The sequence below is a fragment of the Methylomonas defluvii genome (genome assembly GCF_033949435.1).
Lineage (GTDB): Bacteria > Pseudomonadota > Gammaproteobacteria > Methylococcales > Methylomonadaceae > Methylomonas > Methylomonas defluvii.
The window spans coordinates 57,502-112,788 of record NZ_JAXARY010000014.1; the positions used below are offsets into that span (position 1 = coordinate 57,502).

Genomic DNA, 55,287 nt, shown 5'->3' on the forward strand with positions numbered 1-55,287 from the left:
GCTTAAAGCGACCAAAACCGCCGGACGAATACAATAGTGCCAATGGCAATTGCCTAGCCGAAAATAGGCGTAGTGTGTGGTGCGTCTACGAACCGAACCAATCGCGAACTATGCGCTTCACGCTGTTCAGTACATCCTACGGTCCTTTCGCGTATGACCTTCTAACAGCAATATTCTCGATGTCATCTTTATAGTATCTAATGAGATCGAATACTCTATCCGATATCCTCTTATACTCATCAATGTTTACATCCATGTATTCTCCGTGAGCGATATAATTTCTCTTATTAACTATTGATTCGTCAATGAATGGGTATAAATGCATATATTTATTCACATCTACACCGACCGATTTCGCAATACGATCAAATACTTCTGAACTCAAATTAGACTCCGTATTTACGTAGTTTTTGTACTTAATACAGGCGCTTTTATTCATCTCATCTAAGATAAATCTCAATGACTCTACCGCAATACTTGCATTTTTAGTTTCTGCAAGGTTTGATAAATGAGATTTAAATGATTGAATAACATACACATCACTCAACTCATCATTTTTTAGCTTTTGGTTAGAGATATAATTTAGAAGGAGTTCAGAAGATGCTTTAATAAAACCCTCCCAATGAGAATACAGCACAGCGACTCCCGCTCTCAATATGGTTTTATTAACAACATTATCTTTCTTAGCGGCATGCATCCTTAATTCAATAATTTCTCGTTTACGCCAAGTTATTTCGTCATTCAAGGCTGCTGAAAACTGATGAATAGTTTTGATTCTCATGTTAAAACCAAGTACTCGCTATTGGCAAAATATTTGCCAGTCTAGTTGTACCCCGAACGCCTGCTCTTGCATTATTAGAAAACCTTTCATCTCCCCACATTTTTTTTATTGAATCGACAAGAGAATTGATCCCACATTTTTCAATATTATCTATTTTATGAGACATTCCATGAGTAATTGCTTCATAAGCCGAAATTAAGAATCCTCTTTCAAAAACTCCATTATCAAACTTTTTAAAGCTATCACTTCCTAGAGACTTTTCAAGAATTTCAAATATTCTGTAGAAAATCTCTAACTCATGATCAATATCATATCTATCATCCGTAGCAATATCGATCGCCACCTCATCAAGCCAATCATGTACATCAATTTTTTGATCATACTTCTTGTATCTATAGGCTAGAAATCGAATCAACAGCTCCATAGGTTTTTGTTCGGAAATTGACCTATCAGTTTGAGCGGTACATTGGACAAATTTTGCATTTTGAGCAGCCACAACAAGCTTTTCATAGAGTTCCTTGTTAAGCATTACCAATACGCAATTTCTTACTTCTTGCTCTGATAGTCTGGCTCCACCGGTATTTAACCTCTGAAAGAGTTCATATTTTGCTCTTTGATCACTTTCCCGCTTTAATATCTCAACCCTAATTCGAGAACGCTCTACATCTAACCTGATTGACATCGGAAGAGCCGATTCATCATCATCGTTAATAGGCTCCCAGTGTAACCCATCCAGAGAGGGGAGTAGTTTTGTGCCAGATGGAGTAAATGGAGCAATTTTTGAGCCATTTTCGTCCATAAGAATACCTGCATAGTGAAATACAGTGGATAAGCGTTGCAATCCATCAATTAGCTCCCACCTCCCCTTTTCATCGGTAAAGACAAATATAGGAGGAATAGGTATACCTAAAATAAGCGACTCTAAAAACCTTGTGCGTTTTGACTCATCCCATCGATATAAACGTTGATACTCTGGACGAATGACAAGCTCTCCGCGCTCATAGATACGCATAATTTCACCAAGAGACATATCTAATCCGTCTTTAACTATCTCTTGCTTGGCTTTGTTTACTTCTTTGTCAATGCTCATTTTAATAACCAAATTTTGATTCAGTAGGACCGTAGGGTGGATAAGCGCAGCGCCATCCACCTAATTTAAAATCCTTCTACTCTATGGCGGATGACGCTACGCTTATCCACCCTACAACTTTCGTTATTTGAATATCAAACCGGCGTGCCGGATTAAATACACCAATTTCCGCTTGGGTCCGATCTCTCCTCCCGGTCATCGGACAATTCAAAACACAACGAGGAAATCACAGCCAATAAAAAAGGATTTGCCGAGACTTAACCCGACAAACCCTTAAACCCAAACCCAAACCCAAACCCAAACCCAAACCCAACATATTCGGAATCCATTCCGCCAAAGCTGCGGCTATTCCACCGTGACCGACTTAGCTAAATTCCGCGGCTGATCGACATCGGTGCCTTTCAGCACGGCGACGTAGTAGGACAGCAGTTGTAGCGGGATAGTGTAGATGATCGGCGAGATGGCGTTGGCGACGCTGGGCATTTTGACGATTTGCACGTTCTCGTCGGCGGCATCGCTTTCGGCCAAGTCCTCGTCCATGAACACGATCAACTGTCCGCCGCGGGCGCTGACTTCCTGGATATTGGATTTCAGCTTTTCCAGCAGGTTGTTGTTGGGCGCGACCGTGACCACCGGCATTTCGGCATCGATCAAGGCCAGCGGGCCGTGCTTCAATTCGCCGGCCGGATAGGCTTCAGCGTGGATATAGGAAATCTCCTTGAGCTTCAACGCGCCTTCCATTGCGATCGGGTAATGGGTACCACGGCCGAGGAACAGCGCGTTGTGCTTGTCCGCGAAACGCTGCGACAACAGTTCGATGGCATTGTCCAGCTTCAGCACTTTTTCGATGTTGCCGGGCAGGGCAAACAGTTGCGAGACGATGTGCTCTTCCTGGTCGGCGCTGAGCTCGAAGCGGCGGCCGACTGCGATGATCAGCATCAACAAGGCCACCAACTGGGTGGTGAAGGCCTTGGTCGAAGCAACGCCGATTTCCGGGCCGGCGCGGGTCATCAACACCAGATCGGATTCGCGTACCAGCGAGCTCTCCGGCGCGTTGCAGATCACCAACGAGTGTTTGACGCCGAGCTTTTTGGCTTCCTGCAATGCGGCAAGCGTGTCGGCAGTTTCGCCGGACTGGGAAATGGTGACTACTAATGTATCCGGTGCCACCACCGGGTTACGGTAGCGAAATTCGCTGGCAATTTCGATCGAGCAGGGCACGCGGGCGTATTTTTCGAACCAGTAGCGAGCGACCAGTCCGGCGTGGTAACTGGTGCCGCAGGCCAGGATTAGCACCGATTTGATCTGGTCGAACACTTCGCCGGCGTTGTGGCCAAAGGCGTTGTCCTGCAGGCGGTTGTCGATGAAGCGGCCTTCCAGGGTTTCGGAAACCGCCCAGGCTTGCTCGTAGATTTCCTTGAGCATGTAGTGGCGGTATTTGCCTTTGTCGACTGAGTCGGCTTTCAGCTGGCTTTCGATGACCGGGCGAACCACACGGCGGCCGGCTTCGTCGAAAATGGTGACGCCGTTGATGGTCAATTCGGCCACATCGCCGTCTTCCAGGAAGATGAAGCGCTGGGTAACCGGCAGCAAGGCGGCAATGTCGGAGGCGATGAAATATTCGCCGATGCCGATTCCGATGACCAGCGGGCTGCCTTTACGGCAGGCAACCAATAAATCCGGTTGTTCGCTGTCGATGACGCCCAAGGCATAAGCGCCGCGCAGGCTTTTGACGGTTTTGGTGACGGCGTCGAGCAGGCTGTCGGCGTCTTTCAGTTCTTCAGCAACCTTATGTACGATGACCTCGGTGTCAGTCTCCGAGGTGAAGACGTAGCCGTTTTCCTGTAATGCGGTGCGTAAATGATCGTGGTTTTCAATGATGCCATTATGTACCACCGCGACACGGTCCTTGCTGACGTGGGGGTGGGCATTGCGGGTGCTGGGCTTGCCGTGAGTAGCCCAGCGGGTGTGGGCGATGCCGATGCGGCCTTCGATCGGGTCGGCGGCGATTAGGGCTTCCAGGCCTTTAACCTTGCCCAACTCGCGCTTGCGGAATATTTCTCCGCTATTGACGACAGCCAAGCCGGCAGAGTCGTAGCCCCGGTATTCCAGACGCTTCAAACCCTCTATCAATATCGGTACCACATTGCGTTGGGCAACGCCCGCGACTATCCCACACATACTATTTCTCCGACTTACTAGGAGCTAACGAGTGCGGAGAATTGTCGGGAACAATCTCCGCCAGTTTGACCGGACGCTGCCAGCTAGGCACGCTAAGCTGCTTACTCCGGCTAAGGGTTAATTGATTTTCCGGTGTATCTCGGGTAATGGTCGAACCGGCGCCGATTGTCGCGTTTTTTCCGACCGTTACCGGTGCCACCAATTGGGTATCGGAACCGATAAACGCGCCGTCTTCGATTATGGTTTTAAATTTATTCACGCCGTCGTAATTGCAAGTAATGGTGCCGGCGCCGATATTGACCTTGCTACCCACTTCGCTATCGCCAATATAGCTTAAATGGTTAATTTTGCTGCCGGTGGCGACAGTGGATTTTTTGATTTCTACGAAATTGCCGATATGCACATGATCGGCCAGCTCGGTTTGCGGCCGCAACCGGGCGAACGGGCCTATGCGGCTGCCGGCGCCGACCGAAGCGTCCTCGATCACGCTGTTAGCGAGAATTTCGACATCGTTGGCGATGCTGGCGTTTTTAATCAGACAATTGGGACCGATTTTTACATTGGAGCCGATGCGATTAACGCCTTCGAAAATCACGTTGATGTCCACATCAATATCCTGACCCAGTTCGGCAAAACTGCCTCTGACATCCACCCGAGCCGAATCGCGCAGTGTGACGCCTTTTTCCATCAATGCTTGCGCCTGTTCCGCTTGATACACGCGCTCTAGATGCGCCAATTGGCTGCGATTGTTTACACCCAGCACTTCGTCCTGGCTACCGGCTTGAGTGGTTTCGACGGTAAGGCCATCTTCCACGGCCATTTCAATAATGTCGGTTAAATAATATTCGTTTTGGGCGTTGTTATTGCTCAGCCTGGACAACCATTGCTTCAACTGGCTACCTTTGCAGGCCAGGATGCCGGTATTGCCTTCGCTGATTTGCAATTCCACTTCGTTGGCGTCTTTTTGCTCGACTATTTTGACAACAGCATGATCTTTATCGCGGACTATGCGGCCGTAGCCGGTGGGGTCGTCCAGGTTGACCGTCAGCAATGCCAAGGACGTCAAGCTGACCTTGTGCAATAAGGTTTGGATGGTTTTGGCCTTTAATAAAGGTACATCGCCGTATAGAATCAATACGGTGTCCGGATCGTCGACGTGGTGAATGGCTTGCTGTACCGCGTGCCCGGTGCCTAGTTGCTGTTTTTGCTCTATCCAGGTAGCGTCCAAGCTACTCAAAGCTTGTTTGACAGTCTCGCCGCCGTGGCCGTAGATGATAAAAATCTGATTATTTTCCAGCGAAAGACTTGTTTCGTAGACATGCTGCAACAACGCTTTATTGGCAATTTCATGCAGTACTTTAGGCCGCGACGAACGCATTCTGGTGCCTTGGCCGGCCGCCAAGATGATGGTTTTAATCGACATTGCTATTCCTTAAAACAAAAAAAGCCCGATAACGTTGCGTCATCGGGCTTATATTTTTACGCGATAAATGGTTTACGCACCACGTTTTCTTAATCTTTCCAAGGTTCTTAATTGGTTTACAGCTTGCGCCAATTCGGCTTGCGCAATCGCGTAATCGTATTTACCCGATTTATCGCTGAGCATTTCTTCCGCTCTGGCTTTGGCTTGTAGCGCCGCCGCTTCGTCGATGTCCTTTGCTCTGATCGCGGTATCCGCCAAAACGGTTACCAAATGCGGCTGCACTTCCAGAAAGCCACCGGACACGTAAAACGCTTGATAGTCTTTATCGCTCAGCTTAACCCGAACTTCACCGGGTTTCAGCTTGGTGATTAACGGCGCATGGCGCGGCGCGATACCGACATCGCCCATTTCCGCCGGTGCAAAGACCATTTCAGCCAAGCCGGAAAAGATTTCCTGCTCCGCACTGACGATGTCCACATGAATTGTCATTGCCATGTTAAAACTCTCCTATGAGGTGGTTTACATGCCTTTGGCTTTTTCAATGGCTTCGTCGATTGTGCCGACCATGTAGAAAGCTTGCTCGGGAAGACTGTCGTATTCGCCGCTGATAATGCCTTTGAAACCGGCAATGGTATCTTTCAGGGACACGTATTTACCTGGAGAACCGGTGAAAACTTCGGCAACGAAGAACGGCTGAGACAAGAAACGTTGGATTTTACGCGCTCTGGATACGGTCAGTTTGTCGTCTTCCGACAATTCGTCCATACCCAAGATGGCGATAATATCGCGCAGTTCTTTGTAGCGTTGCAAAATACCTTGTACCGAACGGGCAACTTCGTAATGTTCCTGACCGATAACCAAAGGATCAAGCTGACGGCTGCTGGAATCCAGCGGATCAATAGCCGGATAAATACCCAACTCGGCGATTTGGCGCGACAATACCACGGTCGCGTCCAAGTGAGCGAAGGTAGTAGCAGGCGACGGGTCGGTCAAGTCATCCGCAGGCACGTAGACCGCTTGGATAGAAGTGATAGAACCGGTTTTGGTGGAAGTAATCCGCTCCTGCAACACCCCCATCTCTTCAGCCAGTGTAGGCTGATAACCTACCGCGGAAGGCATACGTCCCAGCAGCGCCGATACTTCGGTACCCGCCAAGGTATAACGATAAATGTTGTCAACGAAGAACAGTACGTCACGACCTTCGTCGCGGAAAAACTCCGCCATGGTCAAACCGGTCAGCGCGACGCGCAAACGGTTGCCAGGTGGCTCGTTCATTTGACCGTAAACCAGTGATACTTTGTCGATAACGTTGGAGTCGGTCATTTCGTGATAGAAGTCGTTACCTTCACGAGTCCGCTCACCGACGCCAGCAAATACCGAGAAACCGCTGTGCTCAATCGCGATGTTACGGATCAATTCCATCATGTTAACAGTCTTGCCTACACCGGCACCGCCGAACAGACCGACTTTACCGCCTTTCGCGAACGGACAAACCAAGTCGATTACTTTGATACCGGTTTCCAACAATTCGTTGGCTGGCGCTTGTTCGTCGTAGGAAGGGGCGTCACGGTGGATAGTCCACTTCTCTTTCTCACCGATAGGCCCTTTTTCATCGATCGCCTCACCGAGAACATTCATGATGCGTCCCAGAGTTGCTTGACCGACCGGTACCTTGATCGCTTCGCCAGAGTTGCTGACTTCAACACCACGGCTCAAACCGTCGGTGGAACCCATCGCAATGGTCCGGACTACGCCGTCGCCCAATTGCTGCTGAACTTCCAAAACCAGACCGCCCTTAACATTTAACGCATCATATACTTTCGGCAGGTTATCGCGTGGAAACTCCACGTCTACGACCGCACCGATGATCTGAACGATTTTACCCAAACTCATTATGTCGTCCTCTTTTAAAATCTCTAAACTTGTCTTGATGCACTAAACAGCAGCAGCGCCGGCCACGATTTCGGAAATCTCTTGCGTAATTGCCGCCTGTCTGGCTTTGTTATAAACCAGTTGCAATTCTTTAATGATATTCCCGGCGTTATCGGATGCGCTTTTCATTGCCACCATTCGGGCAGCCTGCTCGCAGGCGTTGTTTTCCACTAAACCTTGGAAAACCGCGGATTCCACATATCGGATCAATAAACTGTCCAATACTTCTTTAGCATCAGGTTCGTATAAGTAATCCCAGCGACCTTTGGACTCTTCAGCCAAATCACCCACAGCAACCGGCAACAATTTTTGCACCACCGGTTTTTGTGTCATGGTGTTTACAAAGTCATTACTAATCAAAAACAACTCGTCAATTTCACCGGCGGCGAACGCATCCAGCATGATTTTGATCGTGCCGATAATTTCGCTCTGATGCGGTGTATCCCCCAATTTCGAGACTTGTCCTATCAGGTTAGCTTTGATCATGCTGAAAAAACCCGCCGCTTTGCTACCGATGGTGCAGACGTCTACTTCGATCTGGCGGCTTTGCCATTGCTGCATTTCGCCTAAAACTTTTCGAAACAAGTTGGCATTCAGACCACCGCACAAACCTCTATCGGAGCTCACTACGATGATGCCGATGCGCTTCACTTCGCGTTCGATCAAAAACGGATGCTTGTATTCGGGATTGGCATAAGCCAGATGTTTGATGATCTGGCCTATCTTTTTCGCGTAAGGCCGGGTGGCCTGCATTCTGTCTTTGGTTTTACGCATCTTGCTCGCCGCCACCATTTCCATGGCCCGAGTAATCTTCTGAGTATTTTTAATACTCGCGATCTTGGTACGTATCTCTTTGCCAACAGCCATGTGCGGACCCTTTACCAGCTACCGGTTTTGACGAAACGTTCAATGGCATTGTGGATGCCTTTTTGAATGTCGTCGTTGTAGTCGCCTTTCTCGTTGATTTTAGCCATCAAAGCAGATTCGTCGGCATGCATGAAGTCCAGCAAGGCCGCTTCGAAATCGCGGACTTTTTTAACTTCCAGACCATCAAGGAATCCAGCGTTAGCCGCGTACAAGGAAACACTCATGTCCGCAACCGACATCGGCGCGTATTGGTTTTGTTTCATCAGCTCGGTAACCCGTTGGCCGCGTTCGATTTGCTTGCGTGTGCTTTCGTCCAAATCGGAAGCGAACTGCGCAAACGCCGCCAATTCGCGGAACTGCGCCAAATCCAGACGAATACCGCCGCCCAGCTTTTTGATGATCTTGGTTTGTGCCGCGCCGCCAACCCGAGATACTGACAGACCGGCGTTAACCGCAGGACGAATACCCGAATTGAACAGACCGGTTTCCAGGAAGATCTGGCCGTCGGTGATGGAGATTACGTTGGTCGGTACGAAAGCCGATACGTCGCCGCCTTGGGTTTCGATAATCGGCAATGCAGTTAATGAACCGGTTTTGCCTTTTACTTTTCCGTTGGTCAGTTTTTCGACTTCAACCGCGTTAATACGCGCAGCGCGTTCCAGCAAACGTGAGTGGATGTAAAACACGTCACCAGGGTAGGCTTCACGACCTGGCGGACGACGCAACAGCAAGGAAATTTGCCGATACGCCCAAGCTTGCTTGGTCAAATCGTCATAAATGATCAGCGCATCTTCACCAATGTCGCGGAAATATTCGCCCATTGAGCAACCGGTGTAGGGTGCAATAAATTGCAGCGCTGCCGATTCAGAGGCCGAAGCCACCACGATGATAGTGTGCTCCATCGCGCCGTGCTCTTCCAGTTTGCGAACCACGTTGGCAATAGAAGAACGTTTTTGGCCGATAGCGACATAGATACATTTAATGCCGGTACCTTTTTGATTGATGATTGCATCAATCGCAATGGCTGTTTTACCGGTCTGTCTGTCGCCGATGATTAACTCACGTTGGCCGCGACCAACCGGAATCATCGAGTCAATCGCTTTCAAACCGATTTGCACCGGTTGATCTACCGATTGTCTGGCAATAACGCCGGGGGCAATTTTTTCGATTGGGGAGCTCAATTTGGTTTCGATGGCGCCTTTACCGTCGATAGGGTTACCCAAGGCATCGACCACACGGCCCAACAATGCTTCACCCACCGGCACTTCTAAAATTCTACCGGTACATTTAACGGTATCGCCTTCGGTGATGTGTTGGTAAGCACCGAGCATTACCACACCGACCGAGTCTCTTTCCAGGTTCAAAGCCATGCCGTAAGAGCCGCCAGGGAATTCCAGCATTTCGCCTTGCATTGCTTCCGACAGACCGTGAACCCGAACAATACCGTCGGTGACACTGACTACGGTGCCTTCGGTATGTGCCTCAACATGGGCGTCGAAGTTCTCGATCTTCTTTTTGATCAGATCACTTATTTCTGATGGATTTAATTGCATTTTATTTTCCCGCTCTAACTCTTAAAGTCTTTTAGCTAATTGATGAAGCTGGCCTTTGATAGAACCGTCGATGACTTTATCGCCCGCTTTAGCGAGGATGCCCCCAATTAACGATTTATCGACAGAAACGGATGCATTGACCTTTTTATTCAAAAGCTTTTCCAGCATGGCGACATACTTGCCTTGCTCGGCTTTTGTCAGAGAATACGCGCTGTATAAATCCACATTGGCGTAGCCTTCATCGTCCGCCTTGTACTGCTCGAACATCACCGAAATTTGCGGCAGTAAGGGCAGCTTGTCATTTTCTATCAACACTTTCAGAAGATTCTTGGCTTCGTCATGTATCTGATCCTGGCAAATATCCAGAATCAGCTGTGCTGTATGCTGTTTGCCAACCCGAGGATTTTTAACAATGGCAGCCAATGCCTCATCCTGGATAACCAAAGACAAAAACGTCAACGAATCGGACCATTGTTTGGACGACCCCGTTTCCTTGGCACGCTTGAAAGCTGCTTCCGCGTAAGGTCTTGCTAATGTCGATAACTCAGCCATTGCTTAACCCAATTGATCCGCTGCTTTGCTGAGAATGTCTTGATGCTTGGCTTTGTCGATTTCTTCTTTCAAAATCTGTTCAGCGGCACGCAAAGCCAGTGAGGATACTTCCTTGCGCAAGCTCTCTTTGGCTTGCAGCATTTCCTGCTCTATCTGGGCTTTTGCTGCTTCAAGCAAACGCTCGCCTTCTTTTTTGGCTTGATCTTTCGACTCTTCAACCAGCTGATTGGCGCGTTTTTGCGCTGCACTGACGATTTCCGCCGATTGTTCTTTTGCTTCCTTCAGCAGGCTCTTGGCTTTTTTCTCGGCCAATTTAATCTCTTCCTGGCCCTTCTCGGCCGCGGCCAAACCTTCGGAAATTTTGGTTTTGCGCTCTTCCAGAGCGGCAATGATCGGTGGCCAGACATACTTCATGGTAAACCAAACCAGAAGTGTGAAAGTTATCATCTGCCCGATCAGAGTAGCATTGATGCTCATTGATGCTTTCCTCGTAATGCCGTTGTCATTCTATCGGTACTGCGAAAGGTACTGACCGATCGCACCTAACCGATAAGTGCTTAATTAACCCGCGACGGATTGAACGGCTGAAAGGAATGGGTTTGCGAAGGTCAACATCAAAGCCAAACCAACACCGATCATGGTTACCGCGTCAAGCAAACCGGCGATGATGAACATTTTGACCTGCAACATTGGAACCAACTCAGGTTGACGAGCAGCGCCTTCCAGGAATTTACCACCCAACAGACCGAAGCCGATAGCAGTACCGATTGCGCCCAAGCCCAAAATGATGCCAACTGCGATAACGGTGAAGCCTTGTACGTTGGCAATTAATGATGCGAGTTCCATAGTGTCTCCTAAATATTGATATGAAAGTTGAAAATAAAACTATTAATGATCTTCGTGCGCCAAGCTCAAATACACAATGGTTAACACCATGAATATGAAGGCTTGCAGGGTAATAACCAGGATGTGAAATACCGCCCAAGGAAAACCCAGCAATGGCTGAACGATAGGTGGCAGCAAAGCGATCAGGATAAATACCAGCTCACCGGCATATAAGTTACCGAATAACCGCAGGCCCAGCGAGATAGGTTTCGCCAATTCTTCAACTGTTTTCAGCAGCAGATTGAACGGCATCATTTTCGGGCCGAAAGGAGTGCAAGTCATTTCCTTAGCAAACCCCATCAAGCCTTTAACCTTGATGCTGTAAAAGAAGATCAGGACGAATACGCTGATCGACAAGGCAAAGGTACCGTTCAAATCGGTACTCGGCACCACGCGCATGTATTCCATGCCCATCAAACTGCCTATCATCGGCAACAAATCCACCGGCAACATGTCCATGGCATTCCACATGAACACCCAGCAGAAAATCGTTAACGACAACGGCGCAATTAAAGGACTACGGCCATGAAAACTGTCCTTAACTTGGGTATCTACGAATTCGACCAAGGTCTCCGCAATATTTTGCGCCAAGCCAGGCACGCCGGATGTCGCTCTTTCCGCTACAGTTTTGAAAAACAGGATGAACAATCCGCCCAAAAACGCGGAGAAAAACAAGGTATCCAGATGCAATGTCCAAAATCCCTCACCCACCGATAACGGTGTCAAGTGATGGACTATATAACCGGTTGCGCCACCTTCAGTACTCATTTGTCCTCGCTAAAAAACTAATCACGCCACAAAAACAGCGCAAACCAAAAAACCGACAACACTGCGATGTAACCCACCATCAGCGTTAAGAAATCAACAGAGGGAATCTGTAAAACGATAGAAAACAGGGCTACCGTCAAAATTAACTTAACCGTTTCGCCTGCATAAAATGCATTAACGATACCCTGCGCGCCCAAATCCTTGGCCAGATAGACTTTGTAGGCAAAATACAGATTGGGCAGTAAAGCCACAAACCCTCCGAATAACGGAGACACTGCACTTTTCCAACCGCCTATCAATAAAAATCCCGACGCCACTAATGCAGCCATCAGGACTTGTCCAAAAACTACTTTTCTGACAGTAGAAAAATCATTTCTAGCTGTCATGTACTTCCCCTTTCGTCTTGAGCTGGGCGATTATATCCAGCCAGCACGTCTAAAGCAAGGTAAGCACGTTCAGCAAGAAGCAACCAGCGTCGCCACCTTGTTGATTTGGCAAGACTATCCCAACGAGCCCACTGTCCACACCTAGCCGCTACAGATGTATTCTAAACTCTCAATCCCAACGCTTACAGCAATACGCATGCCATTTCGTAACATATTGATTTTCTGCAATGTTACCCAAAACGGCATTGTAGCAAATCCGACAAAGCACCGAACCATGACCGAAATACGACATTTGCCAGCCCCGAAGCACTCAATTGATTTTCTTTATGATGCCTTCCAGCTCTTCCAAACTGGTGTAAGTAAAAATCAATTTACCTTTGCCGCTGCTCTGATGATTGATTTCCACCTTGGCACCGGTCCGCTCACTCAGATCGCGTTGCAAACGCAAGGTATCCGGATCTATTTTTTTTACTACCGCAGGCTTATCTTCATGCTGTTCGCGCACTAACTTTTCTACCGCTCTGACGGTCAAGCCCTGTTTGACGGCCTTATTGGCGATTTCAACCTGTTTGGCTTCGTCCAGCCCTAGTAATGCGCGGGCATGCCCCATTTCCAGCAAACCCTTGCCCAACATGCCTTTCACTTCGCCAGCCAACTCCAGCAAGCGTAATAAATTGGTGACCGTGGTGCGCGACTTGCCTACCGCGGCGGCGATCTGCTGATGGGTGAGTTCGAATTCGTCCTGCAAACGGTGCAAAGCCTCGGCTTCTTCCAGCGCATTCAAGTCCTCGCGTTGAATGTTTTCAATCAAGGCTATCGCCATTACCGAACGATCATCCAAGTCCTTGATCAATACCGGCACGTCCTGCAACTCGGCCAATTGCGCCGCCCGCCAACGGCGTTCGCCGGCGATGATTTCGTATTTTTCGCTATCTATTTTGCGGACGATGATGGGCTGGATAATGCCTTGCGCGGCAATCGAATCGGATAACTCCTTCAGCTTCTCCGGATCCATGTCCTTGCGCGGCTGATACTTGCCGCGCTGCAAAAACTCGATGGGCAAACTTTGCGTGTCTTGAGATTTTCCCGGCACCGGCGCGCTCACGTCGCCCAGCAACTCGCTCAAACCTCGCCCTAAACCGCGTTTTTTTTGCATCATTTTTTTGCCGCTTTTTCTTTTCTGATCATTTCACCCGCCAACGCGATGTATGCCATCGCGCCGCGTGAAGCTTTATCGTAAGCCAACACCGGCACGCCATGGCTAGGTGCCTCAGCCAGACGAATGTTTCTGGGGATAGTAGTCCTAAAGACTTTGTCACCGAAATATTCGATTAACTGGTCGGAAACATCCTTACCCAAGCGGCTACGGCTATCCACCATGGTTCTGAGGATACCTTCCAGATACAAACCGGGATTGACGCTATCGCGGATGCTGCGCAGGGTGGACATCAGTGAAGACAATCCCTCCAGCGAATAATACTCGCACTGCATCGGAATCAACACGCTGTTGGCGGCCACCATCGCATTCAAGGTCAACATGTTCAACGATGGAGGACAGTCGATCAAGATATAGTCGTACTGATCTTTTATAGCCAATAAAGCGTCGGCCAAGCGCCGCTCACGATGCTGCGCGCTCATCAGCTGCACTTCGGCAGCGGTTAAATCGGCATTGCCGGGAATCAAATCAAAACCCAGCTGCTTGTTTTTCACGACGATTTCCGAAACAGGCACTTCCTCCAGCAACAACTCGCAGCTGGAATATTCGATTTCTTCCTTATTCACGCCGCAGCCCATCGCCGCATTGCCTTGCGGGTCCAGGTCGATTAACAACACCTTGCGCTTGGTAGCCGCCAATGCCGCCGCCAGATTGACGCTAGTGGTGGTTTTGCCGACGCCGCCTTTTTGGTTGGTAATCGCGATAATCTTAGCCATGCTTGGGTTTCTCCAGTCGAATCAGGCAGCGTTCGGCGTCTATGCCGGGCACCGTCAGCGGAATCACGCTGTATGTTGCGGCCAAGTCTATCAGTTCCTGCTCGGGCTGCTGACCTTTCATCGCCAGCAGTACACCGTCCTCCGCCAGCAAATGCCCGGTAAGTTGCAGAATATCCGGCATGCTGGCAAACGCCCGGCAAAGCACAGTGGAAAATAATTCTGCCGGCTCCAGCAGTTCAACGCGGCTATGCACGACCTCAACATTTTTCAGCTTCAACTCCAGCAAAGCCTGCTGGACGAAGCGGGTTTTCTTGGAGTTGGAATCGACTAAGGTGAAATGACAATCCGGCCGGCAAATCGCCAACGGAATGCCTGGCAAGCCGGCACCTGTACCGATGTCGGCAACACGCGAACCATGAAGATACGGCAGAATCGCCAAACTATCCACAATGTGTAGACTGACCATCTCCAGCGGATCGCGCACCGCCGTCAGGTTATAGGCTTTGTTCCATTTTTCAATTAGTTTTATGAAGGCTAGCAAGCAAGTGACTTGTGGCTCAGGCAGCGCAAGATCGGCAAGGCCGGCATTTAAACGGGTGATAAGTGAATCCATGTCAATTCAAAATGAAATCCAGGCAAGCCTTTTCAAAGCGACCCCCGTCAGAACTCGCGTTATTTCGAACATTTAAAGCTTTAGCTCCAAAACAAACTCAACATACCGGCGCATTGCGGAACAGTAGTTGCGAATTGTTTTTGGCTCCCTTTGACTAGTGATTTTTTGCACGATGTTGTTTATATCTTCCTCTGATTTGAGTAACGACGGCGTTATCTCTTGCCCAATAAGCGTTGCTACTGAGCGAAGATAGGAGATATACGAATCTGGTGACGAAGCAACATGATCATTTGCACCAACACCGCGTTTCTGAATAAACTCAAGATATTGCTTTTCATGCTGAATCATTAAATTGTTCCTAGCTCCCATATTTTACAGTGGACAATCCTTAGTTATAAACCGAGGAACGATGATCCAACCCTACCACCAGAATCAAAAGCCGGTCATCGACTATCCGTGCCAGAATTCGATAATCGCCAACGCGATAACGCCACAACCCCGCCAAAGGCCCTTGCAAGGCTTTGCCGTTAGCACGCGGGTCGTCGAGCACTTGCAATTTTAACCAGTAATCCTGCAGCCGCTTTTTGGTGGTGGCGTCCAGTTTGGCGAATTGCTTGGCGACTTTGGGGGTAAATTCGACCCTATACCCCATGCTCGGCGATTAATTTGTCCAAAGGTATCGAGGCTTCGCCACTGGCGATGAAATCGCGGTAGGCGGCTTCCGCAGTCTGCGCATCGGCCTTGTCTTCCAGATAACTTTCCAGCAAGCGGTCAACAAATTGCGCAAGACTTTGACCTTCGTCTTGCGCGGCATGAATCAGGCGGCTTTCGACATTGGCAGGTAATTCAATCATCGCATACGCTCCTAAAGTGGGCTAATGTCTTGGCAGATTATCAAGCGCTTTTCTTCTTCAAATGCACCAACAACAACGAAATCGCCGCCGGGGTAATACCCGGAATCCGCGAGGCTTGCCCTAAGGTTTCCGGGCGTTGTTTTTTGAGCTTTTCGCTGACCTCATTGGAGAGCCCAGAGACCAGGCTGTAATCGACATTTTCCGGCAACTTCAAGTGTTCGTAACGTTGAGTACGGTTGATTTCGGTTTGCTGACGATCGATATAACCGGCATATTTGGCTTGGATCGCCACCTGTTCGGCCACTTGCTCATCGATTTCGGCTTCATCGCTGAAACGCAGCAGATTCTCGACATCCACTTCCGGCCGGCGCAGCATTTCCATCAGGCTGGCTTCTTTCAGCAACTTTTTGCCCCACAATTGCTCGGCCAGTGCGGCTTCATCAGATTCGGTGCGTATCCATTTTTTTGCCAGCTTGCCTTGTAAATTGGCGATGGCTTCACGCTTTTCTTCAAAGCGCTGCCACCGGGCATCGTCAACCAAGCCCAGCTCGCGGCCTTGTTCAGTCAAACGCAGATCTGCATTGTCTTCGCGCAGTTGCAAACGATATTCGGCGCGACTGGTAAACATCCTGTACGGCTCGGCGGTGCCGCGCGTGATCAAATCATCGATCATTACGCCGATGTAGGCTTCGTCACGGCCAGGACACCAACTTTCCAGGCCTTTGGCCAGACGCGCCGCATTCAAACCGGCGATCAAGCCTTGGGCAGCAGCTTCTTCGTAGCCAGTGGTGCCATTGATTTGGCCGGCGAAGAACAGTGCGTTCATATGCTTGGTTTCCAGCGAGGTTTTCAAATCGCGCGGATCGAAAAAATCGTATTCGATGGCATAACCGGGACGGACGATTTCGGCATTTTCAAAACCGAGCATGGTCCTGATAAACCGATACTGAATATCGAACGGCAAGCTGGTGGAAATGCCGTTCGGGTAAACTTCATTGGTCGTCAAGCCTTCCGGTTCGACGAAAATCTGGTGTGAATCGCGGTCGGCAAAACGCACTACCTTATCTTCAATGGACGGACAGTAACGTGGCCCCACGCCTTCGATAATGCCGGAATACATTGGCGACCGATCCAGACCGGAGCGAATGATGTCGTGGGTTTCTTGATTGGTGCGGGTGATATGGCAGCAAATTTGCCGCGGATGCTGTTCGCGGCTACCCATGAAGGAAAATACCGGCAGCGGCGTGTCGCCGTGCTGTTCCTGCAACTTGCTGTAATCGATGGTTCGGCCGTCGATACGCGCCGGGGTACCGGTTTTCAAACGGCCAATACGAAACGGCAGCTCCCGCAAACGCTCGGCCAAGGCAATCGATGCGGCATCCCCAGCCCGACCGCCGCTGTAATTTTCCAAGCCTATGTGGATACGGCCAGCCAAGAAAGTACCGGCGGTCAACACCACCGCTCTGGCGTTGAACTCCAGCCCCATCTGGGTTTTGACACCGGTCACCCGGTCGCCCTGCACGATCAGATCGGATACGGTTTGTTGAAACAGCGCCAGATTGGGCTGATTTTCCAGCGCTGTGCGCACCGCTTGCTTGTAAAGCATCCGGTCCGCCTGCGCCCGGGTCGCCCGTACCGCCGGGCCTTTGCTGGCATTCAAGATACGGAACTGGATGCCGCCTTTATCGATGGCCTGCGCCATAATGCCGCCCAGCGCATCCACCTCCTTGACCAGATGACCCTTACCAATCCCGCCGATGGCCGGGTTGCAACTCATCTGCCCTAGGGTCTCAATGTTTTGCGATAACAACAGAGTTTGCGCCCCAGAACGGGCAGCAGCCAAGGCTGCCTCGGTACCGGCATGGCCACCACCCACTACTATCACATCAAAGTCTTTCTGGAATTTCACAGGCAATCTATGTTCAAATAAAACGTTATTTTAATAGCTTGCGGAGAAAAAAGCATGAGAAAACAAAACCCCAACAAGGACTTGCAAGACAAGCCCAATAAAAACCCGGTGGCGAAATTCGCCCATCAGTTCAACAAAGCGCAGGTTTTCGCCGACAAAACCCGCTATCGCCGCAAAGCCAAACACGCTGGCCTGGAGCCTTTCGTAATCGTTGCCAACTCAGCAATTACGAAAGGCTCCAGGCCAGTGGCCATCGCTTCTGCTGCCAAGCAGAAGCGGGCACTTGCCGCTTAATGCCGCAGATTGAGGACTCCCACAGCAGTGAAAGCAAGCATAGAAGATAAAGTTCAAACCCGAATTCCCACCAAACACGGCGAATTCATCCTGCACTACTACAGCAACAGCCTCGACAAAAAAGAACACGTCGCCTTCGTAAAAGGCGAGGTAGCAGGCAAGGAAGACGTGCCGGTCCGCATCCATTCCGAGTGCTTTACCGGCGATGTGCTGGGCTCACGGCGTTGCGACTGCGGCGAACAGCTGGACATGGCGCTGGATCTTATCAATACCGCCGGTTGCGGCGTACTGATTTATCTACGTCAGGAAGGCCGCGGCATCGGCTTGCTGAAAAAACTTCAGGCGTATAACCTGCAAGACCAGGGCCTGGATACCGTGGATGCCAATATCAAGCTAGGTCATTTGGCCGACGAACGCCAATACGACATTGCCGCGCTGATTTTGAATAGCTTGCAAGTCCGCTCTATCGAATTGATCACCAACAATCCATTGAAAATCGACGAACTGACCAAGTTGGGCATCAAGGTGAACAACCGCATCGCCATCGAAACCCGCATTCATCAAGACAATCTTGAATATCTGAAAACCAAAGCCGAACGCATGAGCCACATGCTGTCGATGCCTAACAGCAAATAACCCGCATCATGCTTGAACAATTGAAATTGCCGGTCTCGGCCCTAAAGCTGGCGATTGACTTGCCCAGTGCCGTGCCAAGCGCACAACACAACGTCATCCTCGGCCAAACGCGCGCTCAATCCGCTTTAGCGTTTGGCATTGCGATGAAGGCGCCGGGCTACAACATCTTCGTGATGGGCGACCCCGGCACCGGCCGCCTGTCCATGGTCAGCCATTATTTAAGCACCTATGCCGAACAACAAGAATCGCCGCTGTCTTATGCCTACGTCGATAACTTCGAGAATCAGCGCGAGCCGGTGGCTATCGAACTGCCATCCGGGGAAGGGCATGCTTTTGCCAAGGACATCGAAAAGCTGATCGACGACGTGCTGGCCACCTTTCCCGCCGCCTTCGAAAGCCCGAGTTACCAACAAAAAAAGACGGCGATAGAGCGCCGCTTTAACCAGCGTTACAACGCCGCCATCGACCTGGTCGACGCCAAAGCCCGGGAGATGAGCGTAGCGCTATATCGTGACAGCGACACCATCACTTTTCTACCAATCCGCAACGATAAAGCACTGGACGAAGATCAGTTCACCCTGCTGCCGCAGGCCGAACGGGATGCCTTCCATCAGCACACCGAAGAATTGGAAGAATTTCTCGGCGATGTCTTATTGGAACTGCCGCAATGGCGCCGGACATTGGTGGAGGAAATTCGCCAACTTGATAACGACACCATCAAGCAAGCCTTGGAACCCTTGCTGGCCGAATTGAACGAAAAATATCAGAACGTCGACGATGTCATCACCTACTTGGCGGAAATCGAAAAAAGCCTGAGCAACACCATCGGCGAATTGCTGATGCCCAGCCGCAGCCAGGACAGCCGAGAGATCATCGCCAAACGCGCGGCTTTGATCGAGCAATACCTGCCCAACATCCTGGTGGATTGCAAACACGATGGCAACGGCGCACCGGTGATTTACGAGCCGCATCCGATCTATCAGAACCTGTTCGGCCGCATCGAGTACATCAGCGACCAAGGCACGCTGGTGACCAGTTACCGGCGCATTTGCCCCGGCTCCTTACATCGCGCCAACGGCGGTTATCTGATCCTGGACGCGGAAAAAGTCCTGACCTATCCCTTCGTCTGGGAAGGCCTGAAACGCGCACTGCAAGCCGGCCGCATCGAAATCGAGTCGCCATATTCCGAGCTGGGCATTAACACCATCACGCTTAAACCCGGCGTCATCCCGCTCAATGTCAAAGTCATCCTGGTCGGCTCGCGCGATATTTACTATTTACTGGAAGAGCTGGATAGCGAATTCAACGAAATGTTCCGGGTGCTGGCCGACTTTGATGACCACATCAAACGCAGCCCGGACAACGTTAGCCAGTTTGTGACCTTGCTAAAACGCCACGCCGCCGACTCCGGCGCCAAAGCCTTGACCGATGGCGCCTTGCTGCGCTTGATCGAATACAGCTGCCGCTTAGCCGAAAACCAGCAACGCCTGTCCGCTCACGTGAACAGCTGCCTGGAAATCATCGCCGAAGCCAATTTGTTGGCCGGCCAAACCAACGCGGCCAACATCGGTAAGGCCGAGATCGAACTGGCACTATCGGCGCGTGAGCAACGCAACGGCCGCATCGCCGAAGCGATTCTGGAAGAAATGCTGGAAGGCACCATTCTGATCGACACTGACGGTGAAGCCATCGGTAAAGTTAACGGCCTGACCGTGATGGACATCGGCGGCAGCAGCTTCGGCGCGCCGGCGCGGATTACCGCTACCGTGCATCCGGGCTCCCGAGGCATTGTCGATATCGAACGCGAAGTGGAACTGGGGCAACCCATCCATTCCAAAGGCGTGATGATTTTGAGCGGCTATCTCGGCCATTGCTATGCCCAGCAATTTCCGTTGGCCATCTCTGCCAGCATTGCCATGGAGCAGTCTTACGGCCACATCGACGGCGATAGCGCCTCGCTGGCCGAGCTGTGCTGCCTGATTTCCGCACTGACGCGCACGCCGATTCAACAAGGCTTTGCCATGACCGGCTCGATCAACCAGTACGGCGAAGTGCAAGCCATCGGCGGCGTCAACGAGAAAATAGAAGGCTTTTTCGAACTGTGCGCGGCGCGCGGTTTGACCGGCAAACAAGCCGTGATCATTCCGGCATCGAACAAACGCAATTTGATGCTGAAACAGCAAGTGGTGGATGCCGTCGAGCAAGGCCTATTTGCCATTTACACCGTATCCAGCGTCGATGAAGCCTTGAGCCTGCTCACCGGACAAGAAGCCGGCACTATCAATGCGGAAGGCCAGTACCCGGAAGGCAGCGTCAATTTCAAAGCCGTCGCCCGTTTAAAGGAAATTTCCGATATGTCGGTGGACGAGGATAAGGAAACCGAGACCGGGGCATAACGCCGTGTCGCTCGGCTCATCAACCAAGATTGCAGCAAGATACAACCCGTGCAGTCGGTGGCAACCGATTGAAAATGCTCACTACAGCTGAGACATGCGTGAGGGCTAGATCTTAAAAACGCGGGCTTCAATAAACCTGGTTAGCCTTAATCGAAGACATTCGGATAAGGCTAACCAAGCAGCTTAGAATACAAAAAAGTTATCGCAAGCTAGGCCATATCGCGCTTGCGATTCAGCCATGACAGGCCGAACAGGGCCGCACCAAAAGCAAGCGGCATTTTTGCCCGTATGCTTTTGTGATTCGTTTAACATATATTTGAAAAATCGCAAAAATAAATTATCGATACTCACTGTGTGGGCAAAATGGGGATTGGCCGCTAAACTTTGTTTCGAAACGCTATTTTCTATCACAGCAGACTGTCTATGAGGCCAGGGCTACTAAAATGTTTGTATTATCCGTAGCCTCAAGGAGATTTGGCGTTGAAATCCAATTCCGACTATAAAGCCAGCATCCTCATCGCCGACGATGTGAAACTGATGCGGGACATCCTCCGCACATATCTGCAATCTGCCGGTTACGAAGTTCAATCCGCCGAGGACGGGCTCGAAGCCTGGCAGATGTTGAACAGCAGCGAAAAGCCGTTTGACATTGTGGTTACCGACCGCAACATGCCGCAGATGGATGGAATGGCCTTATTGGCCAAGATCAAAGCTGACCCGCGCTTTAGCGATCTGCCGGTTATTTTCCAGACCGGTGAATCATCGCGGGAGTCGATCGTGGAAGGCATTCAAGCCGGGGTTTACCATTACCTCACCAAGCCCTACGACGAAAAAATTTTACTGGCTTTCGTAGCGGCAGCGCTGGAAGACAGCCGCCGCCACAAGACTTTGAGAACCCGGATTAGCAACAAAAAGGTGGCGCTGGGTTTATTGAGAAAAGCGGAGTTTTCTTTCCGGACCTTGAGCGAGGTCAATGGCTTGACCGCACTGCTGACCGGGTTGTCATGCAACCCGGAAAAGGTCGCCACCGGGCTTTCCGAATTGCTGCTCAACGCAGTCGAGCATGGCAATCTGGGCATTAGTTATCAAGAAAAAACCGAATTGGTAGGTCAAGGTTGTTGGCGGGAAGAAATCGAGCGCCGACTGGGTTTGCCCGAATATAAAAACAAATTCGTGCAGGTTAAAATCGTTAGAACACCCACTCAGACCATCTTTACCATCAAAGACCAGGGCAAAGGCTTCGATCCATCTCCTTACCTGGATTTCTCCCCGGAACGCGCCTCCGATCTGCATGGCCGCGGCATAGCCTTGTCGCGAATGCTGAGTTTCGACTCACTGGAATACCTTGGAAACGGCAATCAAGTCATTGCCACCGTTAATTTACCGACCTAGGTTCTGCGCTTAAACAAGCTGGCTTACAGGCACTTTTCCAGTAACTCCAAAGACAAATCCGCCACTTTTGGTGTCCACATCTCGGGATTTATCGGAAACGCTTTGCTGATGCCGGTACGCCGATAGCCGCGCCGTTCGTAAAACGCCATCAGCTCGGCCCGACAAGGGATCACCGCCATCACCAAATGATTAACTCCCCAAGTTTGCACGGCCTCTGCTTCCGCCGCCGCCAACAAACGCTTGCCAATCCCCAAACCTTGCATAGCCGGCGCGACCGCCAACATGCCGATATGCCCCTGTTGATCGACTTTTTGTAAATGCACCGAACCTAACAAATCTCCCTGCCGCCGACACTGCAAAATCATAGACCCCGCACCGGCGATTAAGTCCAGAATATCCGCCGCATCGGTGCGCCGGCCATCCAGCAAATCGGCTTCGGTGGTCCAGCCCTGCCGGCTGGATTCGCCGCGATACGCCGCATTGATAAACTCCGCCAATTGCTCGGCATCAGCCGGTTTGGCTCTGGTAAATGTCAGTTCCAACATGATTAACCTCAAAAAACTCGCTGCTTCGGCAAACTACCTTACGCACAAATAATACCTTGCCGAAGCAGAAAAAATCCCAGCCTTGCTGCTAAGGTTTATGGGCAATAACCTACGTTCATCTTCCCCCACCAAGCCTGGAGCCCCAACATGAAGCCATGCCCAAAGTGTCATCGGGATGTGCTGCCCGCGGAGGAAACCTGCCCGCACTGCGGCATCGTCTTTGCCAAATATTACAAATACCACGGCGATACACCTATGCCGGCGGCGGAACGCTCGCAAGTTGTCATTACTATTGAAGCCCCCGCAGACACGCTATTTGGCGACGACGCCTACCGGGACAACGAAGCCATCTTTATCGGCCGCTGCCTATTATTACCAGGATTTTTGCTGTGGAGCTGGTTGCTGATTACGCCGGGTCTGGCCAGCAATGCGGCCGGCGCATCGTTTCTGCATCTGGTCAACCTGCCGTTTCACGAAGCCGGCCATGTGATTTTCCGGCCGTTCGGGCAATTTATCACCTCGCTGGGCGGCACCCTCGGCCAAATTCTGATGCCGACGATTTGCATGTTGACCTTGCTGCTAAAAACCCGCGATCCGTTCGGCGCCGGCTTGTGTTTATGGTGGGTGGGCGAGAATTTTCTGGATATTGCCCCGTATATCAACGACGCCCGCGCCGGACAATTGCCCTTGCTGGGCGGCAATTTCGGCCACTCCGCGCCATACGGTTTTCACGATTGGGAATATTTACTGACCGAATCCGGGCTGTTGGCCCAAGATCATGCGCTGGCTAAACTCGCGCAGTTAATCGGTGCGATGTTGATGATAGCGGCGCTGATCAGTTGCGGTTACGTGTTGTTCAAACAGCGGCAAAAGCTGACTGGCGCGAAAACCGATTAACGGGAAAGAATTTAGCCCAACCACGCTTTCACTTTGGCCTTAACCTGCGCTTTTACCTGCCGCGACCACTGGTAGATTTCAGTATCGACGATCTTGGCGTGCGCCCATTGCAGCCAACCCATCACGGTGTGATAAACAAAAGCGATAAGTCCGAAGGTCAGCAACTGCGGCTTGGTCAATTTAAACACCCGCGACACCAGCAAGGTACCGAGCAACTTGGCGAACACTTCCAATAAAATGCCTTGCAACAACAGGCCATGCACTATCAAAGACAGCGCAGCCAGATTCAGCGGAGTGACGATCAATACCGGAATCGTAAATGCCAGCAAGGCCATGGCCGGCGAGGTTTGCGCCAACCAACGCTCAACACTTTCCAGCCTCAGCAACAGCGCCAGATAGTGCCCGCAAGCCGACAGAAAATCCCACAACCATTCCTCGATGATCAGCAGGATGGCCAGCAGCGTAAGCAGGAGTTTTTTCACGATTATTTCCCGTAGTTGGACTCAGACACTATAACCAAGCGCACTTGCGCTTGTCGCCAATTTATTAATCCGGCCCGGTTTATCGCTGGTATGCCCTTCGACAAACTCAGTACCCTCAAGGGCATAAAAGCGAACGGTATTCAGGACCGGGTAATAAGTTTGAATAGCCGGAATGCGTAGCTTAGCGGCAATCCGCTAACAGCCTAATCAACACTATGATTTGATTCCGCTTGCGCCGACAACTGGGCAATCATCTCGGCAAATCGGCGCAAGGTTTCATTGTCAGCTTGCAACATCTGTAACAGACTGAGCATGCCACGCGCTTCTTGCCAATCCTGCCGGCCTAAATTTTCGTACAGCGCCCGATACAACTGTTGGATCAAGAAGCCATGTAACAGTTTGGCTGCCGGCGTTTGCTTGAAACTCAAGGAGCGCAGCACCGCCGGCACCGCGATAGCCAAGCGTCCGGCCCGCGTGGTTTGTAATGCGACGCCTAGCCACTGCTCGGCCAAGCGTTGGCTACGGAAGATGTACTGCAACTCGGCGCCGCAGCGAGGACACAGCGTGTCAGCACCGAGCCGGGCGTTGCAAGCCGGGCAGCGCGGTATCACGATTCCAAGTAGTAGAGGATGTCGTTCAAGCGCTCGACCGGCTGTTTCAGACCGACCTCGTCACCGCTTTCGAGACACGTCGAGATAGCTTCGATCAGATCCACCATGTCTTCCTTGTCTTCGGTGGAAACGGTTTCGAATAAGGCTTCGGCCTTCTTGATGACCTGCCGCGCGGCAGCCAGGGCCTGGCTTTCCGGAACCGAATCCGCCTCGCCAGCGGCCGAATTGCCGAACAAGCCGTCGATACGCTGTTTGGCGCTGCTCAGTTCGCCGCTATCGAAGCGGGAAATCGCGTTGTTGATGGTAATGGCTTTTTCCTTGCCGGAGGCTTTTTCCCGCGCCGACACATGCAAGATGCCGTTCAAATCCAGGTCCAGCGTCAAGGTGATGATGTTGCCGGCCGGCACGTCCAACAAGCCTTCGACCAAAAATTCGCCGATTTCGACGTTGTTCAACGCATCCGGGTCCTCGCCTTGAAAAATCCGTACGTTCACTTCGCGTTGATTGTCGGTGAAGGTTTCGAAAGCTTCGGACTTGCGCACCGGCAACACGCTGTTTTTATGCACGATGGGGATGTATTGATACGGATAGGGCATGCCATCCAGATAGCCGACCGCGCAAGTGCCGAAGGTGTAAGGCGTCACGTCGACCAAGACCGTGCCGATGTCCTCGCCGTTGATCATCGCCGCCTGCATCGCCGCGCCCATCGCCACGCACAAGTCAGGATCGACTTCGCCGTGCGGTTCGAAACCGAATTCCTCGAACAGGCGTTCACGGATGCACGGCGTGCGCGTCGAGCCGCCGACCAGTATGATTTCGTCGATGTCGGAGGCGATCAGTTTCGCGCCCTTCAGTGCAATGTGGGTAGCGTCCAACGTGGCGTTGATGTGGTCGGCGATCAGATCTTCGTATTCCGAACGCGCCAATTCCATCGTCAAATGCAGCGGCGTACCTTGGCGCTCCAGCAAATATTCTTCCTCTATGGTCGCAAACGGCGCGTCGGACAAGACCAGTTTCGCCTGTTCCGCCGCCCGCACGATACGCGCCATCGCCTTGCTATGCGGCTCGACTTCGATGCCGTGTTGCTGGCGAATATGCGCCAAAATCCGCTCGACGATCAGTTGATCGAAATCGTCACCGCCCAGGTGATTGTCGCCATGGCTGGCCAGCACCTCGACCACGCCGCTCTGCACGCTGACCACCGACACATCGAAGGTGCCGCCGCCCAAGTCGTAAACCAGCATGCGTTTGGCTTCGAGCTGGCCGGCGCCGTACACCAGCGCGGCGGCGGTCGGCTCGTTGATCATCCGCACCACCTCCAGCCCGGCGATTTCGCCGGCTTCGCGGGTTGCCTGGCGCTGAGCGTCGGAAAAATAGGCCGGCACGGTAATCACCGCCTTGAAGATAGGCCGGCCGACATAGGCTTCGGCAATCGCCTTCAAACGCTTGAGGATAATCGCGGAAATTTCCTGCGGCGTGTACGACTGGCCGGCCATTGTGACTCGGGTATCCTGGCCCATCAGGCGCTTGATCGACTTGACGGTGCGCTCCGGATAAATCAGGTATTGGTTGCGGGCGCTGGCGCCGACCAGAATCTCGCCGTTATCGTCCAGCCCGACGAAAGACGGCAATATTTTTGTGTCGCTGTCTGCGATCACGGTGACCTTGCCGTTTTCGACGATGGCGACTTCCGAGTTGGTGGTGCCTAAATCGATGCCGATGATGATGTCGTTCATGTGTGTTCCCTGAATGCTTAAAGTTTGTTGACCTTGACTTCCGCCAAGCGCAGCACTTGATCGTCGATTAAAAAGCCCTTGCGCAGTTCTTCCAGCACGACGGCGTTTGCCTGCGCGGGATCGTTGCCGATGGCGATGGTCGCCATGGTCCGTGCGTCGAAGGGCTGACCTACGCAATCGATAGCAAACACCCGCCGGCGTTGCAGCATCTGTTCCAGACGCTTCAGCGTAATTTCCTGGCCTTCGCCGACGCTGGCGATGAAGCGCACGTCTTGTGGTTTGGAATGCCGGAACAAGCCATCGACCGGCCGATACTGCCGCACGGCCCGATAGCCGGCATCGAGCCGGTCGTATATATCCAGCCATTCCCGCAGCAGGGCTCGCTCGTCCTCCCGGCGTTGTTGCTGCAGGCGTTCGTTGGCTTTCGCCAGTTCGTCCACCAAGGCTTGATTGTCGGCTTTCAGCGTGGAAACCGCCTCGCTCAAACTATCCAGCGTGGCTTTAAATTGCCGCGACTCGGCTTTGACTTCGGTTTTCAAGCCGGCCAAATCGCTGAATAGGGCGGTCAAATCCGGTTGGTCGATTGCGGTCAGATGGGCGAAGTCGGTTTCCTGTAGATAGTGCTGCAAGGCTGTCAGCAACTCGTCTTGCGGGGTGTCGGTGGTCATGATGGCGTTTTAGTCAATTGAGCGAGCGATTTTTCGATGGTCAGCGTGCTCGCCAGCTTTAGGAAATCGTCCACAGGCATAGTCTCGCCAGTAGCCGATTGGCCGAAGGCTTGCGCCAGCAACGTGTCGAATTCGACACGCGGCATAGCAAACAATGCGTGGCGCAAGCGGCGGTCTTGGTCTTTGATCGCTTCGAAAGCCTCCTGGATTTCGCGAAAGCGCGCGGGATCGCGGTCGGGCGGATTGTCCTTGACCCGCTGCAAATAGGCTTGTTTGATGTCGGCGTCGGTGGCCTGTTCGGGCACGCCCAGAATACGGTACGGTGAAATCATCGATACTCAATTGAAAGGCAGTGAATATTGCGGGGAGTTATTCTCAAATCGCGCGACGATGTCGTCGAAACCGACGCCGATCTCGACCTTAAGTTCCTCCGCGCCGGCGAGTATAGCCACCGACCAGAGGAAATCCTGGTTCATAAACAAGATCGCCAGACGTTGCTGACCGAGCTGGTCGCCGTATTGACGCATAATTTGGGCGGCGAAATAATCGGGACCGCGTTTGCGCATGATCTCCTCGATTTTCTTTTCGATGCGCTTGAACATGGCATCCGGAATGGGGCCGAACAAGTCCTCTATCGGATCGTCGCTGATTGACGGCTGGTCGAAGTCTTCAGCTTCATCTTCGAGCGGCTCGGGAGTGCCGCTGACCCGTTCGAGCAGGCGCGCGATCAACCCGGCGGTCCTGTTGTCGTTATCCGCCCGCGCGTCTGCCAACCCAATTTTCAAGCGGTATAAGCTCATTAAATCCAAGTGGCTGGCATCGCCCTGGCATTCGGCAAGCGTCCGGTAATACATCAAGGCCGGGGTATGTCGGCGGGCCTGAGCCATTTTGGCGCAGTGCTTCAATAGCTCGTAATGGCCGACCTTCTCTAAAGCCTGGCACCAGGCGAGCAGCAGCGCTTCATGGTCCAGTAGCCATTCCACCGACTTTTTCAGCGGCGCTTTGACTTTGTCCAGGGCTTTCAGCAACAGGCTGTTATCGTCCAATTGCTCGTCGTAATAATCCAGCAAGCCGATCAGCCGCTGCAATTGCGGGGCGGACAGCAGATAGTCCTTAAACGCCGGCAGCGCGCGGCTAAGCCCCTGTGTCGGCAGTTCCAGCAATCCGGCTTCGATCTGCGCCTGCACATGCATATTAACCGGATCGTCGTACAGGCTTGCCAGGGTATCGGCGATGCGTTGCAAGCCCTGGGCTTTGTCCTCGGCCTGCCACAGATAAAATCCGCGCAACAACTCCGCTTGGCGGCGCAGGCTTTTATCGATGGTTAATTGTTCGGCCGCTTGAATTTCCTTTTCCACCAAATGAAATTTCTCGGCTTTCACCAAGCGGCGGGCATGGGCCATGTGATTGGCAAACAATAGCTGTTTAGCCAAGGTATTCACGGGATCGATCTGCAACAAGGCTTTGGCGTAAGCCGCCGCCTTTTTAAAGGCTTTTCGGGCGGCGGCCGATTGGGCCGCCCGCACCAGCAAATCGCTATCGTTGGGGAAACGTTGCAAGCCGCGTTCCAACCAGTGTTCGTATTGAGCGGGGTCCGGCCGCTGTTCATGGTAAATCGTTAAAAGTTTCAGATAGCTTTGCCGGTCGTCGGGGTCGTACTCCAGGCTGTCGGCCAACATCACCGCCGCTTCGCCGGAATAAGCCTTGTCGGCCATACGTCTGAGGATCAACGCAATTTTTCGGTCATTGGCCGGCCGGTCTTGTTTCAGAATATCGATGCAGCGTTGCCAAAAAAAACCGGCGTCGTAGGCGTTTTCAGCTTGCTCGTGCAACAAGGCCTGCACGCGGTTTTGCTCGAACGGGTCCTTGCTGGCGAAGTGTTTGAAATAGTCTTTTTCACCGCCCGGATACTCGGCCAATGCCCCCAGGCAATAGGCTTGCGCGGCAGCGTTGCCAAATAAGTCACGATATTGTAGGACCAGATTGAAGCGGGTCTTGGTGTCGGGCTGGCCGTTGAGTTTGACCAGCGCTTCCAATAACTGGCTCTGACGGGCATTGAGACCTTTGGCCTGAGCAACGATGCGGCGCTGATTATGTTCCAGACTCGACAGGCTAGCGACGAAATCCGCGCCGGATTGCCGATACGCCAAGCAGGCCTTAGCCAGCGGTTGATAGGGTGATTCGTCGGGGATTTTGGCTAACAGGGCCGGGGCTTGTTCGATGTCCGCGCCCTCCAGCAGTTGGGCTTTCAGCAAAGTGCGCAAATCGCGAAACGCCGAACGAAACGGCAATGGTTTCAAGGCCTGCTCGCAACGTTCCCGCTCGCCGTTGCGATAAGCCGCCAGCGCCGCGCATACACACTCCCAATGCTTGAGCAATGCGGAATCCTGGGGCAAATGCGGCAACAACTCCGTGTCCCCGGAAACCAGTAGCATCCCCAGATATGCCGAAAGCACCGGAAACTCTTCGTCCAACTGCCGAGCATTCAACCCATCCAATAGGGCGTAAGCTTTGCGCTCGTTTTTGCCGGCCAACAGCCACAACAGGTAAGCGTCTTGCGCTTGCAGCGGTGGTTGCGCGTTAGCCGCGTAATTTTCCCAAAGTACGCAGGCTTCCTTGAACATGGCCTTGGCCGCCATTCCCCTGGCCCTTTGCAGATAACAATCGGCCAAGCAGCGTTTGGTTTCGGCGTCGGCCGATTGCTTTAACAGTTCCTTGAATAAATCGCTCGCTTCCTTATAGCGCCCGGCGGCATAGTGCGCCTGCGCTTTTTCCGGTAACGACGATTCCGAGAGCCCGGCGGAAATTTTCTGGATGATTTTTTTCATGGCTGTGCAGGCAATAGCCCATGCTTCAAAATGGCATTATAAAACAGCAACGGCATATGCCGCCTGCTATGCTTTCATATCAAGATGCTGATTCGATCCGAGTTCTCTTGATTGGCTCAGCGCTTGGGCCTGGGTGGCTTTCGACGCCACACCGAAGGCTTACTTCGGAAGATCAACAGGGTACTTGCGAAGCTGCCCTTAGACCTTCCGAGCGACCTCGTCCAGTTCCCGAAGTACCCCAGCGATATGCGGAAGTATCACCTCGATTTTTTGCTCGTCAAAGTGGATCTTTCAAGGAGCCAAGCCGACTTTCCGAGAATCCCGGCCGATGGTTTGAGAGTCCAAGCCAAAGCGAAACGGGAAACAAACTATCATTTGCTGTCGAAGCTTTGCTGGGTCGGCGGACTCGCCCCTAAGCCGACAAATAAGATTAAATTGCAGGGCAGCAAATGGGAAATAAGCCGTCCTTCAAAATGTAAGCACGATTAGCTCACGTAATCGCATATTTCAAGGCCAACATTTCTCCAATTCCTCTGCCTATAATTGGAGCAGACTATCAACAACGGGTCGTCATGCACAGAACTCAATCCGCAACAACCAACAAACAATTTTATGCATCTCCCAAGAGCCCCTTGGCCAAATATCGAAACAGCTTGTGGTGGTGGCTGGTTGCTTCCTGGGTATTTCTTATTGTCATCAGCAAGAAACACGAATACGGCAGTCTTTGGCTTCCGATTGTTTTCACATATGTGGTTGTGGCGATATTCGATAGCTTTCTTAAACGCCGTTTACCCTACGACCAACCAATTATCACATTGGATGACGATGACATAGAATCGCTACTGTTTGCGGGCGCAATTAAACGGCATAGCTGGGGCGAGTTGGTGGAGGCGAATGTTTCCAAATTCAAGAACATGCCTTTCATTCAATTCAGATTGCAAGCTTTGGTAGGCGTTATTGATGACTCTATGACCTGGACTGGCATTAACCCCGCGCGACCAGTGCTACCTATATCGTCTTTGTCTGCAGAAGATCAAATCGAGTTGCTGGAAATAATCAATCAGCGTTTGGGTTTCGCTCAATCAACTAGCAAATCCACTGGTAATTCTAGCGCCAGTCAATCGGCCAACAATTTCGCCACTAATCCGCTTGCCGAGGAAAAAGCGTTTCATGATCAGTTGGAGGCTTATGCTCCCATAGCGTGGATCACCTGGTTGCTAATTGGTGTCAACGTATTGGTTTGGATTGCAATGTGGCATACCGGGGCGAAAATAGAGCAAACGCCACCCGAGCAGCTACTGAGTTGGGGCGGTAATACTGCATTTGATGTTCAACGTGGCGAATGGTGGCGAATGGCAACCGCCATGTTTCTCCATGGTAGCCTGATACATTTAGGCATCAATATGGCGGGGCTATATGTCGTTGGTGGGGTGGTGGAACGTATATACGGTCATCTGCCTTTTACACTGATTTATTTAGGTTCCGGTTTGATCGGCAATGGGCTCAGCCTCTATTTTGGTGCGCAATACGCAGTCTCCGCAGGTGCGTCCGGGGCTGTGTTAGGCGTTACTATTGCGCTAATGGTTGGTATGTATCAACACAGGGAGCGCTTACCAAAAATTTTTAGTAAACGAAGGTTGAGCGGCATAGTGTTGTTTGTTTTTTATGCTTTGCTGTATGGATTTATCAATCGCGGCATTGATAACGCGGCGCATATCGGCGGTATGCTAACTGGTTGCTTATTGGGTTTACTGTTACCGGAACGCTTGGACATGGAAAGTTTCAAACACCGCGTCAAAAAACACCTAATAATAGGCCTGTCGTCGACGGTTATCGCTACAACAGCTTTAGTCTCGATGTCGCCCCAGGCAACATTGAACATTAAATCAGAGCTAAAAAATCAAGCCTTATTGGTGCAGGGCGCTAATAGTATTTTTCATGAACTTGTTTTACTCGATCTCGACATAGTTACTTTTCGCAGAGGCCAAATGTCCGCAGCGGAGTTGAACTCAAAGATCAAAAACACTTACCTTTCAGGCTTAAAACAAGCGATACAACAATTATCAGAAGTCAGACTAGCGGAATCGGATCAGCGATTACAGATGTTACAAGAGATGAAACTATCAACAGCCCTGTTAGTATCGATCTTCGAACTCGCCCCCTTTCAAAAACCTGGAAGCGGTAAAACTCAGCCAACCGATCTTGAACGTGCGACCCTTATCAAAGACAAGTTAAAGGCAATAACAGCTCGCATATTGCATGAAGGCCATAAGGTGCGCAGATTATAGGGTGCTGCCGTCAGGCGCACCGTTCGTGATTGTTGCGCCTCGCATAGCTCTGCACAACCTATAGGTGGCCGCACCTTTTTGGGATTACGTCTGGCGGTTATAGATCTATCAGCAGACCTTCGTCAGAAAAACCATCTGTCTGCCTTTGGCCGAACTCAGCCGACAATATCAAGCACCCAACCCATCACCCCACGCTAAGCTCACTCAACAATCCCGGATTTTAGTAGCCTCAGTAATTGACGCCCAGGCCGCTATCACCGAAGATCAAGGCTTTTTCGGGAGCCGTGATGAGCAGCAACGACTTTATTCTCTCCGCCGGCGTGCGTATGCCGGGCATTATTTACGGCACGGCCTGGAAGCAGGAGCGTACCGCCGCGCTGGTGGAACAGGCGCTAACGCTGGGATTTCGCGGCATTGACACGGCTTGTCAGCCCAAGCATTATCACGAGGCAGGGGTTGGCGAAGGTGTACTGGCGGCTTGCCGGAAGTTGGGCTTGCAGCGTTCCGAGCTATATTTGCAAACCAAGTACACGCCGCTGAACGGCCACGATCCGTTACGCATCCCTTACGACCCCAAAGCCGGTCTGCCCGAGCAAGTCGCACAATCCTTCCAAGTGTCGTTAAAAAATCTGCAAACCGATTATCTGGATGGCCTGGTGCTACATTCGCCGTTGGCGGATCGCGGGCAGTTGTTGGAGGTTTGGCAAGCGCTGGAAGTTATCCAGCAAAGCGGCGGCGCCAAGCAACTGGGCATCAGCAATTGCTATGATCCGAAATTATTCCAATTTTTGTACGACAACGCGACGGTTAAACCGGCCGTATTGCAGAACCGGTTTTATGCCGATACCGGCTACGACAAACAGCTGCGGGCGTTTTGCCGGCAGCGGCAGATCGTTTATCAAAGCTTCTGGACGCTGACGGCCAATCCTAAAATCCTGGCTGACGCGGCTGTGAAAACGCTGGCGGAAAAATACCTGCGCGGCCCGGCGCAGATATTCTTCCGCTATTTAACGCAGAACGGCATCGTGCCGTTAACCGGCACCACATCCGCCGAGCATATCCGCGAGGATTTGGCTATTTTCGAGTTTGAGTTGAGTAGCGCGGAATGCGCGGCGGTGGAGGCCTTGCTTTAAGCGTTTCGATGGCGCTAAGACTCAACAGCCAATTCCCAAAAAAAGCCTCTCCCCCGGCAGAGGCTTATAGAACGGCGGTAAGTCACTGTTTTATAACCCTCATCCTAACCTTCTCCCGAAGGGAGAAGGAACAAAACTCCTCTTTTACGATACCCCCTGGGGGAGAAGCTTTTATTAAATCCCACAAGCTGCCAAGTTTGTAATGGATCTCTATTGACCTGACCCATCATCAACTGATTTGCCCAGTTAACGGTTAAGGCTTTTATAATAACGGGAACCTTGCCTCTTCAAGCCCAAATGTCATGCTGATTAACCGTTATCTGCGTCAATTTGCCTACCTATGCAGCGGGCTTTGCCTGGTGCATGCCAACGTGCTTGCTCAAGGCAATCCAGCCGACATCGAAGCGACCAACGAATTGCTGCCGCTAAGTTGGGAGGAACTCACCGAACTGGAAGTATCCAGTCTGGCGCGGCAGGAACAAACGGTTAAAGACAGCCCAGCCGCAGCATTTGTAATCACTTCCGAAGACATCCGCCGCTCCGGCGCCACCAGCTTGCCGGAAGTTCTGCGCATGGTGCCTGGTATGAATGTGGCTAAAATCAACGCCTGGAATTGGGCGGTCAGCGCGCGCGGTTTTAACGATCTATATGCCAACAAGCTGCAAGTGATGATAGACGGCCGCAGCATTTATGATCCGCTGATCAGCGGGGTCTATTGGGGCCAGCAAAATCCGTCGCTGCCGGATATAGAACGCATCGAAGTGTTGCGCGGCCCCAGTGGCAGTTTGTGGGGCGCGAATGCCGTGAACGGCACCATCAACATCATCACCCGTTCGGCTCGCGATACTCAGGGCGGTTTGCTTAATGCCGGCGGTGGCACCGAGGAACGCGGCTTCGGCGGGATTCGTTACGGCCAGAAATTATCCGAATCCACCTTTCTGCGCGGCACGATCAGTACGATGGTGCGCGACGCCAGCATCGATCTGGCCGGCAGGCAAGACACCCACGACACCGGCGATACCGAAACCGCCAATTTTCGCCTGGACAGCCAACTCAGCGCCCAGGACAAACTGATGGTGGAAGCCAACGTCTCCCGCTACCGGTTGGGCGGCTACTATATCGGTAAAACCTCGACGACAGCACCGCTGTGGCAAAACGACGACTTTGGCAGGGACGGCGTGACCGGCAGTTTGCAGGGCAATTGGTCTCATCGCACCGACAGCGGCCACGACTGGCGACTGAATATGGCGTTTACCCAAACCGAATGGCAATTGGCGGTGAATCGGATGAGCCGCTCGCATTACGATTTGGACTTTCAACACACCCTGCCGGCCATCATCGACAACCACAAACTGATGTGGGGGGTGAACTATCAAAATATCTCCGATAGTTTCGATAACACGCTGACTCTGGGTTTCGAACCCGAGCAATTAACGCAGCACAATGTCGGGGTATTTTTACAGGATCAAATCGGCTTGACCGACGACCTGACCCTAACGCTGGGCAACCGGGTGGAGCATTTCACCTTCACCGGCTGGGAAACCGAGCCCAACGCCCGGCTACTGTGGACACCCAATAAGCAGCACAGCCTGTGGGCCGCGGTGTCGCGCGCCGTGGTCCTGCCGAATCGGGCCCAACACAGCATTCGTTTATTCAAACAAATCCCAGATACCAACCGATTTTTCGAAGCCAAAGCCAACCCGGACATGTTGACCGAAAATCTGTTGGCCTACGAATTGGGCTGGCGTTGGCAAGTTTCCACTAGTCTGGATATCGACAGCGCCTTGTTTTACAACATCTATGACCGGATGCAAGGCACTAAATTTACCAGTGTGACCTATAACAACCCAACGTACGGCAACATCAAGCAGGCCACCGTGGCCAATTACCGGCAAGTGGACAGTTACGGCCTGGAGTTGGCGGTCAATTACCGGGTAAACCACGATTGGCGGCTACAAGCCTCTTACAGCGCCAACCAATTCTCGGTCAATTACGATAAAAACCAGCCCTGGTTTCGCGATCCACTCACCGAAGAACATTTCAATCCGCAACACAATCTCTCACTGCGCTCTTTGTACAACCTGACCAGCGAAATCGAACTGGATGCCTGGGCGCGCTATGTCGATGAACTGTATATCGATAGACGCAGCATTCCGGCCTATATCTCCTTGGACTTACGCCTGGGCTGGCATCCGCACAAAAATCTGGAGTTATCGATAAGCGGGCAAAATCTGCTGGATGATCAACATCCTGAATTCAGCGACGTGCTGTACATACCGGTCGCCAGCCAGATTCAACGCGGCTATCTGGCGCAAATCTCCTGGCATTTTTAAGACGGTTGATTGCGCCAATGCGTCTGCACACCCTTTTGCTACTCAGTGTCTGCGTTTGGTTCGCCGGTTTCGCGCACGCGGAGGAAAATAGCCAAAGCCGCGAGTTTCAATTAAAGACTGCCTATTTGTTCCATTTTGCAGAATTGGCGCAATGGCCGACGACCAAGCCGGTGACGATTTGTTTGCAAGGCCGCAGCCTGTTACGCGCCTACTTGCCGGTTTTGGAAGGCCAGCAAATCAACGGTAATGCGGTGCATGTCAATTTGGCCGACGCCCCCGACATCACCCAATGCAGCATCTTGTTTCTAAGCGACTTGGCCGGCTTAACACCGGTATTAGCCGAGCAAGCCCGGCAGCATCACGTGTTGTTGGTCGGCGACGTGGAAAACTTTGCTAACCACGGGGGTATGGTGCAATTTACGTTGCGCGACAACAGGTTAAAACTGGTGGTAAATTTAGCGGCGGTGAAATCAGCCGATTTAAAGCTGAGTTCGAAATTACTGCGGATGGCCGAAATAATAGAATGACAGCGTCAACAGATCCTCGCATTTCCATCAGCCGCAAGCTGGGTAAAATCCTGCGAGTGATGGTGATGTTAAGCCTGATGGTGGCGACGGTATCGCTGTCGATTCGGGAATATTCGGCTTTGCAGCAGAACATTGGGCAAAAATTGACCTTGACCGCCAATATGATCGGCCAAAACAGCAGCTTTGCCTTGTTGTTCGACGACAATCAAACCGCCCAGGAAATATTGGATGCGCTGGCCCACGATCCGGACATCATCGCCGGGCAAATCCAAACCCCCAGCGGGGTCACGCTGGTCCGTTACGCAAAACCGGCAAGCAATTGGCACGGCTGGTGGCCGGCCTGGCTATCGAAAACCCGGCAGATCACGCAGCCGATTTTGCATAAAAATAAACAGATTGTCGGCCACATTACCCTGGTTGCCGACCTGAAACGCGCCTACCACTCCTTGCTGTTCAATACCCTGATTAACACCGGTATTATCTTGATCGCCTTGAGCGTGGTGGCCTTGTATGTGCAGCGCTTGCAACGTTCGTTTTTAGGCCCGCTGTTGAAATTGGCTAATACCGCGCGGCAAATCGAAAAAGACCACGATTACAGCCGGCGCTCGGATTATGCCGGTAACGACGAAATCAGCGATTTGGCCGAAGCCTTTAATAATATGCTGGCGCAAATCCAGGCGCACGAGACCGACTTGGAAAGCCAGGTGCGAAGCCGCACGCAGGAGCTTGAGCTCGCCAAGCGGGAGGCGGAATCCGCCAATCAGGCCAAAGGCCAGTTCCTGGCCAATATGAGCCATGAAATCCGCACGCCGATGAACGCGATTGTCGGCTTGGTGGAGCTGTGCCTGAATAGCGAACTGAGCTTTAAACAACGCGAATATCTGAAACGGGTGGAATCGTCCGCGCAGTCCTTGATGACACTGATAGGCGACATTCTGGATTTCTCCAAAATGGAAGCCGGCAAAATGCAGATGGAGACCATACCCTTTCTGCTGGAAGAGATGCTGGAGCATGTGTTTTCCACCATGCTGCAACTCAGCGCGAACAAGGGGATTCAACTGATCAGGCCGCCGGTCGGCGAGTATCACGCGGTAATCGGCGATCCGCAACGGCTGCGGCAGGTGTTAATCAATCTGATCGGCAACGCCATCAAGTTTACCGAGCACGGCGAGATAACCGTCAGTTTCAGCGAAATCAGCCGCGATGCGCACTCGGTGCGTCTGCAATTTGCCATCAGCGACACCGGCATCGGCATCACCGCCGAACAGCAAACCAAATTGTTCCAGGCTTTTAGCCAGGGCGACAGCAGCGTGACCCGCAACTACGGCGGTACCGGCCTGGGCTTGATTATCTCCAAGCAGCTGATCGAACAAATGGGAGGGACGATAGAGGTCAGCAGCGAACCCGGCGTCGGTTCCACCTTTACCTTTAATGTGCTGCTCGGCGCCACCGATTTGAATACCATCCGTAATTTCCAAATCCGCCGTCACCGTACCAGCATAGACATCGGAAAATTGGCGCGGCTGCAGGGGCGGCGGGTGTTGCTGGTGGAAGATAACGAAATCAACCGCATCGTCGCCATCGAGCTGTTGGAACAAGCGCAATTACAGGTGGATATTGCCGAAAACGGCGAACTGGCCTTGGACAAGCTGCGGCATCACGACTACGACTGTGTGCTGATGGATGTACAAATGCCGGTGATGGACGGCTATCAAGCCACCCGGCTGTTACGGCAAATCCCGGCTTGCCGCGACCTACCCGTCATTGCGATGACCGCCAACGTGATGCACGGCGATCATCAGCACTGTCTGGCCGCCGGCATGAACGACTTCATCGGCAAACCGATTCTACCGGCCACGCTTTACGAAACCTTATTGAAATGGATTAAACCGGTTACCGACCAGCCTTTGGACCTGGGATAGCATTAATCAACGCCCTATTTACCCCAAGGCATCACCGGCACCGTCGACACACTGTTGGCCGGTGCACCTTCGATCACTTTCCGGCTAATCGCCAGATAAACCAGGGTGTTGTGCTTGGCATCCCATAAACGGGTAATGTTGGTGGACTTGAAAAACAGCGAGGTGCTCTCCGAAAATACGGTTTCTTCCGTGCTCAGTTTGGCCGGCAATGTGATCGGCCCGGTTTGCCGGCAAGCCAGCGAAAATTCCGACGGATCTTCCGACAGACCCAAGCCGCCGGAAATCCCCCCCGATCTGGCCTGACTGATATGGCAAATCACGTTAGGGATTTTCGGATCTTCAAAGGCGTCGACACAAACCTTGTGATTGGCACCGATTAGTTTCCAGGCCGTGGTCACGCAACCCACTTCATCGGCCTGCGCCGCGCCCGCCAGCATGAGCAACAAGCCACAGCATAAGCGGCCGCTATGTTTTAAGGATATTTTCAGCATAAATTTCTCGCAGACAGTGAGTAGATGGAAAGGGTCAGACTCAGGGTAACAAGCGCCAGTCGCTAAAACAAGCCGCCTGACCAACATAGCGTTGCGCGCTATCGTGGACATTCCACACCACCGCGCGCTCGATCAAAAAACGCTTGCCGGATTTGGCGATCCGCACGCCACTGTAATTGTCGATATAGCCCTGGCTGGTCACTTGATTCAATAGTCGCTCGCGCTCTTCACGATTGACCGGCTCCGCCGAAAAACGCGAAGGCATACCGATAAATTCCGGCCAACTTAGCTCGAATAAATCCTGTGCGGTGCGGTTGGCGTAATTGAATACAGGATCGGCAGCAGTGTTATGCGACAACAGGGCAAAATCGGCTTCATAGACTTGCCGGCCCAGCGCCATGTTTGCGGACTGTTCCAACAGCGGCTTGCCCAGCAATTGCTGATAGCTTTGGAGCAGCAATTGGATATGGGTTTCGTAAAAATCGTTTTCTTGGCTGGGTACTGGCAAATCGAGCATGGCTATCCGTTACACACCGGGCTGGTAAAGTTCTTTTTTATAAACCGCGCTGATTTGCCTGCCGTCCCACACATAGCAATAATGCGCGCCTTGCTTGACCGGCGCCAGCAAACGCGGTTTAAACACCGCCACACATTCTCCGCCCGCCGCCCGCACGCTGGAATAGACGATACCATCCGCACCGTCCGCGCGTAACTGCCTGGCCCAGGCCTGCGCGGCGGCGTAATTGCCGGTGTCGGCGTCGTAAATTTCCGGTAATTCGGTTTGCCGACCGCGAATGTCGTGCAGCTCGGCATTCAAATCCGAGGCATTGCTGCGCATGTCGATGTCAATCGGCGCTTGTCGGGTCGCGGCCAGAAACCGGCTGCGATGAAAACGGGTTTCGGCTATCGCGGTATCGATGTCTTTGGCGGCGTAATACACGCCGTAACTGCCGTCGCAAAACCGGCTGCCTTCCGGATTTAAATGCGTGAACGCGGCCATGATCGGCGTAGTCCCCGGCCCGGCAATTCGGTCCGCCACGGCGACCAAACTGATTTCGCCGGCTTCGTCGCGCAGCCTGTCGTTAGTCAGCGCTTCAATGGCGAACACTACTTCCAGATCAGCCGGGTCTGCCACCCTATCGAACAAACCCGTCGGCGGAAACCGGCTAGGCACCAGGCGCCAGCAAGGTCGCCAATCTATCCGACTGATTTTCGCTACCGCCATTAGGCCCAACCGCACTGCGCATCCAGATATTGGCGCACTACATACAAATCCGCCACCCGCCCGGACAACATGCGTTGCAAGGCGGTTTGCCCGGAAAACAGCGCGGCCTGATTGGCTTGATGCAGCCAGCCATCCGCCGCTGCCGGCTTGGGCAGTAAAATCTGCAAGGCTTTATAAATCCCAAAGATGTAAGACAACCTTTCCAATTTATCGGCGTTAAGACTGGCGCTTTCCGGATTTTTCTTCCACTTAAAATACGTGCTGCGCGAATCCAGCCCCAGTAAAACCATGGCCTGCTCGACATTCAAACCCCAGGCATCGGCGATATTAAAAAAAGTCCGTAAAGCCGCACCGGCCACCAGCGCGCTGTCGGCCGGTAATTGCACATGAGCTGTTGACAACATAAGCCCTCCAAAACAACTTATCTAAACTTTACGTTAAAATAAGTCTATTTATGGACTTTGTCAAAGGGGTTTTGGGTTTTATTCTTGGAAAAGGAGTTTTGTTTGGGCCGGGTTTTTATTTGGGCAAAACAGACCGCGTAGCTCCGATTAGCGCAGCGTAATCGGAGGAACGACGTCAAACATGCGTCCGATTACGCTATCGCTAAGCGGGCCTAAGGCCTTTTTTGTCTAAGGGGGTTTGCTTAGCGGTTTTTAGGCCAGCTATTCGGATTTCTAGCATCATGCACTACAGCCAACACATGTACTAAATCGCCGCGCACTACATAAAACACGCCGAATGGAAAACGCGGGAGTAATGCGCCGAACGTTTGGAATTACCTCGGCATAGAGCAACGGTGCTTGTTCCAGCCTTTTTAGCTGCAGCTCTAAAGCGGCAATAAATTCATCTCCGAGACCGGAGCTTTGCGACTCGTACCATTCTTGGGCTTCGCCCGTTTCACGTAAAGCGCGTGCGGAAAATTTCAGGCGGTACGCCATGAGCCATCTTTAAGGCACGATTTTACTTGATCCCAGGAATAGCCGGACTCCGGATTCCGCTCAAACTCAATCATGCGCCGTTCCAGTTCGGCTTTAAGCTCCGGCGATACTTCCACAGCTTCAGGTACTGCGGCGACGCTGTCCCAAATAAGCTCAACGAGCTGAATGCGTTCCTGCAACGGAAGTTCCAGAATATCGGTAATCGAGATATTGTTCATGGCGGACACTGTATCCATTTTTGGTAAAAATCAAAAGCGACACTTATAAACGGCCCGACGATTTAAGTTTTTGCACGACTAACTCATCAACTTGATTATTCGGTGTGGCCGGAGATAAGCCCGCGTAGCTCCGATTAGCGAAGCGGAAGCGGGTTGGCTTGAGCGAAATGTGGGCATCACTGCGTTTCACTTATCAACTGCCCATGCTCATCAAAGCGGCGCTCGATGCGCTTCATACCCTGTACATCGTAACGCTCCTCAATGCGAGGTTGCCCGTTCGGATAGTAGTAAATCTTTCCGGCAAGCAACTGGCCGTCGTACATCTCAGCGTAAATAGCAACCGCTTGCTCGTTGTGATGAAGGATGCCAATCAGAGCACCGTCCGGTCCATAGCGATTTATGCTCTTGATCGCTCCGGAATCATAGAATTCCTTAACGATTTTCTGTCCCCCAACAGCACTGAGCGTCTCTGGCTCTTTAGCGAATAAGACCGTAACGGTGGCAAGCAAAAGTACGGCAACAAGATTGATGTGCGTCATGTTCATTTGTTTGTTGCTCAACATAATATATACGACATTTTTTGCCTTATAATCCCAGCCATCTGTCGTATAACTCCTTATTCCTGAGTTTAAATAATTGATAAAACTGCGCTTTATTAAACAAAGAACCAGCCCTGGCCGGAAAATACGACAAATGTCCAAGGCTTATGAGCCACTTTTATTCAAGCCCCAGACTATCGAGTTCGCGGAAATAAACATTTTGGTTCCGTATTTCTTGCAAAGATACCCCAAGACCCAAACTAATCAAAGAACATTCCAACGCTCAACCTCTGTCAGTCTGTTTGCCTAGCGGCCCAAGCGCCTACAAACGATTTGGGTTAATCCTGTTCCGATCTCGACTTCCAGGCCGCTCGGGCCACTAGAATCGCCGCCGTTAGAAAACCGACCGTGGTCAGCGTAAAACTGATGCCAGCCTGAATCGGGAAGTGCGGTTCGACCGGTAAAGCGGAGGCCACCGGCTTGGCCGACAATCCCCTTAGTAAAAACGATAGCGGGTTGAAAAACGCCCCGAAGCAGCAGGCACTCACCACCCAGACCGGCGGCGTGACCGCATATTGCCGAAACAGCAAAAAGAAAATGAACAGAAATTGCGCCATCATCAGGTAATCGATGTGGGCGCGAATAATGTCGGCCCGTTCGACCAGGTGGCTGGCCAACGCGCCGTCGGGATAAAACAGCGTAAAGCCCAATACCCAGGCGATACTCAACGCTATCGCCAGACAGAATATCGCAAACACCAGCAAAAACACGTTTGCCAACGGTTCGGGTGGAAATTTTTGATTGCTCATGTGTATCCTCATTTTCAAGAGGCGCTTGGCCCCAGTTATCGAACGCCGCAAAGGGCAAACGCGCCGACCCCGTTGCCAAGCTCAAACGCTTTGACTAGACTGCCCGGCAAAAATGCCGGTTGGCCGAACGCAACGGGGAGCTTAAACAATGACCAATACACCACGCTTGTATGAACGTGCTACTGCCTCGGCGGTCCCTTTCGATGCGCTCTGGGACATCAGCGGCGGCCGCACGTTTTTTTGCGGTCCGCTGTATTACAACGCCAACCACCAACACGGCGCTCCGGTGTTTCTGGCCGGTCTGTATGGGAAGTTTCGTTTGAAAGTGGCGGGTAGCGATTGGCTGTCTTGCCGCACGGCGGTAATTCCGGCCGGCGTGTGGCACGAGCTGGATGTGGGCGGCGACCCGCTTGCGGTGTTTTACATCGAACCGACCATCGCCGGCGTCGAGGCGCTGTTACCTTTAATCCGCGATACCCGCTCAGTGAACGGTGCCTTGGTCGGTAACGGCGGCGAAATCGCCTTCATGCGCGATCTCTACGAAGATCGCTACAGCCCGAATTGGACCGCGCAGCCCCTGGCCGATTTGCTGGATTTTTCGAAACGCCGGTCTCAAGCCGACAGACTAGACCCACGCATCAGCCAAATCGTCGAATTTTTATTCGCGCAAGGCGACGACCTGACGTCGGTGATTACGCTGGCAGCGAATGTAGGACTATCCGCATCCCGGCTACAACATCTGTTCAGCCAGCAGATCGGCGTGCCGTTTCGCCGTTATCGCAGCTGGAACCGGATGCGGCAAGCGATAAAAGAAGTCATCAAGGGCCACAACTTCACGACTGCCGCGCACGCTACCGGGTTTTCCGATTCCGCCCATTTCAGCCATGAATTTCGCAAGACTTTCGGTGCCGCGCCCACAGTGGGTTTGCATAATCTGGCGCGGCTGCAACCCTAGCTTAAATCGACTCCCGCACCAAATCTGCCAAAATCCGCAAGCCTGATTCGGCATCCTCGCTACTGGAGTGGCTGAAATTCAACCGTAGCTGGCCGCAAGCGTCCACCGCCATCGGTAGGAAGGGTTCGCCGGGCATAAAAGCCACGCCGGCTTCGATAGCCTTAGGCAACAGCTGACGGGTATCGATGCGGCGATTCAGCGTCAGCCAAAAAAACAAACCACCGGGCGGGGTTTGCCAAACTGCCAAATCCACAAAATGCCGGCGCAGCGCAGCGTCGAATGCATCGCGGCGCTGGCGGTAATGGCCGGCCAAATCCGCCAATTGCCGGCTGCGGTCGGGATTGTTCAGTTGTTGTAGTACCAGCCATTGGCTAAGGCGATTGCTGTGCAAATCGGCCGCCTGCTTCAAGCGGGTCAAAAAAGGCATCAGTTCCGGCGACGCGACCAGGTAACCCAAGCGCAAGCCCGGCGCCAGGCTTTTGGAAAACGAGCCTTGATAAATCCATGGCGCTTGTTGCAACCTGGCACATACCGGCGTGCGTTCGCAATCGTCGTACACCAGATCACGGTAGGGATCGTCTTCGAATAGGGGAATATTGCCGGCATCGCAAGCGGCGGCCAGGGCACTGCGCTCCCCGGCATCCAGGCAGCGGCCGCTGGGATTCTGGAACGTGGGGATCGCATAGGCAAACGCTGGCTTTTCCCGCTGCCAGGTATCCAGATCGGGCGCCCCAGCATCGTAAGCCACGAAGCGGGCGCCGAAAAAGCGGAACACCTGCAAAGCCGCCAGATAAGTAGGCGCTTCCACGGCCACCGGCGTGCCGGGATCGATGAACAGTTTGGCGACCAGATCGATACCTTGCTGCGAACCGGACAGGATCAACACCTGTTCGGCCGAACATTTAACGCCCAGGCTTTGCATGTCGGCGGCGATACGCTCGCGCAACTCCGCTTCGCCTTCGCTGGCGCCGTATTGCAACATGTGCTGCGGCATGGCCTCTAGCGTGAATTGCGGGAAGCTGTCCAACGACGGTAATCCGCCGGCAAAGGAAATCATGCCGGGTCTGTCGACGACGGCCAGAATTTCGCGGATTGGTGACGGATGCAGGTCTTGGGTACGAGCGGAAAAGCGGATAGGGTGCTGCGGCGATAATGAGTTCATGGTGGGCATTGATAAATGTCAATAAAGTTGACCTATAGCCATGCTAACGGCTGCCTGCCTATAATGTCAACATGGTTGACCAAATAGCCGCTATCGATAATCCCCTGCTTGATGAAACGCCGAAGCCGGACAGGCGCGAAGCCGCGTTACGTCTGGCTATCGAACAATTTTACTTCGGCTATCGCGCCTTTACCGTACAGCCGGACCGCATCCTGGCCGAGCGCGGGCTTGGGCGGGTGCATCACCGGATCTTGTATTTCGTCGGCCGCAACCCGCGGATTTCCGTGAACGCGCTGCTGGGCATGCTAAGCGTCAGTAAACAAGCTCTGAACGCGCCATTGCGGCAGTTAATGGACATGCAGCTGGTCATGATAGACACGGCCGCGCATGACAAACGGGTACGCGAACTCAGCTTAACGCCGGACGGCGCGGAATTGGAAGCGCAACTGACCGGCACGCAAATGCAACAGCTGCAAACGGTATTCGCGCAAGTCGGCGCCGAAGCCGAAGCCGGCTGGCATGAAGTGATGCGTAGCTTGAGTGCACAGAGCTGAGCAGCCGTGCGCGAAAAAATCGACGCCATCTACCAAAGCGAATCCCGCCAGGTACTGGCCACCTTGATTCGGCTGCTCGGCGATTTCGATGTGGCCGAGGAAGCGCTGCACGATGCCTTTCGCGTTGCGCTCGAACAATGGCCGCGTGACGGCTTACCGGCCAATCCGCGCAGTTGGCTGGTGTCGGCCGGCCGCTTCAAGGCTATCGACGGCCTGCGCCGGCAAGCCCGCTTCGATGTGCTGGAGGATGCCGATACCTTGGCGGATCCAGCCAGCGAACCCGGCGACACGGATGACGAAGGCCTGGAAGACGACCGCCTGCGGCTGATCTTTACCTGTTGCCATCCAGCGCTATCCCCGGATGCCCAAGTCGCATTGACGCTACGCGAAGTTTGCGGCCTGGCCACCGAGGAAATCGCCCGCGCCTTCCTGACGCCGACACCGACGCTGGCCCAACGCATCGTCCGCGCCAAAACCAAGATCCGTGATGCCCTCATTCCCTATCAGGTACCGTCGCCTTCAGAACTCCCACAACGCCTCGATTCGGTGTTACGGGTAATTTATCTGGTGTTCAACGAAGGCTACTCCGCGTCGTCCGGCGACGCGCTAACCCGGCATGATTTGTCGGAAGAAGCGATACGCTTGGGACATTTGCTGGTCGAGTTACTGCCGGAGCCGGAAGCGCAAGGCTTATTGGCGTTGATGCTGCTGCACGAATCCCGCCGCGCCGCCAGAACCACAGCCGACGGTGAACTCATTTTGTTGGATGACCAAGACCGCAGCTTGTGGGATAAGGAACGCATCGTCGAGGGCTCTGCACTGGTACAGCGGGCCTTAGGGTCGCGGCGCTTCGGCCCTTATGCGTTGCAAGCCGCCATCGCTGGGCTGCACGCCAACGCCAGCCACGCCGCCGCCACAGACTGGCCGCAAATCGTCGCACTCTATGAAGTCTTATTGCGCATCGAAGCCTCGCCGGTAATCGAATTAAACCGGGCCGTCGCGGTAGCGATGCGCGATGGACCTTTAGCTGGACTGGAGTTGATCGATGCCATTTTACAAAACGGCGACCTTACCGATTATCACCTCGCGCATGCGGCACGAGCAGATTTGTTCCGGCGTCTGGGCAGAACCGACGAAGCGGTCGCAGCTTACGAACAAGCCCTGGCTTTGACGCGGCAGGAGCCGGAACGGCGCTTTTTGGCGCGCAGACTGCGCGAAATCCGCTTGGAGTGACGATATCAGTAAAAAATTGGCGATTGATTTTAAAGTGATATTTAATCATTTGCGTCGCGCACCAGACGCGCTTTTTGACACAACAAATGAAAAGTTTCGCGCCGCGCCATTCTGATAGAGCAAGTTCGGCCAAAGCCCCCTTACTTAAAAAGGTGCCATCCGCCATGAAATTGCGTCGATTGAAGTCGGGCCATTGTAGCCTCGATGCAGCGTTAGCGGAATCGAGGGCGTCGGCCTGCCGGCCATCAAACCCACATAGACAATTAAAAGAAGCTGGGCTTCGAAACCTCGATTCCATCGAGGCTACTTGCTAATTGCCCGTGGATCAAACAAGTAGAGCTCAGACAATCTCATTATGAAGAAATAATTACTATTTGTAATTCATGCGTTTAGGTTCAAAGTATTGCCTATAATGAGGCCTGCCAATCTCGCCGCGTTGGCACAGCGGCATCAATACAAAACGAATCGCAGCATTCGGTATCGACAAGTTGGTATAAATGCATTAATAATCGATTAGTTGGAAGAAAAAATAGACTTATGACCACCGCCAACATCAACACGACCATGCTGACCTGGGCGCGCGAACGCTCCGGCATCGCCGTGTCTGAATTTGCCCGGAAGTGCGGTGTCAGCCTAGACAAGCTCTGCGAATGGGAGTCCGGCCACCGCTCTTTGACCTTTAAGCAGGCTATGACCTACGCCGAAAAGGCACATATCCCATTCGGCTATTTGTTTCTTGCCCAGCCTCCAACCGACGAATTGCCTATTCCCGATTTAAGAACGATCGAAGGCCAAACCAACCGTAGACTCAGCGCGGAATTGCTTGATCTGATCAAGCTGATGCAACAGCGCCAGGAATGGTACAAAGACTATTTGCAACAGCATCTTGTCGGTCCAAATCCTATCGTTGGCCGCTTTGTCGTCAAAGATGGGGTAACCGCCATCGTGCGCGACATTCGCACCGCGCTCGGCGTCGGCAATCACCCGCAACGCGGCAGCTGGGAAGACTATTACCGCGATCTGGTCAACCGTATCGAGTCTGTAGGGGTGTTGGTGATGCGCCAAAGCGATGTGGGCCACTACACGCGACCATTGCGCGTCGAAGAGTTTCGAGGTTTTGCAATTGCTGACAATTACGCGCCGATCATTTTCGTCAACCATGCAGATGCCTTGGGTGCACGGCTGTTCACCCTGATCCACGAACTCTGCCATATCTGGATCGGCCAGTCTGGCATTTCCGACGCTAGCACGCAAACCCATCGGGCAGAAGAGATTCTTTGTAATGCGGTAGCCGCCGAGTTTTTAGTCCCGGCCACTGAATTTCAGACCATATGGAGGCATGATCTGGACAACTGGCAGTCCAATTTGCCGACTTTGGAATCGCATTTCCACGTCAGTACGTGGACCTTGGCGCGCCGCGCACTGGCTTTAAACTACATAACTCAGGACGAATACCAGCGTTATATCAACACCCAGCAAGCGACTTATAAGGATCGCGACGATAACGGCGGCCCCGGTTATTACCGTACCAAAAAAGCCCAGATTAGCCAGCGTTTTTCCCGCGCGGTCGTCAGTGAGGCTCTCAGCGGCCAACTTTTACTCCGTGAAGCCAGCCAGTTATTGGGTGGTATCAAACCCGACAAAATCGCCACCTTTGCCAAGGAGTTGGGCGTTTGAAATATCTTCTCGATGCCAATACCTACATACAAGCCAAGAATTTCTATTACGGCATGGACATCTGTCCTGCTTATTGGGATTGGCTGGATCGGCAATTTCAAGCGGGTTTGGTCGCCAGTGTTCAGATGATAGGCAAGGAACTTAAAGACGGTCACGACGAACTAGCCGCATGGGCCAAGGCGCGCTCAGAACACTTCATCAACAACGACGACACCGAAACCCAGTCGGTGTTTTCCGAAATTGTTCAAAGTGTCGCAGCCGGCGACTATAACCCCGGCAACCGCGACAACTTCTTAGCAAAAGCCGATCCCTGGCTCATCGCCAAAGCTAAAACCCTTGGGGCAACGGTGGTCACCCACGAAGCCTTTCTGGCGCCGAACACTAAGAAAGTCAAAGTTCCCAACATTTGCCTGCAATTCGGTGTGCCTTGCCTGGATACGTTTCAGTTTCTGCGGGAATTGGATGCGCGGTTTGTTTTGGAACACTAAAGCAAAATGCACTGAGTTGTGACAACCGGCAATCGTAGAATAGTTATCCGGCTAGCTGAGATAAATACTGCATTTCTTTGACCTCGGAAATGTGATGGCGATGAAATTCCGCCAGGCCCGGTTCCGATGCGATTTTTTCTACATAACCTTTCAAAACCGCTAGTTGCTGTTCGGCAATCTGTTGGGCATTAGGGTGGCGAACGCGGTCAGAAACGACGAAAGGCTGGTCACCACTTGTCCGCCTTTGGGTTTAAGCGACACTTTGACCAGACTATCGACCAGCTGTGGCGTGTACTTCAACATATAGTCCACATAGCGGCGAATCTGCGGGATCTGTTCCTCCAAGGCCTGCCTTTCTGCATCAAAATCCTCGCGAGACAGGATTTTCTTGTCGGCAAATACCGGCGCCGCCAATTCTTTCCGGTTGGCTAGTTTTATCGTGGCGCCCCGCTGGTGACATATAGCCATTCGCCATTTCCGTGGCGTTGCGGATTTCCAGGCTGCGCCACTCGCATTCCTCAGCCATCCGCTCGGCTTCAGCCCGATTAAAATCCTCTTTGATTTCCGGCGCATGGGTGCGTTCGACATGGTCCAGCTTGCGTTGTACGAAAGCCGTGTAACGCGAACGCATCAAAGCTTCGGTGGTGGGCGCCGGCGCACCGTCGATAATCGGGCCGCAGCATTCGGCATAATCCAGTTTGGAGCCGCCAGGGCAAAGCGTCATAGTTCATCTCCGGTTAGGTTGCGAAAAATTGAGGTCGATCTTTCAATGGTAAGCGACAGCCGGCTTCGGCTCAGGGCAAGCACTGGAAATTGTCGCCATGCATCGACACCACTTTCGGTAGCTCGTTTCAACGATAAAAACGTTCCAGTTGTCGAATATGCCCGGCGCCGAACGACTACTCAGTGCGAACATTATTTTTAACCCAGGAGTTGACCATGAAATACCTATGCCTGATTTGCGCCGAAACCGTGATGGAGGGAATGTCGAATGACGCGGCAGCCAAACACTTTGACGAATACGCCGAATTTACCCAAGCTATCCGCAACAGCGGCCATTACCTGAGCTGCAATCGGCTGCTGCCGGCCAATGCGGCCATCACGCTGCGGGTGCGCGGCGGTAAAGTCAGCATCACCGACGGCCCGTTCGCGGAAACCAAGGAACAACTCGGCGGCTATTATCTGATCGAGGCTAGCGATTTAAACGAGGCTATCCAGGTGGCCGCGCGGATTCCCGGCGCCAAGCTAGGCTGTGTGGAAGTGCGGCCGATAGCCGAAGACCGGCAAACGCTGCAAGCGTTGGGTTTTTTGGAACCGGACAATTTGCGTTAGCCGGCAAGTTTGCCAACTAGTGGAAAAAATTTCTGCGGCTTGTCGATTTCGGCATTCGCGGTTCGACAACAGATGTAAGCAATCTTTTTTCCACGACAAACCTTAAACCAGGAGCACAGCCATGAACAACATCAAACCTATCCCCGAAGGTCGCCACACCTTAACTCCTTACCTAGTGGTGCGCGGCGCGGCGGCGGCATTGGAATTTTATGCAAAAGCCTTTGCCGCCACCGAGCTAATGCGCCTCAACGCGCCCGGCGGACTTATCGCCCACGCCGAATTTAAAATCGGCGATTCGCATTTCATGCTGGCCGACGAGAATCCGAATTGCAGCGATATTTCGCCGCAGGCACTGGGCGGTACGCCGGTGAAACTGCACCTTTATGTCACCGATACCGATGCGGTGTTCGCCGCGGCCATACAAGCCGGCGCAACAGAAATCATGCCACCCACCGACCAGTTCTGGGGCGACCGAATGGGCGCGCTGACCGACCCGTTTGGTCATAAATGGCTGATCGCCACGCACATCGAAGATGTCGACCCCAGCGAATTTCAGGGCAGAATGGAGGCTTTCTTCGCCGCTCAGGCAACAGCCGGTAAACCTTAAATCGGCCGATTTCGGCATCCTCGCACCTTTAAAGGAAGCAATATGAACACGCAAATATTCGTCAATCTGCCGGTAAAAAACCTGGCCCGCGCCGTGACGTTTTTTACCGCGCTGGGCTACACCTTCAACGCGCAATTTACCGACGAAACCGCAACCTGCATGATCGTCAGCGAGAACATCTTCGTCATGCTGTTGACGGAAGACAAGTTCCGCACATTCACGCCCAACACCATATGCGACGCCACCAAAAGCACGGAAGTGTTGATTTGCTTGTCCTGCCAAAGCCGGGAGGAGGTCGACGACATGGTAAGCAAGGCGGTCGCCGCTGGCGGCAGCACCTATAACCAGCCGCAAGACCACGGCTTTATGTACGCGCACGGTTTTCAGGATTTGGATGGCCATATCTGGGAACTGGTCTACATGGCACCGGATGCGGTATCCCAAAACTAACGGAGAACGCGATGAAATATATGCTACTGATTTATCTGGAAGAACACAGCTTGGACGAAGCTGACCGGCAAGCTTGTTATGCCGAATCCACCCAGCTCGCACATAAGCTCAAAGCCGACGGCCAATATCTGGCCGCCAGCCCGTTACACCCCACAGCCATGGCTACCAGCGTGCGGGTACGCGACGGCAAACGCTTCATCACCGATGGCCCGTTCGCGGAAACCCGCGAACAACTGGGCGGCTACTATCTGGTCGACGTCCCGGATCTGGACGCGGCTCTCGCTATCGCCGAGCAGATTCCGATGGCGCGCAAGGGTACCGTCGAAGTGCGGCCGCTGATCGAAATTCCGGGGCTACCCGGCGATTGAACCTACCAACCTTTAGGAGGAAACCATGATCAAAACCATCCTTATCGTTCTCGTCGTCATAGTCGCCGCGCTGCTGATCTATGCGGCAAGCAAACCCGATACCTTCCGCGTACAACGCTCGATCACCATCAAAGCGGCCCCGGATAAGATTTTTCCGTTGATTAACGATTTGCACAATATGCAAACCTGGTCGGCTTGGGAGAAAGTAGATCCAGGCATGAAGCGCACATACAGCGGCGCAGCCAGCGGTCCCGGCGCGGTCTACGAATGGGAAGGCAACAAGGAGATAGGCCAGGGTCGCATGGAGATTCTGGAAACCAATCCACCGGTAAAGCTGATGCTGCGGCTGACTTTTATTAAACCATTTCCAGCCGAAAACACCGTGGAATTTACGCTACAAGCCGAAGGCGGTGTTACTCATGTCACGCAGGCGATATACGGCCCCAGCCCCTTCCTATCTAAAGTGATGAGCCTGGTGTTCAGCATGGACAAAATGATAGGCGGGAAATTCGAGGAAGGTTTAGCCGAGCTAAAGACCATCGCCGAAAAGTAACTGTCTATTTCAATTGCATAGGAAAAGCCATGAATCCAACTGAACAAACAGCTGAATCGCGTGAATTAATGCTGACGCGCCTGATCGATGCGCCACCCGAGAAACTCTATAAAGCCTGGACCGAACCGGCGCTGCTCAAGCAGTGGTTTTGTCCGAAGCCTTGGACGGTGGCATCTGCCGAACTCGATGTCAGAGCCGGCGGCACCAGCAACATCGTGATGCGTGGCCCTGACGGCGAGGAATTTCCAAACCAAGGAATCTATCTTGAAGTCGTGCCAAACGAGCGTTTGGTGTTCACCGACGCCTACACCAGCGCCTGGGAACCCTCCGCCAAACCCTTCATGACCGGCATCATCACGTTTACACCTGAAGCCGGCAAAACCCGCTACACCGCGCGCGTGTTGCATTGGAGCGCGGCAGACCGGAAAACCCACGAAGAAATGGGCTTTCACGAAGGCTGGGGCAAGGCCACCGACCAATTGGCCGAGTTGGTAGCCAGCCTTTAAGCGGGGAAAACCGGTCATTACTTTTTAACACTCACCGAGTAAACACCATGCCCAAAATCACCCCATTTTTATGGTTCGACGACCAAGCCGAAGAGGCGATGAATTTTTACGTATCCATTTTTAAACATTCGAAAGTCTTGAGCGTTACTCGCTACGGCGATGGCGGGCCGGGACCGAAGGGCAGCGTGATGACCGCCAATTTCGAGCTGGACGGGCAGGTGTTTACCGCACTCAACGGCGGGCCGGTGTACCAACTATCGCCGGCCATTTCCTTTGTTATACACTGCGAAACCCAAGCGGAAGTGAATCACTATTGGGAAAAACTATCCGCGGGCGGCAAGCAGAATCAATGCGCCTGGCTGGAGGACAAATTCGGCGTGACCTGGCAGATCGTGCCGAATATCCTGATCGAATTATTAAATGACCCCGACCCGGTAAAAGCCGGCCGAGTGATGGAGGCCATGCTGAAAATGACAAAAATAGACATAGACACTTTAAAACGAGCCTACGAACAAACCTGAATGAAGCTTCTATTCGCAACGCTATTACTAGTATTTGCCGCCCGAGTTAACGCTATCGAATGGCTGGACGATCCCGAGCTTGGCAAACTGTTCAGCGAAGCCGGCGTGCGCGGCGCCTTCGTGCTGTACGACGTTGATGCTGAGCGTTTGGTCGGCCACGACCGGCTGCGCGCCGAAACCCGCTTCATCCCGGCCTCGACGTTCAAGATTGCCAATAGTTTGATCGGCTTGTCGGTAGGCGCGGTCAGTAGCGTAGACGAGCCCTTGCCATACGGCGGCCAAGCACAAATGATAAAAGACTGGGAACGGGACATGGGCTTACGCGAGGCGATCAAGCTATCCAACGTGCCGATTTATCAAGCACTGGCCCGGCGCATCGGCCACGAGCGGATGCGCGAGGGAGTTGCCAACCTGGGCTACGGTAACGCCGATATAGGAGACAAAGTCGATCAGTTTTGGCTGGATGGTCCGCTGCAAATCAGCGCGGTGGAACAAACCGCATTCCTGGCACGGCTAGCGCAGGATCAATTACCGCTCTCTGGCGATGTTCAGGCCAAAGTGCGGGAAATTCTCATGCTGGAGCAGCAGGGCGCACGAAATTTATACGGCAAAACCGGCTGGTTAAACGCACCCAATCCCGGTATCGGCTGGTGGGTGGGCTGGGTCATGCACGGAAATCGTCTGTACAGCTTTGCATTGAACATCGACATCACTCAAGCCGCCGACGCACCCAAGCGGGTAGAGTTAGGCAAGGCCTGTCTCAAGGCCTTGGGAATATTGTAATCGCAAGGCCTTATTTGGCTCGTAGCGCCAATGCCGTTTTTGCCAGACGTTCCCCCAGCACCCAACACAAGCGTTTTTCATGTTCGGTAAGTTCGGTGTCGTTGTCGGCGACATGGCTGGGTCCGTACGGCGTGCCGCCGCTGACCGTTTCGCGCAGCGCAATCTCGTTACACGGTAGGCTCATCAGCAACATGCCGTGATGCATCAAGGGCAGCATCATCGATAACAGCGTGGTTTCCTGACCGCCGTGCATGCTGCCGGTGGACGTAAACACGCCGGCCGGTTTGCCGGACAAGGCGCCGGAGAACCATAACGCGGTCGTGCCATCCAGAAAATGCTTTAAGGACGCCGCCATATTGCCGAAGTGCGTTGGGCTGCCCAGCGCCAAGCCGTCGCAGGTTTCCAGGTCTTGCAAAGTGGCATACGACGCGCCGGCATCAGGAATGCTGTCGGCGATTTTCTCGCATACTGCGGATACTTCCGGCACCGTGCGCAACACCGCTTCCGCGCCGGCCACCGATTCCACACCCCGGCCGATCTGCTGGGCCATGCGCGCGGTACTACCGTCGCGGCTGTAATACAGGATCAGGATTTTCGCCATCAGAGTATGGCCAATACGTTTTCCGGCGGCCGGCCGATGGCGGCTTTACCGTCTTTCAACACGATGGGCCGTTCGATCAATTTGGGAATTCTGATCATCGCTTCGATCAAGTCCGCATCGCTTAAAGATTTATCGTCCAGGCCGTTGTCTTTGTATTCCGGTTCTTTGGTGCGCATCAACTCGCGCGGCTTGATATTTAACTTGGTCAGAATGTCCTGCAATTCAGCGGCGGTAGGCGGGGATTTAAGATATTCGACAATGTCCGGCGTGACACCTTGCGCTTCCAGTAGTTTCAAAGTGTCGCGGGATTTGCCGCAACGCGGGTTGTGGTAGATTTTGACTCTCATGGTTTGCACCTTAATCATGACGGGTTGCGGCTATAATAGCACCCTTCGAATCACGGATAAGCTCCCAAAGCCATGCAATTACCCAACTATTCAACCGCCCGCGTGCTGGTGGTCGGCGACCTGATGCTGGATCGTTACTGGCACGGCGCCACTTCACGGATTTCCCCGGAAGCGCCGGTGCCGGTGGTGCACGTCAAACAAGACGAACAACGGGCGGGCGGCGCCGGTAACGTGGCTTTGAATATCGCCGCACTGGGTGCAAAAGTATCGCTGCTGGGTTTTACCGGCGAAGACGAAGCGGCGACGGCGTTGAAAGCTTTGCTGCAACAGGCCAAGGTTTTATGCCTGTTTCAAGCGGTGCCGGGTTATCCGACGATTACTAAATTGCGGGTGATGAGCCGGCACCAGCAGTTGATCCGGCTAGATTTTGAAGACGGTTTTAACAATGTCGATAGCGATGCGTTACTGCATCTATACCATGCCGAGATGATGCAATCGCAAGTCATCGTTCTG

At 52.7% G+C, this 55,287-nt stretch carries 63 protein-coding genes (1 of these 63 only partly in view); 24 read left to right on the top strand and 39 right to left on the bottom strand.

Features of this window, described 5'->3' with window-relative positions; translation table 11 throughout:
• Positions 1-136: 136 nt before the first annotated feature.
• From QLH52_RS15270 to mnmG, 20 genes are all read right to left on the bottom strand, one after another.
• Entirely contained in the window at positions 137-781 is a 645-nt protein-coding gene (locus QLH52_RS15270) for an MAE_28990/MAE_18760 family HEPN-like nuclease (protein ID WP_319962140.1), read from the bottom strand.
• Position 782: 1 nt separating this feature from the next.
• Positions 783-1,871 carry a DUF262 domain-containing protein gene (locus QLH52_RS15275; RefSeq protein WP_319962141.1) on the bottom strand — a complete coding sequence of 363 codons (1,089 nt, stop codon included), beginning with the start codon at positions 1,869-1,871 and terminating at the stop codon, positions 783-785.
• Positions 1,872-2,216: 345 nt separating this feature from the next.
• Entirely contained in the window at positions 2,217-4,052 is a 1,836-nt protein-coding gene (gene glmS / locus QLH52_RS15280) for a glutamine--fructose-6-phosphate transaminase (isomerizing) (protein ID WP_319962143.1), read from the bottom strand.
• 1 nt (position 4,053) lies between these two features.
• The gene (glmU, locus tag QLH52_RS15285; RefSeq protein ID WP_319962144.1) at positions 4,054-5,475 is read right to left on the bottom strand and encodes a bifunctional UDP-N-acetylglucosamine diphosphorylase/glucosamine-1-phosphate N-acetyltransferase GlmU; all 1,422 of its coding nucleotides are present in this window, start codon (positions 5,473-5,475) and stop codon (positions 4,054-4,056) included.
• A gap of 72 nt (positions 5,476-5,547) precedes the next feature.
• Entirely contained in the window at positions 5,548-5,970 is a 423-nt protein-coding gene (locus tag QLH52_RS15290; protein WP_033156953.1) for a F0F1 ATP synthase subunit epsilon, read from the bottom strand.
• A 24-nt stretch (positions 5,971-5,994) separates the two neighbouring features.
• Entirely contained in the window at positions 5,995-7,368 is a 1,374-nt protein-coding gene (atpD, locus tag QLH52_RS15295) for a F0F1 ATP synthase subunit beta (RefSeq protein ID WP_033156954.1), read from the bottom strand.
• A gap of 42 nt (positions 7,369-7,410) precedes the next feature.
• Positions 7,411-8,274 carry a F0F1 ATP synthase subunit gamma gene (gene atpG / locus QLH52_RS15300; RefSeq protein ID WP_171696980.1) on the bottom strand — a complete coding sequence of 288 codons (864 nt, stop codon included), beginning with the start codon at positions 8,272-8,274 and terminating at the stop codon, positions 7,411-7,413.
• A gap of 11 nt (positions 8,275-8,285) precedes the next feature.
• Positions 8,286-9,827, bottom strand: coding sequence for a F0F1 ATP synthase subunit alpha (atpA, locus tag QLH52_RS15305; RefSeq protein WP_033156956.1), 1,542 nt, complete (start codon positions 9,825-9,827; stop codon positions 8,286-8,288).
• Between the two features lie 21 nt (positions 9,828-9,848).
• Positions 9,849-10,379, bottom strand: a complete 531-nt coding sequence (locus QLH52_RS15310; protein ID WP_319962145.1) for a F0F1 ATP synthase subunit delta — start codon at positions 10,377-10,379, stop codon at positions 9,849-9,851.
• Between the two features lie 3 nt (positions 10,380-10,382).
• Positions 10,383-10,856, bottom strand: a complete 474-nt coding sequence (locus QLH52_RS15315) for a F0F1 ATP synthase subunit B (protein ID WP_026602690.1) — start codon at positions 10,854-10,856, stop codon at positions 10,383-10,385.
• Between the two features lie 84 nt (positions 10,857-10,940).
• On the bottom strand, positions 10,941-11,225 hold the full coding sequence (atpE, locus tag QLH52_RS15320; RefSeq protein WP_020484117.1) for a F0F1 ATP synthase subunit C: 285 nt from the start codon (positions 11,223-11,225) through the stop codon (positions 10,941-10,943).
• A gap of 42 nt (positions 11,226-11,267) precedes the next feature.
• Positions 11,268-12,032, bottom strand: coding sequence for a F0F1 ATP synthase subunit A (gene atpB, locus QLH52_RS15325; RefSeq protein ID WP_319962146.1), 765 nt, complete (start codon positions 12,030-12,032; stop codon positions 11,268-11,270).
• A 17-nt stretch (positions 12,033-12,049) separates the two neighbouring features.
• The gene (locus tag QLH52_RS15330) at positions 12,050-12,418 is read right to left on the bottom strand and encodes an ATP synthase subunit I (protein WP_319962147.1); all 369 of its coding nucleotides are present in this window, start codon (positions 12,416-12,418) and stop codon (positions 12,050-12,052) included.
• Positions 12,419-12,728: 310 nt separating this feature from the next.
• The gene (locus QLH52_RS15335) at positions 12,729-13,577 is read right to left on the bottom strand and encodes a ParB/RepB/Spo0J family partition protein (RefSeq protein WP_319962148.1); all 849 of its coding nucleotides are present in this window, start codon (positions 13,575-13,577) and stop codon (positions 12,729-12,731) included.
• Positions 13,574-14,350 (bottom strand): ParA family protein, encoded by a 777-nt coding sequence (locus tag QLH52_RS15340; protein WP_171696985.1) that lies wholly within the window; start codon positions 14,348-14,350, stop codon positions 13,574-13,576. The genes QLH52_RS15335 and QLH52_RS15340 overlap by 4 nt, the downstream gene beginning before the upstream one ends.
• Positions 14,343-14,963 carry a 16S rRNA (guanine(527)-N(7))-methyltransferase RsmG gene (gene rsmG / locus QLH52_RS15345; RefSeq protein ID WP_319962149.1) on the bottom strand — a complete coding sequence of 207 codons (621 nt, stop codon included), beginning with the start codon at positions 14,961-14,963 and terminating at the stop codon, positions 14,343-14,345. The genes QLH52_RS15340 and rsmG overlap by 8 nt, the downstream gene beginning before the upstream one ends.
• A gap of 72 nt (positions 14,964-15,035) precedes the next feature.
• Entirely contained in the window at positions 15,036-15,311 is a 276-nt protein-coding gene (locus QLH52_RS15350) for a hypothetical protein (RefSeq protein ID WP_319962150.1), read from the bottom strand.
• Positions 15,312-15,351: 40 nt separating this feature from the next.
• Positions 15,352-15,615, bottom strand: a complete 264-nt coding sequence (locus QLH52_RS15355; RefSeq protein ID WP_033156961.1) for a type II toxin-antitoxin system RelE family toxin — start codon at positions 15,613-15,615, stop codon at positions 15,352-15,354.
• Positions 15,605-15,817 (bottom strand): hypothetical protein, encoded by a 213-nt coding sequence (locus QLH52_RS15360; RefSeq protein WP_033156962.1) that lies wholly within the window; start codon positions 15,815-15,817, stop codon positions 15,605-15,607. Before QLH52_RS15360 ends, QLH52_RS15355 begins: the two co-directional genes overlap by 11 nt.
• Positions 15,818-15,857: 40 nt before the next feature.
• Complete coding sequence (gene mnmG, locus QLH52_RS15365) at positions 15,858-17,726, bottom strand: tRNA uridine-5-carboxymethylaminomethyl(34) synthesis enzyme MnmG (protein WP_319962151.1); 1,869 nt, start codon at positions 17,724-17,726, stop codon at positions 15,858-15,860.
• A gap of 54 nt (positions 17,727-17,780) precedes the next feature.
• Here mnmG and QLH52_RS15370 point away from each other — a divergent pair, with 54 nt between their 5' ends.
• The 4 genes from QLH52_RS15370 (at position 17,781) to QLH52_RS15385 (ending at position 22,444) form a co-directional block, all read left to right on the top strand.
• Positions 17,781-18,020: a DUF7230 family protein gene (locus QLH52_RS15370; RefSeq protein ID WP_319962152.1), complete on the top strand. Its 240-nt coding sequence runs from the start codon at positions 17,781-17,783 to the stop codon at positions 18,018-18,020.
• A gap of 27 nt (positions 18,021-18,047) precedes the next feature.
• Positions 18,048-18,656 (top strand): GTP cyclohydrolase II, encoded by a 609-nt coding sequence (gene ribA, locus QLH52_RS15375; RefSeq protein WP_020484109.1) that lies wholly within the window; start codon positions 18,048-18,050, stop codon positions 18,654-18,656.
• Between the two features lie 8 nt (positions 18,657-18,664).
• Entirely contained in the window at positions 18,665-21,052 is a 2,388-nt protein-coding gene (locus tag QLH52_RS15380; RefSeq protein ID WP_319962153.1) for a Lon protease family protein, read from the top strand.
• A 480-nt stretch (positions 21,053-21,532) separates the two neighbouring features.
• Entirely contained in the window at positions 21,533-22,444 is a 912-nt protein-coding gene (locus QLH52_RS15385) for a response regulator (RefSeq protein ID WP_319962154.1), read from the top strand.
• A 23-nt stretch (positions 22,445-22,467) separates the two neighbouring features.
• Here QLH52_RS15385 and QLH52_RS15390 read toward each other — a convergent pair whose 3' ends face one another.
• A complete protein-coding gene (locus tag QLH52_RS15390) occupies positions 22,468-22,989 on the bottom strand; it encodes a GNAT family N-acetyltransferase (RefSeq protein WP_319962155.1) in 522 nt (173 codons plus the stop codon).
• Positions 22,990-23,136: 147 nt separating this feature from the next.
• Here QLH52_RS15390 and QLH52_RS15395 point away from each other — a divergent pair, with 147 nt between their 5' ends.
• Positions 23,137-23,886 (top strand): zinc ribbon domain-containing protein, encoded by a 750-nt coding sequence (locus QLH52_RS15395; protein ID WP_319962156.1) that lies wholly within the window; start codon positions 23,137-23,139, stop codon positions 23,884-23,886.
• An 11-nt stretch (positions 23,887-23,897) separates the two neighbouring features.
• Here QLH52_RS15395 and QLH52_RS15400 read toward each other — a convergent pair whose 3' ends face one another.
• From QLH52_RS15400 to QLH52_RS15425, 6 genes are all read right to left on the bottom strand, one after another.
• Positions 23,898-24,368: a hypothetical protein gene (locus QLH52_RS15400; protein WP_319962157.1), complete on the bottom strand. Its 471-nt coding sequence runs from the start codon at positions 24,366-24,368 to the stop codon at positions 23,898-23,900.
• Positions 24,369-24,571: 203 nt separating this feature from the next.
• Complete coding sequence (locus tag QLH52_RS15405) at positions 24,572-24,979, bottom strand: hypothetical protein (RefSeq protein WP_319962158.1); 408 nt, start codon at positions 24,977-24,979, stop codon at positions 24,572-24,574.
• On the bottom strand, positions 24,976-26,715 hold the full coding sequence (locus tag QLH52_RS15410) for an Hsp70 family protein (RefSeq protein WP_319962159.1): 1,740 nt from the start codon (positions 26,713-26,715) through the stop codon (positions 24,976-24,978). Before QLH52_RS15410 ends, QLH52_RS15405 begins: the two co-directional genes overlap by 4 nt.
• 17 nt (positions 26,716-26,732) lie before the next feature.
• Entirely contained in the window at positions 26,733-27,383 is a 651-nt protein-coding gene (locus QLH52_RS15415; RefSeq protein WP_319962160.1) for a nucleotide exchange factor GrpE, read from the bottom strand.
• A complete protein-coding gene (locus QLH52_RS15420) occupies positions 27,380-27,715 on the bottom strand; it encodes a J domain-containing protein (protein WP_205452297.1) in 336 nt (111 codons plus the stop codon). Before QLH52_RS15420 ends, QLH52_RS15415 begins: the two co-directional genes overlap by 4 nt.
• Positions 27,716-27,721: 6 nt before the next feature.
• Complete coding sequence (locus QLH52_RS15425; protein WP_319962161.1) at positions 27,722-30,211, bottom strand: hypothetical protein; 2,490 nt, start codon at positions 30,209-30,211, stop codon at positions 27,722-27,724.
• Between the two features lie 572 nt (positions 30,212-30,783).
• Here QLH52_RS15425 and QLH52_RS15430 point away from each other — a divergent pair.
• The 5 genes from QLH52_RS15430 to QLH52_RS15450 all read left to right on the top strand — a co-directional run bounded on the left by QLH52_RS15430 (position 30,784) and on the right by QLH52_RS15450 (position 38,414).
• Positions 30,784-32,499 (top strand): rhomboid family intramembrane serine protease, encoded by a 1,716-nt coding sequence (locus QLH52_RS15430; protein ID WP_319962162.1) that lies wholly within the window; start codon positions 30,784-30,786, stop codon positions 32,497-32,499.
• Between the two features lie 287 nt (positions 32,500-32,786).
• A complete protein-coding gene (locus QLH52_RS15435) occupies positions 32,787-33,632 on the top strand; it encodes an aldo/keto reductase family protein (RefSeq protein WP_033156975.1) in 846 nt (281 codons plus the stop codon).
• A 302-nt stretch (positions 33,633-33,934) separates the two neighbouring features.
• Complete coding sequence (locus tag QLH52_RS15440) at positions 33,935-35,965, top strand: TonB-dependent receptor plug domain-containing protein (RefSeq protein WP_033156976.1); 2,031 nt, start codon at positions 33,935-33,937, stop codon at positions 35,963-35,965.
• A 17-nt stretch (positions 35,966-35,982) separates the two neighbouring features.
• On the top strand, positions 35,983-36,492 hold the full coding sequence (locus QLH52_RS15445) for a YfiR family protein (RefSeq protein WP_033156977.1): 510 nt from the start codon (positions 35,983-35,985) through the stop codon (positions 36,490-36,492).
• Positions 36,489-38,414, top strand: coding sequence for an ATP-binding protein (locus QLH52_RS15450; RefSeq protein ID WP_101052865.1), 1,926 nt, complete (start codon positions 36,489-36,491; stop codon positions 38,412-38,414). The genes QLH52_RS15445 and QLH52_RS15450 overlap by 4 nt, the downstream gene beginning before the upstream one ends.
• Positions 38,415-38,428: 14 nt before the next feature.
• Here the strand turns inward: QLH52_RS15450 and QLH52_RS15455 are convergent, their stop codons facing one another.
• From QLH52_RS15455 to QLH52_RS15485, 7 genes are all read right to left on the bottom strand, one after another.
• Positions 38,429-38,905 carry a CreA family protein gene (locus QLH52_RS15455; protein WP_033156979.1) on the bottom strand — a complete coding sequence of 159 codons (477 nt, stop codon included), beginning with the start codon at positions 38,903-38,905 and terminating at the stop codon, positions 38,429-38,431.
• A 40-nt stretch (positions 38,906-38,945) separates the two neighbouring features.
• On the bottom strand, positions 38,946-39,422 hold the full coding sequence (locus tag QLH52_RS15460) for an MEKHLA domain-containing protein (RefSeq protein WP_033156980.1): 477 nt from the start codon (positions 39,420-39,422) through the stop codon (positions 38,946-38,948).
• 9 nt (positions 39,423-39,431) lie between these two features.
• Positions 39,432-40,130: an RES family NAD+ phosphorylase gene (locus QLH52_RS15465; protein ID WP_319962163.1), complete on the bottom strand. Its 699-nt coding sequence runs from the start codon at positions 40,128-40,130 to the stop codon at positions 39,432-39,434.
• Positions 40,130-40,534, bottom strand: coding sequence for an MbcA/ParS/Xre antitoxin family protein (locus tag QLH52_RS15470; protein ID WP_033156982.1), 405 nt, complete (start codon positions 40,532-40,534; stop codon positions 40,130-40,132). The genes QLH52_RS15465 and QLH52_RS15470 overlap by 1 nt, the downstream gene beginning before the upstream one ends.
• 521 nt (positions 40,535-41,055) lie before the next feature.
• Positions 41,056-41,289 (bottom strand): addiction module protein, encoded by a 234-nt coding sequence (locus QLH52_RS15475; RefSeq protein WP_101052902.1) that lies wholly within the window; start codon positions 41,287-41,289, stop codon positions 41,056-41,058.
• Between the two features lie 176 nt (positions 41,290-41,465).
• Positions 41,466-41,834, bottom strand: a complete 369-nt coding sequence (locus tag QLH52_RS15480) for a toxin-antitoxin system YwqK family antitoxin (RefSeq protein WP_319962164.1) — start codon at positions 41,832-41,834, stop codon at positions 41,466-41,468.
• 332 nt (positions 41,835-42,166) lie between these two features.
• A complete protein-coding gene (locus QLH52_RS15485; protein ID WP_033157662.1) occupies positions 42,167-42,637 on the bottom strand; it encodes a hypothetical protein in 471 nt (156 codons plus the stop codon).
• A gap of 148 nt (positions 42,638-42,785) precedes the next feature.
• Here QLH52_RS15485 and QLH52_RS15490 point away from each other — a divergent pair, with 148 nt between their 5' ends.
• Positions 42,786-43,592 (top strand): helix-turn-helix domain-containing protein, encoded by an 807-nt coding sequence (locus tag QLH52_RS15490; protein ID WP_033157661.1) that lies wholly within the window; start codon positions 42,786-42,788, stop codon positions 43,590-43,592.
• Between the two features lies 1 nt (position 43,593).
• Here QLH52_RS15490 and QLH52_RS15495 read toward each other — a convergent pair whose 3' ends face one another.
• Positions 43,594-44,754, bottom strand: coding sequence for an aminotransferase-like domain-containing protein (locus QLH52_RS15495; RefSeq protein ID WP_033157660.1), 1,161 nt, complete (start codon positions 44,752-44,754; stop codon positions 43,594-43,596).
• Positions 44,755-44,825: 71 nt separating this feature from the next.
• Here QLH52_RS15495 and QLH52_RS15500 point away from each other — a divergent pair, with 71 nt between their 5' ends.
• The 4 genes from QLH52_RS15500 to QLH52_RS15515 all read left to right on the top strand — a co-directional run bounded on the left by QLH52_RS15500 (position 44,826) and on the right by QLH52_RS15515 (position 48,706).
• On the top strand, positions 44,826-45,308 hold the full coding sequence (locus QLH52_RS15500; RefSeq protein ID WP_084153347.1) for a MarR family winged helix-turn-helix transcriptional regulator: 483 nt from the start codon (positions 44,826-44,828) through the stop codon (positions 45,306-45,308).
• Positions 45,309-45,314: 6 nt separating this feature from the next.
• Positions 45,315-46,541, top strand: a complete 1,227-nt coding sequence (locus tag QLH52_RS15505) for an RNA polymerase sigma factor (protein ID WP_033157659.1) — start codon at positions 45,315-45,317, stop codon at positions 46,539-46,541.
• 537 nt (positions 46,542-47,078) lie between these two features.
• Positions 47,079-48,218: a helix-turn-helix domain-containing protein gene (locus QLH52_RS15510; RefSeq protein ID WP_033157658.1), complete on the top strand. Its 1,140-nt coding sequence runs from the start codon at positions 47,079-47,081 to the stop codon at positions 48,216-48,218.
• A complete protein-coding gene (locus QLH52_RS15515; RefSeq protein ID WP_033157657.1) occupies positions 48,215-48,706 on the top strand; it encodes a DUF4411 family protein in 492 nt (163 codons plus the stop codon). Before QLH52_RS15510 ends, QLH52_RS15515 begins: the two co-directional genes overlap by 4 nt.
• Positions 48,707-48,865: 159 nt before the next feature.
• On the opposite strand, the gene QLH52_RS15520 is transcribed toward QLH52_RS15515, so the two are convergent.
• Together QLH52_RS15520 and QLH52_RS15525 are read right to left on the bottom strand one after the other, a co-directional pair.
• Entirely contained in the window at positions 48,866-49,174 is a 309-nt protein-coding gene (locus QLH52_RS15520) for a hypothetical protein (RefSeq protein ID WP_319962194.1), read from the bottom strand.
• Positions 49,068-49,430: a YchJ family protein gene (locus QLH52_RS15525; RefSeq protein WP_225892937.1), complete on the bottom strand. Its 363-nt coding sequence runs from the start codon at positions 49,428-49,430 to the stop codon at positions 49,068-49,070. Before QLH52_RS15525 ends, QLH52_RS15520 begins: the two co-directional genes overlap by 107 nt.
• Before the next feature lie 215 nt (positions 49,431-49,645).
• Here QLH52_RS15525 and QLH52_RS15530 point away from each other — a divergent pair, with 215 nt between their 5' ends.
• The 8 genes from QLH52_RS15530 to blaOXA all read left to right on the top strand — a co-directional run bounded on the left by QLH52_RS15530 (position 49,646) and on the right by blaOXA (position 53,826).
• The gene (locus tag QLH52_RS15530; protein WP_033157656.1) at positions 49,646-50,038 is read left to right on the top strand and encodes a YciI family protein; all 393 of its coding nucleotides are present in this window, start codon (positions 49,646-49,648) and stop codon (positions 50,036-50,038) included.
• Positions 50,039-50,159: 121 nt separating this feature from the next.
• Positions 50,160-50,645, top strand: a complete 486-nt coding sequence (locus QLH52_RS15535) for a VOC family protein (protein ID WP_319962165.1) — start codon at positions 50,160-50,162, stop codon at positions 50,643-50,645.
• A gap of 42 nt (positions 50,646-50,687) precedes the next feature.
• Positions 50,688-51,095: a VOC family protein gene (locus QLH52_RS15540; protein WP_319962166.1), complete on the top strand. Its 408-nt coding sequence runs from the start codon at positions 50,688-50,690 to the stop codon at positions 51,093-51,095.
• An 11-nt stretch (positions 51,096-51,106) separates the two neighbouring features.
• Positions 51,107-51,463, top strand: a complete 357-nt coding sequence (locus tag QLH52_RS15545; RefSeq protein ID WP_319962167.1) for a YciI family protein — start codon at positions 51,107-51,109, stop codon at positions 51,461-51,463.
• 25 nt (positions 51,464-51,488) lie between these two features.
• Positions 51,489-52,016: an SRPBCC family protein gene (locus tag QLH52_RS15550; RefSeq protein ID WP_319962168.1), complete on the top strand. Its 528-nt coding sequence runs from the start codon at positions 51,489-51,491 to the stop codon at positions 52,014-52,016.
• A 29-nt stretch (positions 52,017-52,045) separates the two neighbouring features.
• Positions 52,046-52,522 carry an SRPBCC family protein gene (locus tag QLH52_RS15555; RefSeq protein ID WP_319962169.1) on the top strand — a complete coding sequence of 159 codons (477 nt, stop codon included), beginning with the start codon at positions 52,046-52,048 and terminating at the stop codon, positions 52,520-52,522.
• A 47-nt stretch (positions 52,523-52,569) separates the two neighbouring features.
• Complete coding sequence (locus tag QLH52_RS15560; protein WP_319962170.1) at positions 52,570-53,043, top strand: VOC family protein; 474 nt, start codon at positions 52,570-52,572, stop codon at positions 53,041-53,043.
• Positions 53,044-53,826 (top strand): class D beta-lactamase, encoded by a 783-nt coding sequence (gene blaOXA, locus QLH52_RS15565; RefSeq protein WP_319962171.1) that lies wholly within the window; start codon positions 53,044-53,046, stop codon positions 53,824-53,826.
• Between the two features lie 10 nt (positions 53,827-53,836).
• Here blaOXA and wrbA read toward each other — a convergent pair whose 3' ends face one another.
• Together wrbA and arsC are read right to left on the bottom strand one after the other, a co-directional pair.
• Positions 53,837-54,427: an NAD(P)H:quinone oxidoreductase gene (wrbA, locus tag QLH52_RS15570; RefSeq protein WP_319962172.1), complete on the bottom strand. Its 591-nt coding sequence runs from the start codon at positions 54,425-54,427 to the stop codon at positions 53,837-53,839.
• Positions 54,427-54,774 carry an arsenate reductase (glutaredoxin) gene (arsC, locus tag QLH52_RS15575; RefSeq protein ID WP_319962173.1) on the bottom strand — a complete coding sequence of 116 codons (348 nt, stop codon included), beginning with the start codon at positions 54,772-54,774 and terminating at the stop codon, positions 54,427-54,429. The genes wrbA and arsC overlap by 1 nt, the downstream gene beginning before the upstream one ends.
• A gap of 72 nt (positions 54,775-54,846) precedes the next feature.
• Here arsC and hldE point away from each other — a divergent pair, with 72 nt between their 5' ends.
• Positions 54,847-55,287, top strand: partial view of a bifunctional D-glycero-beta-D-manno-heptose-7-phosphate kinase/D-glycero-beta-D-manno-heptose 1-phosphate adenylyltransferase HldE gene (hldE, locus tag QLH52_RS15580; protein WP_319962174.1) — the 5' portion only. Its footprint extends 990 nt past the window's final position; 441 of the gene's 1,431 nt are visible here — the first part of the coding sequence; it begins with the start codon at positions 54,847-54,849; its stop codon lies off the right edge, out of view.

What these genes read in the sequence shown, in the direction of transcription:
- QLH52_RS15270 (WP_319962140.1), bottom strand. Translation starts at nt 781, where the DNA reads ATGAGAATCAAAACTATTCATCAGTTTTCAGCAGCCTTGAATGACGAA.
- QLH52_RS15275 (WP_319962141.1), bottom strand. Translation starts at nt 1,871, where the DNA reads ATGAGCATTGACAAAGAAGTAAACAAAGCCAAGCAAGAGATAGTTAAA.
- glmS (WP_319962143.1), bottom strand. Translation starts at nt 4,052, where the DNA reads ATGTGTGGGATAGTCGCGGGCGTTGCCCAACGCAATGTGGTACCGATA.
- glmU (WP_319962144.1), bottom strand. Translation starts at nt 5,475, where the DNA reads ATGTCGATTAAAACCATCATCTTGGCGGCCGGCCAAGGCACCAGAATG.
- QLH52_RS15290 (WP_033156953.1), bottom strand. Translation starts at nt 5,970, where the DNA reads ATGGCAATGACAATTCATGTGGACATCGTCAGTGCGGAGCAGGAAATC.
- atpD (WP_033156954.1), bottom strand. Translation starts at nt 7,368, where the DNA reads ATGAGTTTGGGTAAAATCGTTCAGATCATCGGTGCGGTCGTAGACGTG.
- atpG (WP_171696980.1), bottom strand. Translation starts at nt 8,274, where the DNA reads ATGGCTGTTGGCAAAGAGATACGTACCAAGATCGCGAGTATTAAAAAT.
- atpA (WP_033156956.1), bottom strand. Translation starts at nt 9,827, where the DNA reads ATGCAATTAAATCCATCAGAAATAAGTGATCTGATCAAAAAGAAGATC.
- QLH52_RS15310 (WP_319962145.1), bottom strand. Translation starts at nt 10,379, where the DNA reads ATGGCTGAGTTATCGACATTAGCAAGACCTTACGCGGAAGCAGCTTTC.
- QLH52_RS15315 (WP_026602690.1), bottom strand. Translation starts at nt 10,856, where the DNA reads ATGAGCATCAATGCTACTCTGATCGGGCAGATGATAACTTTCACACTT.
- atpE (WP_020484117.1), bottom strand. Translation starts at nt 11,225, where the DNA reads ATGGAACTCGCATCATTAATTGCCAACGTACAAGGCTTCACCGTTATC.
- atpB (WP_319962146.1), bottom strand. Translation starts at nt 12,032, where the DNA reads ATGAGTACTGAAGGTGGCGCAACCGGTTATATAGTCCATCACTTGACA.
- QLH52_RS15330 (WP_319962147.1), bottom strand. Translation starts at nt 12,418, where the DNA reads ATGACAGCTAGAAATGATTTTTCTACTGTCAGAAAAGTAGTTTTTGGA.
- QLH52_RS15335 (WP_319962148.1), bottom strand. Translation starts at nt 13,577, where the DNA reads ATGATGCAAAAAAAACGCGGTTTAGGGCGAGGTTTGAGCGAGTTGCTG.
- QLH52_RS15340 (WP_171696985.1), bottom strand. Translation starts at nt 14,350, where the DNA reads ATGGCTAAGATTATCGCGATTACCAACCAAAAAGGCGGCGTCGGCAAA.
- rsmG (WP_319962149.1), bottom strand. Translation starts at nt 14,963, where the DNA reads ATGGATTCACTTATCACCCGTTTAAATGCCGGCCTTGCCGATCTTGCG.
- QLH52_RS15350 (WP_319962150.1), bottom strand. Translation starts at nt 15,311, where the DNA reads ATGATTCAGCATGAAAAGCAATATCTTGAGTTTATTCAGAAACGCGGT.
- QLH52_RS15355 (WP_033156961.1), bottom strand. Translation starts at nt 15,615, where the DNA reads ATGGGGTATAGGGTCGAATTTACCCCCAAAGTCGCCAAGCAATTCGCC.
- QLH52_RS15360 (WP_033156962.1), bottom strand. Translation starts at nt 15,817, where the DNA reads ATGATTGAATTACCTGCCAATGTCGAAAGCCGCCTGATTCATGCCGCG.
- QLH52_RS15370 (WP_319962152.1), top strand. Translation starts at nt 17,781, where the DNA reads ATGAGAAAACAAAACCCCAACAAGGACTTGCAAGACAAGCCCAATAAA.
- QLH52_RS15380 (WP_319962153.1), top strand. Translation starts at nt 18,665, where the DNA reads ATGCTTGAACAATTGAAATTGCCGGTCTCGGCCCTAAAGCTGGCGATT.
- QLH52_RS15390 (WP_319962155.1), bottom strand. Translation starts at nt 22,989, where the DNA reads ATGTTGGAACTGACATTTACCAGAGCCAAACCGGCTGATGCCGAGCAA.
- QLH52_RS15395 (WP_319962156.1), top strand. Translation starts at nt 23,137, where the DNA reads ATGAAGCCATGCCCAAAGTGTCATCGGGATGTGCTGCCCGCGGAGGAA.
- QLH52_RS15410 (WP_319962159.1), bottom strand. Translation starts at nt 26,715, where the DNA reads ATGAACGACATCATCATCGGCATCGATTTAGGCACCACCAACTCGGAA.
- QLH52_RS15415 (WP_319962160.1), bottom strand. Translation starts at nt 27,383, where the DNA reads ATGACCACCGACACCCCGCAAGACGAGTTGCTGACAGCCTTGCAGCAC.
- QLH52_RS15420 (WP_205452297.1), bottom strand. Translation starts at nt 27,715, where the DNA reads ATGATTTCACCGTACCGTATTCTGGGCGTGCCCGAACAGGCCACCGAC.
- QLH52_RS15425 (WP_319962161.1), bottom strand. Translation starts at nt 30,211, where the DNA reads ATGAAAAAAATCATCCAGAAAATTTCCGCCGGGCTCTCGGAATCGTCG.
- QLH52_RS15430 (WP_319962162.1), top strand. Translation starts at nt 30,784, where the DNA reads ATGCACAGAACTCAATCCGCAACAACCAACAAACAATTTTATGCATCT.
- QLH52_RS15435 (WP_033156975.1), top strand. Translation starts at nt 32,787, where the DNA reads ATGAGCAGCAACGACTTTATTCTCTCCGCCGGCGTGCGTATGCCGGGC.
- QLH52_RS15440 (WP_033156976.1), top strand. Translation starts at nt 33,935, where the DNA reads ATGCTGATTAACCGTTATCTGCGTCAATTTGCCTACCTATGCAGCGGG.
- QLH52_RS15445 (WP_033156977.1), top strand. Translation starts at nt 35,983, where the DNA reads ATGCGTCTGCACACCCTTTTGCTACTCAGTGTCTGCGTTTGGTTCGCC.
- QLH52_RS15450 (WP_101052865.1), top strand. Translation starts at nt 36,489, where the DNA reads ATGACAGCGTCAACAGATCCTCGCATTTCCATCAGCCGCAAGCTGGGT.
- QLH52_RS15455 (WP_033156979.1), bottom strand. Translation starts at nt 38,905, where the DNA reads ATGCTGAAAATATCCTTAAAACATAGCGGCCGCTTATGCTGTGGCTTG.
- QLH52_RS15460 (WP_033156980.1), bottom strand. Translation starts at nt 39,422, where the DNA reads ATGCTCGATTTGCCAGTACCCAGCCAAGAAAACGATTTTTACGAAACC.
- QLH52_RS15465 (WP_319962163.1), bottom strand. Translation starts at nt 40,130, where the DNA reads ATGGCGGTAGCGAAAATCAGTCGGATAGATTGGCGACCTTGCTGGCGC.
- QLH52_RS15470 (WP_033156982.1), bottom strand. Translation starts at nt 40,534, where the DNA reads ATGTTGTCAACAGCTCATGTGCAATTACCGGCCGACAGCGCGCTGGTG.
- QLH52_RS15475 (WP_101052902.1), bottom strand. Translation starts at nt 41,289, where the DNA reads ATGAACAATATCTCGATTACCGATATTCTGGAACTTCCGTTGCAGGAA.
- QLH52_RS15480 (WP_319962164.1), bottom strand. Translation starts at nt 41,834, where the DNA reads ATGAACATGACGCACATCAATCTTGTTGCCGTACTTTTGCTTGCCACC.
- QLH52_RS15485 (WP_033157662.1), bottom strand. Translation starts at nt 42,637, where the DNA reads ATGAGCAATCAAAAATTTCCACCCGAACCGTTGGCAAACGTGTTTTTG.
- QLH52_RS15490 (WP_033157661.1), top strand. Translation starts at nt 42,786, where the DNA reads ATGACCAATACACCACGCTTGTATGAACGTGCTACTGCCTCGGCGGTC.
- QLH52_RS15495 (WP_033157660.1), bottom strand. Translation starts at nt 44,754, where the DNA reads ATGAACTCATTATCGCCGCAGCACCCTATCCGCTTTTCCGCTCGTACC.
- QLH52_RS15500 (WP_084153347.1), top strand. Translation starts at nt 44,826, where the DNA reads ATGGTTGACCAAATAGCCGCTATCGATAATCCCCTGCTTGATGAAACG.
- QLH52_RS15510 (WP_033157658.1), top strand. Translation starts at nt 47,079, where the DNA reads ATGACCACCGCCAACATCAACACGACCATGCTGACCTGGGCGCGCGAA.
- QLH52_RS15520 (WP_319962194.1), bottom strand. Translation starts at nt 49,174, where the DNA reads ATGGCTATATGTCACCAGCGGGGCGCCACGATAAAACTAGCCAACCGG.
- QLH52_RS15525 (WP_225892937.1), bottom strand. Translation starts at nt 49,430, where the DNA reads ATGACGCTTTGCCCTGGCGGCTCCAAACTGGATTATGCCGAATGCTGC.
- QLH52_RS15530 (WP_033157656.1), top strand. Translation starts at nt 49,646, where the DNA reads ATGAAATACCTATGCCTGATTTGCGCCGAAACCGTGATGGAGGGAATG.
- QLH52_RS15535 (WP_319962165.1), top strand. Translation starts at nt 50,160, where the DNA reads ATGAACAACATCAAACCTATCCCCGAAGGTCGCCACACCTTAACTCCT.
- QLH52_RS15540 (WP_319962166.1), top strand. Translation starts at nt 50,688, where the DNA reads ATGAACACGCAAATATTCGTCAATCTGCCGGTAAAAAACCTGGCCCGC.
- QLH52_RS15545 (WP_319962167.1), top strand. Translation starts at nt 51,107, where the DNA reads ATGAAATATATGCTACTGATTTATCTGGAAGAACACAGCTTGGACGAA.
- QLH52_RS15550 (WP_319962168.1), top strand. Translation starts at nt 51,489, where the DNA reads ATGATCAAAACCATCCTTATCGTTCTCGTCGTCATAGTCGCCGCGCTG.
- QLH52_RS15555 (WP_319962169.1), top strand. Translation starts at nt 52,046, where the DNA reads ATGAATCCAACTGAACAAACAGCTGAATCGCGTGAATTAATGCTGACG.
- QLH52_RS15560 (WP_319962170.1), top strand. Translation starts at nt 52,570, where the DNA reads ATGCCCAAAATCACCCCATTTTTATGGTTCGACGACCAAGCCGAAGAG.
- blaOXA (WP_319962171.1), top strand. Translation starts at nt 53,044, where the DNA reads ATGAAGCTTCTATTCGCAACGCTATTACTAGTATTTGCCGCCCGAGTT.
- wrbA (WP_319962172.1), bottom strand. Translation starts at nt 54,427, where the DNA reads ATGGCGAAAATCCTGATCCTGTATTACAGCCGCGACGGTAGTACCGCG.
- arsC (WP_319962173.1), bottom strand. Translation starts at nt 54,774, where the DNA reads ATGAGAGTCAAAATCTACCACAACCCGCGTTGCGGCAAATCCCGCGAC.